Source organism: Sedimentitalea nanhaiensis DSM 24252 (genome assembly GCF_000473225.1).
GTDB classification, from domain to species: Bacteria; Pseudomonadota; Alphaproteobacteria; order Rhodobacterales; family Rhodobacteraceae; genus Sedimentitalea; species Sedimentitalea nanhaiensis.
Map to the genome: position 1 here is coordinate 65138 of NZ_KI421510.1, position 56682 is coordinate 121819.

General features: G+C 61.6%; 53 protein-coding genes (2 of these 53 only partly in view). 32 read left to right on the forward strand and 21 right to left on the reverse strand.

Annotated elements, in window-relative coordinates; translation table 11 throughout:
* From NANH_RS0124040 to NANH_RS0124050, 3 genes are all read left to right on the forward strand, one after another.
* A protein-coding gene (locus tag NANH_RS0124040; RefSeq protein ID WP_027264310.1) for an electron transfer flavoprotein subunit beta/FixA family protein crosses the window boundary here: on the forward strand, positions 1–359 show its end. It extends 400 nt beyond the left edge of the window; the window shows 359 of its 759 coding nt (coding positions 401–759); its start codon lies off the left edge, out of view; its stop codon occupies positions 357–359.
* Positions 359–1285 carry an FAD-binding protein gene (locus NANH_RS0124045; protein ID WP_027264311.1) on the forward strand — a complete coding sequence of 309 codons (927 nt, stop codon included), beginning with the start codon at positions 359–361 and terminating at the stop codon, positions 1283–1285. The genes NANH_RS0124040 and NANH_RS0124045 overlap by 1 nt, the downstream gene beginning before the upstream one ends.
* A 207-nt stretch (positions 1286–1492) precedes the next feature.
* Positions 1493–2650 (forward strand): acyl-CoA dehydrogenase family protein, encoded by a 1158-nt coding sequence (locus NANH_RS0124050; protein WP_027264312.1) that lies wholly within the window; start codon positions 1493–1495, stop codon positions 2648–2650.
* Between the two features lie 23 nt (positions 2651–2673).
* Here the strand turns inward: NANH_RS0124050 and NANH_RS0124055 are convergent, their stop codons facing one another.
* On the reverse strand, positions 2674–3840 hold the full coding sequence (locus NANH_RS0124055; RefSeq protein WP_027264313.1) for a CaiB/BaiF CoA transferase family protein: 1167 nt from the start codon (positions 3838–3840) through the stop codon (positions 2674–2676).
* 16 nt (positions 3841–3856) lie between these two features.
* Positions 3857–5002 carry a CaiB/BaiF CoA transferase family protein gene (locus NANH_RS0124060; protein ID WP_027264314.1) on the reverse strand — a complete coding sequence of 382 codons (1146 nt, stop codon included), beginning with the start codon at positions 5000–5002 and terminating at the stop codon, positions 3857–3859.
* 104 nt (positions 5003–5106) lie between these two features.
* On the opposite strand from NANH_RS0124060, the gene NANH_RS0124065 reads away from it, so the two are divergent.
* The 10 genes from NANH_RS0124065 (at position 5107) to NANH_RS0124110 (ending at position 14215) form a co-directional block, all read left to right on the forward strand.
* A complete protein-coding gene (locus NANH_RS0124065; protein ID WP_027264315.1) occupies positions 5107–5484 on the forward strand; it encodes a Zn-ribbon domain-containing OB-fold protein in 378 nt (125 codons plus the stop codon).
* 3 nt (positions 5485–5487) lie between these two features.
* Complete coding sequence (locus NANH_RS0124070) at positions 5488–6639, forward strand: thiolase (RefSeq protein WP_027264316.1); 1152 nt, start codon at positions 5488–5490, stop codon at positions 6637–6639.
* Positions 6640–6662: 23 nt separating this feature from the next.
* Positions 6663–7520 carry a MaoC/PaaZ C-terminal domain-containing protein gene (locus NANH_RS0124075; protein WP_027264317.1) on the forward strand — a complete coding sequence of 286 codons (858 nt, stop codon included), beginning with the start codon at positions 6663–6665 and terminating at the stop codon, positions 7518–7520.
* Positions 7521–7530: 10 nt separating this feature from the next.
* Entirely contained in the window at positions 7531–8667 is a 1137-nt protein-coding gene (locus NANH_RS0124080) for a CaiB/BaiF CoA transferase family protein (protein WP_027264318.1), read from the forward strand.
* A gap of 62 nt (positions 8668–8729) precedes the next feature.
* Complete coding sequence (locus NANH_RS0124085; RefSeq protein WP_027264319.1) at positions 8730–9449, forward strand: transglutaminase-like domain-containing protein; 720 nt, start codon at positions 8730–8732, stop codon at positions 9447–9449.
* Positions 9446–9895, forward strand: coding sequence for a MaoC family dehydratase (locus NANH_RS0124090; protein ID WP_027264320.1), 450 nt, complete (start codon positions 9446–9448; stop codon positions 9893–9895). Before NANH_RS0124085 ends, NANH_RS0124090 begins: the two co-directional genes overlap by 4 nt.
* Complete coding sequence (locus tag NANH_RS0124095; protein WP_027264321.1) at positions 9882–11006, forward strand: acyl-CoA dehydrogenase family protein; 1125 nt, start codon at positions 9882–9884, stop codon at positions 11004–11006. Before NANH_RS0124090 ends, NANH_RS0124095 begins: the two co-directional genes overlap by 14 nt.
* A complete protein-coding gene (locus tag NANH_RS0124100) occupies positions 11003–12154 on the forward strand; it encodes an acyl-CoA dehydrogenase family protein (protein WP_027264322.1) in 1152 nt (383 codons plus the stop codon). The genes NANH_RS0124095 and NANH_RS0124100 overlap by 4 nt, the downstream gene beginning before the upstream one ends.
* A gap of 27 nt (positions 12155–12181) precedes the next feature.
* Complete coding sequence (locus NANH_RS0124105; RefSeq protein ID WP_027264323.1) at positions 12182–12991, forward strand: enoyl-CoA hydratase/isomerase family protein; 810 nt, start codon at positions 12182–12184, stop codon at positions 12989–12991.
* 27 nt (positions 12992–13018) lie between these two features.
* Positions 13019–14215 (forward strand): phenylacetate--CoA ligase family protein, encoded by a 1197-nt coding sequence (locus NANH_RS0124110; protein WP_223228105.1) that lies wholly within the window; start codon positions 13019–13021, stop codon positions 14213–14215.
* Positions 14216–14286: 71 nt separating this feature from the next.
* Here NANH_RS0124110 and NANH_RS0124115 read toward each other — a convergent pair whose 3' ends face one another.
* The gene (locus NANH_RS0124115) at positions 14287–15252 is read right to left on the reverse strand and encodes an NAD(P)H-dependent flavin oxidoreductase (protein ID WP_027264325.1); all 966 of its coding nucleotides are present in this window, start codon (positions 15250–15252) and stop codon (positions 14287–14289) included.
* 223 nt (positions 15253–15475) lie between these two features.
* Between NANH_RS0124115 and NANH_RS0124120 the strand changes: the two genes are divergently transcribed.
* The 8 genes from NANH_RS0124120 (at position 15476) to NANH_RS0124155 (ending at position 23656) form a co-directional block, all read left to right on the forward strand.
* Complete coding sequence (locus tag NANH_RS0124120; RefSeq protein WP_223228104.1) at positions 15476–16246, forward strand: enoyl-CoA hydratase/isomerase family protein; 771 nt, start codon at positions 15476–15478, stop codon at positions 16244–16246.
* Positions 16243–17433: a CaiB/BaiF CoA transferase family protein gene (locus NANH_RS0124125; RefSeq protein ID WP_027264327.1), complete on the forward strand. Its 1191-nt coding sequence runs from the start codon at positions 16243–16245 to the stop codon at positions 17431–17433. The genes NANH_RS0124120 and NANH_RS0124125 overlap by 4 nt, the downstream gene beginning before the upstream one ends.
* A 1-nt stretch (position 17434) precedes the next feature.
* Positions 17435–18610: an acyl-CoA dehydrogenase family protein gene (locus tag NANH_RS0124130; protein WP_027264328.1), complete on the forward strand. Its 1176-nt coding sequence runs from the start codon at positions 17435–17437 to the stop codon at positions 18608–18610.
* 17 nt (positions 18611–18627) lie between these two features.
* Positions 18628–19770, forward strand: coding sequence for an acyl-CoA dehydrogenase family protein (locus NANH_RS0124135; protein ID WP_027264329.1), 1143 nt, complete (start codon positions 18628–18630; stop codon positions 19768–19770).
* 28 nt (positions 19771–19798) lie between these two features.
* Entirely contained in the window at positions 19799–20575 is a 777-nt protein-coding gene (locus tag NANH_RS0124140; RefSeq protein ID WP_027264330.1) for an enoyl-CoA hydratase/isomerase family protein, read from the forward strand.
* A 41-nt stretch (positions 20576–20616) separates the two neighbouring features.
* Positions 20617–21138, forward strand: coding sequence for a TRAP transporter small permease subunit (locus NANH_RS0124145; RefSeq protein WP_027264331.1), 522 nt, complete (start codon positions 20617–20619; stop codon positions 21136–21138).
* Between the two features lie 10 nt (positions 21139–21148).
* A complete protein-coding gene (locus NANH_RS0124150; protein ID WP_027264332.1) occupies positions 21149–22456 on the forward strand; it encodes a TRAP transporter large permease in 1308 nt (435 codons plus the stop codon).
* Positions 22457–22522: 66 nt separating this feature from the next.
* The gene (locus NANH_RS0124155) at positions 22523–23656 is read left to right on the forward strand and encodes a C4-dicarboxylate TRAP transporter substrate-binding protein (RefSeq protein ID WP_027264333.1); all 1134 of its coding nucleotides are present in this window, start codon (positions 22523–22525) and stop codon (positions 23654–23656) included.
* A 68-nt stretch (positions 23657–23724) separates the two neighbouring features.
* Here the strand turns inward: NANH_RS0124155 and NANH_RS0124160 are convergent, their stop codons facing one another.
* The 8 genes from NANH_RS0124160 to NANH_RS0124195 all read right to left on the reverse strand — a co-directional run bounded on the left by NANH_RS0124160 (position 23725) and on the right by NANH_RS0124195 (position 32102).
* The gene (locus NANH_RS0124160) at positions 23725–24870 is read right to left on the reverse strand and encodes a thiolase (protein WP_027264334.1); all 1146 of its coding nucleotides are present in this window, start codon (positions 24868–24870) and stop codon (positions 23725–23727) included.
* Positions 24867–25262: a Zn-ribbon domain-containing OB-fold protein gene (locus NANH_RS0124165; protein ID WP_027264335.1), complete on the reverse strand. Its 396-nt coding sequence runs from the start codon at positions 25260–25262 to the stop codon at positions 24867–24869. Before NANH_RS0124165 ends, NANH_RS0124160 begins: the two co-directional genes overlap by 4 nt.
* A 1-nt stretch (position 25263) precedes the next feature.
* The gene (locus tag NANH_RS0124170; protein ID WP_027264336.1) at positions 25264–26040 is read right to left on the reverse strand and encodes an SDR family NAD(P)-dependent oxidoreductase; all 777 of its coding nucleotides are present in this window, start codon (positions 26038–26040) and stop codon (positions 25264–25266) included.
* Positions 26041–26100: 60 nt separating this feature from the next.
* Positions 26101–26514 carry a PaaI family thioesterase gene (locus NANH_RS0124175; RefSeq protein ID WP_036051569.1) on the reverse strand — a complete coding sequence of 138 codons (414 nt, stop codon included), beginning with the start codon at positions 26512–26514 and terminating at the stop codon, positions 26101–26103.
* Position 26515: 1 nt separating this feature from the next.
* A complete protein-coding gene (locus NANH_RS0124180; protein WP_027264338.1) occupies positions 26516–28483 on the reverse strand; it encodes a TRAP transporter permease in 1968 nt (655 codons plus the stop codon).
* A gap of 68 nt (positions 28484–28551) precedes the next feature.
* On the reverse strand, positions 28552–29697 hold the full coding sequence (locus NANH_RS0124185; protein ID WP_027264339.1) for a TAXI family TRAP transporter solute-binding subunit: 1146 nt from the start codon (positions 29695–29697) through the stop codon (positions 28552–28554).
* A 49-nt stretch (positions 29698–29746) separates the two neighbouring features.
* Positions 29747–30973: an acyl-CoA dehydrogenase family protein gene (locus NANH_RS0124190; RefSeq protein ID WP_027264340.1), complete on the reverse strand. Its 1227-nt coding sequence runs from the start codon at positions 30971–30973 to the stop codon at positions 29747–29749.
* 16 nt (positions 30974–30989) lie between these two features.
* The gene (locus NANH_RS0124195; protein ID WP_027264341.1) at positions 30990–32102 is read right to left on the reverse strand and encodes an acyl-CoA dehydrogenase family protein; all 1113 of its coding nucleotides are present in this window, start codon (positions 32100–32102) and stop codon (positions 30990–30992) included.
* 320 nt (positions 32103–32422) lie between these two features.
* On the opposite strand from NANH_RS0124195, the gene NANH_RS0124200 reads away from it, so the two are divergent.
* Together NANH_RS0124200 and NANH_RS0124205 are read left to right on the forward strand one after the other, a co-directional pair.
* On the forward strand, positions 32423–32905 hold the full coding sequence (locus tag NANH_RS0124200; RefSeq protein WP_036051571.1) for a MaoC family dehydratase: 483 nt from the start codon (positions 32423–32425) through the stop codon (positions 32903–32905).
* A gap of 34 nt (positions 32906–32939) precedes the next feature.
* Positions 32940–33758: an IclR family transcriptional regulator gene (locus NANH_RS0124205; protein WP_071974435.1), complete on the forward strand. Its 819-nt coding sequence runs from the start codon at positions 32940–32942 to the stop codon at positions 33756–33758.
* A 40-nt stretch (positions 33759–33798) separates the two neighbouring features.
* Here the strand turns inward: NANH_RS0124205 and NANH_RS0124210 are convergent, their stop codons facing one another.
* Genes NANH_RS0124210 through NANH_RS0124220 form a run of 3 tightly spaced genes read right to left on the reverse strand, consistent with a single transcriptional unit; the run spans position 33799 to position 37432 of the window.
* Positions 33799–34947: an acyl-CoA dehydrogenase family protein gene (locus tag NANH_RS0124210; protein WP_027264344.1), complete on the reverse strand. Its 1149-nt coding sequence runs from the start codon at positions 34945–34947 to the stop codon at positions 33799–33801.
* Positions 34944–36002, reverse strand: coding sequence for an acyl-CoA dehydrogenase family protein (locus tag NANH_RS0124215; protein WP_027264345.1), 1059 nt, complete (start codon positions 36000–36002; stop codon positions 34944–34946). Before NANH_RS0124215 ends, NANH_RS0124210 begins: the two co-directional genes overlap by 4 nt.
* Complete coding sequence (locus tag NANH_RS0124220) at positions 36002–37432, reverse strand: MmgE/PrpD family protein (RefSeq protein WP_027264346.1); 1431 nt, start codon at positions 37430–37432, stop codon at positions 36002–36004. The genes NANH_RS0124215 and NANH_RS0124220 overlap by 1 nt, the downstream gene beginning before the upstream one ends.
* 509 nt (positions 37433–37941) lie before the next feature.
* Between NANH_RS0124220 and NANH_RS0124225 the strand changes: the two genes are divergently transcribed.
* The 5 genes from NANH_RS0124225 (at position 37942) to NANH_RS0124245 (ending at position 44268) form a co-directional block, all read left to right on the forward strand.
* Positions 37942–39369 (forward strand): hypothetical protein, encoded by a 1428-nt coding sequence (locus NANH_RS0124225; protein WP_027264347.1) that lies wholly within the window; start codon positions 37942–37944, stop codon positions 39367–39369.
* Positions 39370–39515: 146 nt separating this feature from the next.
* The gene (locus NANH_RS0124230) at positions 39516–40454 is read left to right on the forward strand and encodes a CoA transferase subunit A (protein ID WP_027264348.1); all 939 of its coding nucleotides are present in this window, start codon (positions 39516–39518) and stop codon (positions 40452–40454) included.
* Complete coding sequence (locus NANH_RS0124235) at positions 40451–41218, forward strand: CoA-transferase (protein WP_027264349.1); 768 nt, start codon at positions 40451–40453, stop codon at positions 41216–41218. The genes NANH_RS0124230 and NANH_RS0124235 overlap by 4 nt, the downstream gene beginning before the upstream one ends.
* Before the next feature lie 45 nt (positions 41219–41263).
* Entirely contained in the window at positions 41264–42235 is a 972-nt protein-coding gene (locus NANH_RS0124240; protein WP_027264350.1) for a TAXI family TRAP transporter solute-binding subunit, read from the forward strand.
* Between the two features lie 89 nt (positions 42236–42324).
* Entirely contained in the window at positions 42325–44268 is a 1944-nt protein-coding gene (locus NANH_RS0124245) for a TRAP transporter permease (protein ID WP_223228103.1), read from the forward strand.
* An 83-nt stretch (positions 44269–44351) separates the two neighbouring features.
* Here NANH_RS0124245 and NANH_RS0124250 read toward each other — a convergent pair whose 3' ends face one another.
* From NANH_RS0124250 to NANH_RS0124275, 6 genes are read right to left on the reverse strand one after another with little or no spacing between them, the layout of a single operon-like run.
* The gene (locus tag NANH_RS0124250) at positions 44352–44756 is read right to left on the reverse strand and encodes a Zn-ribbon domain-containing OB-fold protein (protein ID WP_027264352.1); all 405 of its coding nucleotides are present in this window, start codon (positions 44754–44756) and stop codon (positions 44352–44354) included.
* Between the two features lie 4 nt (positions 44757–44760).
* Positions 44761–45933, reverse strand: coding sequence for an acetyl-CoA acetyltransferase (locus NANH_RS0124255; RefSeq protein ID WP_027264353.1), 1173 nt, complete (start codon positions 45931–45933; stop codon positions 44761–44763).
* Between the two features lie 47 nt (positions 45934–45980).
* A complete protein-coding gene (locus NANH_RS0124260) occupies positions 45981–47123 on the reverse strand; it encodes an acyl-CoA dehydrogenase family protein (RefSeq protein WP_027264354.1) in 1143 nt (380 codons plus the stop codon).
* On the reverse strand, positions 47120–47557 hold the full coding sequence (locus NANH_RS0124265) for a MaoC/PaaZ C-terminal domain-containing protein (RefSeq protein WP_051372686.1): 438 nt from the start codon (positions 47555–47557) through the stop codon (positions 47120–47122). Before NANH_RS0124265 ends, NANH_RS0124260 begins: the two co-directional genes overlap by 4 nt.
* Positions 47558–47616: 59 nt before the next feature.
* Positions 47617–48288, reverse strand: coding sequence for an acetate--CoA ligase family protein (locus tag NANH_RS0124270; RefSeq protein ID WP_027264356.1), 672 nt, complete (start codon positions 48286–48288; stop codon positions 47617–47619).
* Positions 48285–49700: an acetate--CoA ligase family protein gene (locus tag NANH_RS0124275; RefSeq protein ID WP_223228102.1), complete on the reverse strand. Its 1416-nt coding sequence runs from the start codon at positions 49698–49700 to the stop codon at positions 48285–48287. Before NANH_RS0124275 ends, NANH_RS0124270 begins: the two co-directional genes overlap by 4 nt.
* 162 nt (positions 49701–49862) lie before the next feature.
* On the opposite strand from NANH_RS0124275, the gene NANH_RS0124280 reads away from it, so the two are divergent.
* The 4 genes from NANH_RS0124280 to NANH_RS0124295 all read left to right on the forward strand — a co-directional run bounded on the left by NANH_RS0124280 (position 49863) and on the right by NANH_RS0124295 (position 55354).
* The gene (locus NANH_RS0124280) at positions 49863–51071 is read left to right on the forward strand and encodes a CaiB/BaiF CoA transferase family protein (protein WP_027264358.1); all 1209 of its coding nucleotides are present in this window, start codon (positions 49863–49865) and stop codon (positions 51069–51071) included.
* Between the two features lie 30 nt (positions 51072–51101).
* Complete coding sequence (locus NANH_RS0124285; protein ID WP_027264359.1) at positions 51102–52268, forward strand: acyl-CoA dehydrogenase family protein; 1167 nt, start codon at positions 51102–51104, stop codon at positions 52266–52268.
* Between the two features lie 23 nt (positions 52269–52291).
* Positions 52292–54406 (forward strand): acetate--CoA ligase family protein, encoded by a 2115-nt coding sequence (locus NANH_RS0124290; protein ID WP_027264360.1) that lies wholly within the window; start codon positions 52292–52294, stop codon positions 54404–54406.
* Positions 54407–54550: 144 nt separating this feature from the next.
* Positions 54551–55354 carry an IclR family transcriptional regulator gene (locus NANH_RS0124295; RefSeq protein ID WP_027264361.1) on the forward strand — a complete coding sequence of 268 codons (804 nt, stop codon included), beginning with the start codon at positions 54551–54553 and terminating at the stop codon, positions 55352–55354.
* A 331-nt stretch (positions 55355–55685) separates the two neighbouring features.
* On the opposite strand, the gene tnpC is transcribed toward NANH_RS0124295, so the two are convergent.
* Positions 55686–56682, reverse strand: partial view of an IS66 family transposase gene (gene tnpC / locus NANH_RS0124300; RefSeq protein WP_027264362.1) — the 3' portion only. It continues 560 nt past the right edge of the window; only the last 997 of its 1557 coding nucleotides appear in the window; its start codon lies off the right edge, out of view; the stop codon is at positions 55686–55688.

Sequence of the window (56682 nt, forward strand, 5' to 3'; positions counted from 1 at the left end):
TGCTGTCGGCGCTGATGGGCTGGAGCCAGGCGACCTTTGCCAGCGAGCTGAACATCGAAGGCGACGACGCCGTGGTGACCCGCGAGGTCGATGGCGGCCTGCAGACCATCAAGGTAAAGATGCCCACGGTCGTCACCGTCGACCTGCGCCTGAACGAGCCGCGCTATGCCTCGCTGCCCAACATCATGAAGGCCAAGAAAAAGCCGCTGGATGAAAAGACCGCCGCCGATTACGGCGTCGACGTCACCCCGCGCCTGACCGTGGTCAAGACGTCCGAGCCGGCCGAACGCGCCGCCGGTGAAATGGTGGGTTCGGTCGACGAGCTCGTGTCGAAACTCAAGGAAAAGGGGGCGGTGTGATGGCTGTTCTTCTTCTTGCCGAAGTCAACAATGGCGAACTGTCGATGGACGCGACGGCCAAGGCCGTGGCCGCTGCCAAGGACCTGGGTGACGTGACCGTGCTGTGTGCCGGCGCCTCGGCCGCCGATGCCGCGAAAGAGGCCGCCACCATCGACGGCGTGGCCAAGGTGCTGGTCGCCGAAGACCCCGCGCTGGGTCATCGCCTGGCGGAATCGACCGCCGACCTGATCGTGGGCCTGGCCGGTGACTACGACCACATCGTCGCGCCCGCCACCACCGACGCCAAGAACGTGCTGCCGCGCGTGGCCGCGCTGCTGGACGTGATGATGCTGACCGATGTTTCGGCCGTCGTCGACGCCGACACGTTCGAGCGCCCGATCTATGCAGGCAACGCGATCCAGACCGTGAAATCGTCGGATGCGAAAAAGGTGATCTCGTTCCGCACCGCCAATTTCGACGCGGCGGGCACCGGCAACTCGGCCTCGGTCGAAACGGTGGACGGCGCGCAGGCGTCGGGCCTGTCGCAATGGGTCGAGGACAAGGTTGCCGAAAGCGACCGGCCCGAACTGACCTCGGCCGGCGTGGTCGTGTCGGGTGGCCGTGGCGTCGGCTCGGAAGACGATTTCGCGCTGATCGAGAAACTGGCCGACAAGCTGGGCGCCGCCGTTGGCGCATCCCGCGCCGCCGTCGACTCGGGCTTTGCCCCGAACGACTGGCAGGTGGGCCAGACCGGCAAGGTGGTCGCCCCCGACCTTTACATCGCCGTCGGCATTTCGGGCGCGATCCAGCACCTTGCGGGCATGAAGGACAGCAAGATCATCGTCGCCATCAACAAGGACGAAGAGGCACCGATCTTCCAGGTCGCCGATTACGGCCTGGTCGCCGACCTGTTCGAAGCCGTGCCCGAACTGACCGAAAAGTTGTAAGTCATTGCAAAAATTATAAAAAGGCCCGCCTGATTTGTCGGGCCTTTTTGTACGAGCCGAATGGGCGGCGAGCGGATCGGACGGACTAGGATGCGCGCGGTCCTAAGCCTTGTGACGCCTCGTCAGAACGGCTCCGGTTCATTGTCAAGAAGCAAAACACTTGTTAGATTTTGGCTCAACACAAGCTTGAATCGATAGGAAAAATTCATGTCTCTGATCAAGAACTCCCCTAGCTGGGCAGTGGATGAACACAAGATGTTCGCCGATAGTACACGCAGGCTTTTCGATGCAGAGATGGCTCCGAAGATTGAAAAATGGGCGGAGCAGGGAATTGTTGACCGCGACTTCTGGAAAACAGTCGGTCAGCAGGGTGTCATGGGTGGCTCGATTGCCGAAGAATATGGTGGGTTCGGTGGCGGCATCGGGTTCGACGCGATTACCGTCTACGAGCAGGGGCGCACCGGTGATACGGGTTGGGGCTATGGGATTCAGTCCATCGTAATCCATTATCTCAACGCATATGGCAGTGAGGAACAGAAGAAAAAGTGGTTGCCGAAACTGGTCAGCGGCGACAGCGTTGCGGCGATTGCCATGACCGAGCCTGGAACGGGCTCTGACCTCCAGAACGTACAAACCTATGCGGAAAAGGATGGCAACCACTACAAGATCAACGGTTCGAAGATCTTTATCACAAACGGGCACACGGCGGATCTCGTTGTTATCGTGGCAAAGACCGATCGCAACGCCGGCGCTAAGGGCGTTTCATTGATCGTTCTGGAAACCGAGGGCACCGAGGGCTTTCGCCGGGGACGGAACCTGAAGAAACTGGGTATGAAAGGTTCGGATACTGCTGAGCTGTTCTTCGAGGATGTGCGCGTGCCCACGGCGAACCTGCTTGGTCCGGAAGAGGGGCAGGGGTTCTACCAGCTGATGAAGCAGCTGCCTTGGGAGCGGCTGATGATCGGCATTACCGCCCTCGGTTTTATTGATTTTGCGATCGATGAAACGGTGAAATATGTTCAGGACCGCAAGGCATTTGGAAGCCGGATCATGGACTTCCAGAATACACGCTTCAAACTGGCGGAATGCAAAACCAAGGCCGAATTGCTACGTTCTTTCGTAAATGACGGGATCGCGCGTCTTGAAGCGGGCGAACTTGATGCGGCCACGGCTTCGATGGCGAAATGGTGGGGCAGCCAGACGCAGAACGAGGTCATGCATGAATGCCTGCAACTTCACGGCGGTTACGGTTTCATGATGGAATACCCCATCGCGCGACTTTATGCCGACAGCAGGGTCCAGATGATCTATGGCGGCACCAACGAGATCATGAAGGAACTGATCGCACGTTCGCTGGATGTTTGATCCGTCGGGTGCCGGGTCGGAGACTAGTCGCCCCCCGGACCGATGATCTCGTCGTTGTGTTCGCCCAGTCCGGGGGCGGGGCGCAGGTCATGCCGCGCCGGTGTCGCCGAGAATCGAATGGGCGGGCGTGTCATCCAGATCGTACCTTCGGTGGGGTGTTCGACCTTCTGAAAGAAACCGGTTACGGAAAGGTGCGGATCGTTCGGCAGATCCGACAGGGTGTTCACCGGCATGGCGGGAATGTCGGCCTGCTCCATCAGGGCCAGCCAGTCGGCGGTTGTCCGCGTCAGCGCAATCCGAGCAACCATGTCGTAAAGGGCGCCGATGTTACGGCTGCGGGTGTCCATGTCGGTGACCCAGACGTGGTTGATCATGTCGTCGCGCCCGACCGTCTTGAAAAACCGCGCCCATTGGGCGTTGGTATAGGGCAGGATCGTGATGAACCCGTCCGCCGTCTGGAGCGGGCGGCGGTGCGGCACCAACATGCGGGCATATCCGAAATTCCTCGGCACCTCGTCGAATGTCGCGCCGTCCATGTGTTCGGCCAGCAGAAACGCCGTCAGCGTTTCGAACATCGGCACCTCGACATGCTGTGCCTGGCCCGTGCGTTCCCGATGAAACAGGGCTGCCATGACGGCATAAGCCGTGGTAACACCGCCAAGCTTGTCGGCAAGAATGGTCGGGGAATAATCGGGTTTTGCCTCTGGATCGCGAAGGGTGGGCAGGCTGGCCAAACCCGAAACCGCCTGGACGATGTCATCAAAGGCCGGTTTCGAAGCGTAAGGCCCGTCCTGCCCGTATCCGGTTGCAGAAACCGTGATCAGGCTCGGGTTCTCGTTCCGTAAGGTTTCCGGATCCAAAGACAATCTGGCAAGCGCCGCGGGCCGGATGCTTGAAATCATCACATCGGCATCGACCAGCAACTTGCGCAGACGGTCGCGATCGGCTTGCGTTTTCAGGTCGAGTACGACGCTGCGCTTGTTGCGGTTGGCCCCTAGAAACGCAGCGCCCATCAACCTGTGCCGCGATGGCTGAACCTGGCGCAGAAGATCGCCCTCGGGCGCTTCCACCTTGATCACATCCGCTCCCAGATCTCCCAGCATCTGCGTGGCCAGAGGACCGAAGATGATCGACGTCAGGTCGATGATCCTGACGCTTTGCAGGATTGCGGTGTTCTTTGCATTGGTCATGGGTTGATTTCCTGTTCTAGGAACGAGAACCGAATTCCGCGCGAATGGCCGCTCCATCGGCGTCCAATGCGGGGGACGGTCCGATCGCGGCTTCGGTGCTGCCGCGTCGTATCGGGGGCATTGCGATGCTGACAGGTCCCGAGGGCGTGCCGATGGTCGCCCGATCAAGTTGCGGGTGATCCGACAGCGCGGCAACGTCGTTCACCGCCGCCGATGCAATGCCCGCGCCATCGAGCAGCTTCAACAATTCGGCACGTTCGTGCGCGCCGAACACGGTCTTGATAAGCTCTTCGAGTTCCGATTTGTGCGCGATCCTGGCTGAATTATCATGGAATCGCGGATCATCGGCCAAGGCCGGGTCGCCGAGAATCTGTACGCAGAACCGGTTCCATTCGCGGCTGTTCTGGACCGAGATGACGACCTGTTCACCGCCTCGGCAGTGGAATGCGCCGTAGGGGCATATGACAGAGTGACCAAGCCCGGTTCTGGGCGTGGGCTGATTGGCATAGTCGTGAAAAAGAAGCGGAACCGCCATCCAGTCCGCCATGACGTCGAACATGGCCACCGAGAGGCCGCTGCCCTTGCCGGTTCGATCACGCCCGACCAGCGCTTCGCAGATCCCGGCATGGGCTGTCATGCCGGTGGCGATATCGCAGACCGACACGCCGACCCGCCCCGGTCCATCCGGCGTGCCGGTCACCGATGCCAGGCCGCTTTCGCATTGCACCAGAAGATCATAGGCCTTGGCGTTGCGCATCGGGCCGTCCTCTCCGTAGCCGGTGATGTCGCAGGTCACCAGACGCGGAAACCTCTCTCGCAGACTTGCGGAATCGAGCCCGAGCTTGGCCAGCGCGCCGGGCAGCAGGTTCTGAATAAACACATCCGCGTTTTCCAGCATCCTGAGCAGGATTTCACGGTCTTCGTCGGCTTTAATGTCCAAGGCGACCGATTCTTTGCCTCGGTTCAGCCATGTGAAATAGGCGCTTTCACCGTTGGCGGCGGTATCGTAGGCGCGGGCGAAATCGCCGGCTCCCTTGCGTTCGATCTTGATCACACGCGCGCCGGCATCGGCCAGCCGCGAGGAGCAAAAAGGCGCGGCGACTGCCTGTTCCAGCGCAACGACGAGTTTGCCGGAAAGGGGGGCTAAATCTGAACCTGGCATGAGTTTCTCTCAATTGATCCTGAAAGGTTGACTAAATCTAACAATTGTTAGAAACATAATCAATACGATTAGACAAAGACTGGATCGCTTGAAGGAGAACGCCGGTGCAGGACGCCAAACGACCAGACCAGTTTTTCCAACGCGCGCTGGCAGAGGGAGAGATCCTGCTGCCCAAGTGCGACGACTGCGGGGGATATCACTTTTTCCCGAGAGTCCTGTGTCCCCATTGTCATGGCAGCGCGATTTCTTGGAAGAAGGCTAGCGGCAAGGGACGGGTCCACACCACAACAGTTGTGCGCCGAAAGCCCGAACGGGGCGGCGATTACAACGTATGCGTCGTCGAGCTGGATGAGGGTGTCCGGATGATGAGCCGGGTCGAGGGCATTGCTCCGGGTGAGGTCGCCATCGACATGCCGGTAACCGCCTTCGTGGGCGAGGCCGAGGGTGTTCCGGCCGTGCTTTTCAAGCCGTCGGAGGGATAAGCCATGACCACTGAACTTCGGGGGAAATCCGCCATCGTAGGTACCGGTCATGCCGGTTTCGGAGAAGCCCATGGCCTGACGGCCTATGATGTCATGGCGCAATCTGCGCTTGCGGCGCTTGGCGATGCCGGGCTGAAACTGTCCGACGTCGACGGGCTGTTTTGCACCATGATGGAAGACAGCATGCCGGCGCTTATGGCGGCGGAGTATCTGGGCATCCAGCCCCGTTTCATTGATGGCACGATGTCGGGCGGTTCGTCTTTCGTAAACTACCTGACGTCCGCGACCATGGCGCTGGACGCCGGTCTGTGTGATGTCGCGCTGATTGTTTATGGCTCCAACCAGCGCACCGCGTCGGGCAGACTCGTGACCGCTTCACGTCCGCCGGCCTACGAGGCGCCGTATAATCCGCGCTATCCGATCTCGGCCTATGCGATGGCGGCGGCGCGGCACATGCATGAATATGGCACCACCCGCGAACAGCTGGCCGACGTGGCCGTTGCTGCGCGGGCCTGGGCGCAGCACAACCCCGAAGCGTTCGAGCGCGGCCCGCTGACCCGCGAGGACGTGTTGGGTGCGCGCATGGTGGGCGATCCATTGACCGTGCGCGACTGTTGTCTTGTCACCGACGGCGGCGGCGCGATCGTAATGGTCCGCGCGGACCGCGCCCGGGATTTCCCGAAGGCGCCTGTCTATGTGCTGGGCAGTGCTGCGGCAAGCTCGCACCGGCAGATTTCGCAGATGAAGGATTTCACCGTGACCGCAGCCCGCGACTCGGGCGCGCGCGCCTTTGCGACGGCCGGCGTGACCCCTGCGGATATCCAGGCGGTCGAGCTCTATGATGCCTTCACCATCAATACCATCCTGTTTCTTGAAGATCTGGGGTTCTGCGCCAAGGGCGATGGCGGGGCCTTTGTCCAGGGCGGGCGCATCGCGCCTGGCGGGGCCTTGCCGGTGAACACGAATGGCGGAGGCCTGTCCTGTGTGCACCCCGGGATGTACGGTATCTTCACAGTGATCGAGGCTGCTCGTCAGATCCGTGGCGACGCGCCGGGCATTCAGTTGAAGGATATTGATCTGGCGCTGGCGCATGGCAACGGCGGTGTGCTGTCCAGTCAGGTCACGGCCATACTTGGATCGCAAAACACGCTCTGACGGCAACTAAGGGAGGAAAGATCATGCCACTGGATTTCGAAGCACTTTCGAATTGGGATTTCGAAGAGATCAAGCAGACTCTGACCGAGCGGGATACCATCCTTTACGCACTCGGGCTGGGGTTCGGCGAAGATCCGACAGACAAGAAAGAACTGGCCTTTGTCTATGAGGACGGTCTGAAGGCGGTTCCCTCGATGGCGGTCATTTTGGGGTATCCCGGCTTCTGGCTGCGCGATCCCAAGACCGGCGTAAACTGGCAAAAAGTGCTGCACGGAGAACAGTGGCTCGACATCTACAAGCCGCTGCCGACACATGGCCGGATTGTCGGCCGCAGCCAGATCGACTTCATCTCGGACAAGGGCGAGGGCAAGGGCGCTGTGATCTATCAAAGCCGCGAGATCATCGACGCGGACAGCGGCGACAAGCTGGCACGCGTCGCGATGTCGGCCTTCGCCCGGGGCGACGGCGGATTCGGCGGCGAGAACAGGCCCGGCCCGACGCCGGCGGTGCTGCCGGACCGGGTGCCCGATCACATATGTGATATCGAGACGCTTCCGCGCCAGGCGCTGATCTACCGGCTCAGCGGCGACATGAACCCGCTGCATGCCGACCCCGATGTCGCGCGGTCGGTCGGGTTCGACCGCCCGATCCTGCACGGTTTGGCGACCTATGGTCTGGCCGCCCGGGCGATTCTCAAGACGTTGCTGGACTATGATTCTGCCCGGCTTGTCGGTCTGGATGTTCGGTTCTCGGCTCCGGTCTATCCCGGCGAAACCGTGCGGTTCGAAATCTGGGAAGAGGACGGCGAGGCCCGGTTTCGAGCGTCTATTCCTGCACGCGACGTGGTTGTTCTGAACAACGGCGCGGCGCGCTTTGCCTGAGGCAGTGAAGATGGCTCAACCGCTCAAGGATATCCTGGTGCTGGATTTCAGCACACTTCTTCCCGGTCCGATGGCGACGCTCATGCTGTCCGAGGCTGGCGCCGAAGTGATCAAGTTCGAACGGCCCGGAGCCGGCGAGGACGCGCGCCACACGGAGCCAAAGATCGACGGAGAGAGCATCGGATTTGCTGTGTTGAACCACGGCAAGCGATCGGTGGCCATCGACCTCAAGTCAAGGGGCGCAGTGGAACGTCTGCGCCCCTTGATCGAGAAGGCCGATGTTCTGGTAGAGCAGTTTCGTCCCGGCGTGATGGACCGGCTGGGGCTTGGTTATGAAGCGGTGCGAAAGATCAATCCCGGTCTCATCTATTGTTCGATCACCGGCTATGGCCAGACCGGACCAAAGGCCAGCGCCGCCGGCCACGATCTCAACTACGTCGGTGATGCGGGTATCCTGTCGCTCAGTCGCGGACCGGATGACCAGCCAACAGCCCCGTTCGGGCTGGTCGCCGATATCGGAGGCGGAACCTATCCTGCGGTGATGAATATCCTGCTGGCCCTGATTGCGCGGCAGGCAAGCGGGCAGGGGACGCATCTGGATATCGCAATGGCCGAGGGGGCGTTCGCCTTTGCCTATTGGGCCCATGCCGAAGGTGTGATTGCCGGGCAGAACATCGAAAGCGGTGGCAGCCGTCTGACGGGTGGCCTGGCCCGGTATCGGCTTTATACGGCTGCGGACGGGCGTCAGATCGCCGTCGGCGCGTTGGAAGAAAAGTTCTGGCAGTCGTTCTGCGATGTCATTGGTTTGCCTGTGGCCCTTCGCGATGACTGGTCCGATCCAAATGCCTGTGCCGCAGAGGTTGCACGTCGTCTGAGGGAACACCCCTCGACCCATTGGGAGCCTTTGCTGGCTGCGGCAGATTGCTGCTGTTCGGTCGTGAAGACGCCCGCCGAGGCGGCGCGTGACCCGCATTTCAAAGCGCGTGACGTGTTCGGGCGGACCGTAAAAATCTCCGGCCGGGACGCGCCCGCTTTGCCGCTGCCAATTGCCCCGGAGTTCCGTTCTTCCGGAAATTCGGTCGGAGTTGCAGCCACTCTGGGCGAAGACAATCCGCGTTATGGCGTGGACCAACCGAAAACAGAGTAAATCCCGTTGACGGGCAGGATTTGAATCGGTAATCTAACATTTGTTAGAAAAAGGGGGGGCCAATGGACAAGTCTGACGATGACCTGCCGACTGAAGCTGAGCGTTATGTCATGCCATCGCGCTTTGTGGAAAGCGATAGCGTGGAAGTGCAGGGTTTCGTGACATCGGCTTTGCGTGATCTTCCTGTGGACGCAACCAATCGAGACAAGGCGATCCGCCTGTTCGAAGCGGTGCGCGACGATATTCGCTATGATCCCTATTGTTTTGCGCTGGATGAGGACTCTTACCGTGCCAGCCGTATCGCTGGCGCGGAAGCGGCGTTTTGCGTTCCCAAGGCAATTCTTCTGGCGGCTTGTTTGCGTGCTGTGGGTATCCCCGCCGCTCTGGGGTTCGCGGATGTGCGCAACCACCTGAATACACCCAAGTTGCAGGAGTTGATGGGGACCGATCTCTTTATCTACCACGGCTATGTTCAGCTGTGGTTGGGGAATGAGGCCTACAAGGTGACACCTGCATTCAACATGGAACTGTGTGAAAGATTCGGGGTCAAACCCCTGGTCTTCGACGGCTATCACGACGCGCTCTTTCATGAGTTCGACGAACAGAATCACCGGCACATGGAATATGTGAACGACCGTGGTCTCTATTTCGACGCGCCGATGGGTGAGTTCCTGATGGCGTTCAAGGAAACCTATCCGAAGCTGGAAGAATTCAACCGCATCCGGATATCCAAGGATGCGAGCGGATACGATGACGGTTTCGCAAAGGAGGGTGCCTCTTGAGGTATCTGGAAGACTTCTCGCCGGGCCAAGTCTATCGCTTTCGCAGCGCTCCGATGAGCGCGGATTCGATAAAGGCCTTTGCCAAGGAATGGGATCCGCAGCGGCTGCACACCGATGAAGACTATGCAACCGCCATACATGGCAGCCTGATCGCCTCGGGCTTTCAGACCATGCTTGAGGTGTTCAAGCCGGTCATGACCGAGATGATGGTCGATGTTGCCAATATCGGCGGCATGGGCTTTGACAATTTGCGCTGGCTGCGGCCTGTGCACCCGAACGAACCCCTTGATGTCGAACTGACGGTCAACTCGGTCACACCGTCAAAAAGCAAGCCCGACAGAGGTGTTTTGCACTATACGCTCAGCGCCAAAAACCCCGAGGGCGAGGTCGTTTTTTCGACCGACACCCCTGTGATGATCCAGCGAAAACAAAATGACACAAACTGAGTTCCTTTCCAGCGAACAAGAAGACCTTCGCCTGTTGCGCGAGAGCGTGCGCACGTTGTTTGAACGGGCGGGCGGAAGTGACAGAGCCCGACAACTCCGTGATGCCGGGGGCGGTTTCGATCCGGAGATGGTCCGGGAACTGGCCGAGGCCGGTGTTTTCGGCGTGGCGGTGCCCGAAGATCAGGGCGGGCTTGGCATGGGCCTAGCCGCCGGGGGTGTCATCGCCGAGGAAGTCGGCCGTGTGTTTGCCCCGGAACCGGTCGTGTCGACGATAGGTCTGAGCCTCGGCCTTCTGCGCCGCCTTTGTCCGGATCATCCGAAGATGGCACAGCTCATCGGCGGCGAAATTTCATTGGCGGTTGCCTGGCAGGAACGCGGCCCCGACGGGGCGCCTGCCGATGCGACCTGCCGATACGCGGACGGAAAGCTGACCGGTGGCAAGGCCTGGGTCGTCGGTGCGATCGGTTCGCACGGGTTCCTTGTCGTGGCCGAACAGGATGATGGTCCGGTTCTGGTTCTGGCTGAGGCAGACGCGCAGGGGCTTGTCATCGACAAGCGGACGCAGGCGGATGGCAGCTCTCTGGGCGAGCTTTCGTTTTCGGGAACTCCGGCCGCGGAATTGGCCAGCAGCGGTGCGGTTCTCACTGCACTGGCCGAGGCTGTCGCCGATGCAACGGCGCTTGCCGCGGCCGAGCTTGTCGGCGTGAGCGAGCGCGCCTTCGAGATCACGCTCGACTACATCAAGACGCGGGAGCAGTTCGACAAGCCGATCGGATCATTCCAGGTCATCCAGCACCGTGCCGTCGACCTCAACGTGATGTGCGAGGTCGCGCAGGCCGGAGTGCGGGAGGCGCTTGCGCAGATGGACAGCGAAACCGATCCAAAAGTCCGGGCGCGGCTTGCCAGCCGGGCCAAGGCTCGCGCGGTCACCGCCGCCAAGAAGATCACGCGCGACGCCATCCAGCTGCACGGGGCCGTCGGTTATACCGACGAGTTCGACATCGGGCTTTATCTGAACCGAGCGCTGGTTCTGTCCGCTTGGCTGGGCGATGACGCCTACCACAGACGGCTTTGGTTCGAGGCGCGAGAACAGGAAGGAGCCGCACAATGACCGACTGGAACGCAATGAGCGATGCGGATTTCCGCAAGGAAGTGCGCGCGTTCTTCGAGGCGGAATATCCCGAAGAGCTGCGCCACCTGCCGCACCGACCGAAGTTCGCCGAGATCGAACATTGGCACCGCAAGCTTCACGCCAAGGGCTGGGTTGCGCCAGCCTGGCCCGCTGAATTCGGCGGTATGGGCCTAAACGCTGCTAAGCTGCTGATCTTTTATGAAGAGCAGCAGCGCTGGGGCGTCAATCGCGGTCGCGACATGGGCGTGCAGATGGTCGGGCCCCTGATCATCAAATTCGGCACCCAGGACCAGAAAGACTATTGGCTGCCACGTATTCTGAGCTGCGAGGACATCTGGTGCCAGGGCTATTCCGAGCCCGGTGCCGGGTCCGATCTTGCCAATCTGCGCACACGCGCGGAAATTGACGGCGACGATTTCGTCATTAACGGCCAGAAGATCTGGACGACGATGGCGCATGATGCCACGCACATCTTCATGCTGGTGCGCACCGATCCCGATGCGCCGAAGAAACAGCAGGGCATCAGTTTCCTTCTTGCTCCGATGGATCAGCCGGGGATCGAGGTGCGCACGATCACCACCCTTTCGGGTGAGACCGAATTTTGCGAGGTGTTCTTCGACAATGCCCGCACTCCCCGGGAAAACCTGGTCGGCGAACTGAACAAGGGCTGGACGATGGCCAAGGCGCTTTTGAGCTTCGAGCGCATCTTCATCGGCTCGCCAAGTCTGGCCCAGAACGCTCTGGGACAGCTTGAAAGCTTTGCCCGTGGCCGTGGCGCGTTTGACGATCCGGTGTTCCGTGACCGCTTTGCCCAAGCGGCACTGGATGTGGAAGATCATGCCGCGCTTTATGCCCGTTTTGCAGATCAGCTCAAACGTGGCGAGACGCTCGGTGCGGATGTGTCCATGCTGAAGATCTGGGTGACTGAATGCTTCCAGCGCATCACCGAGCTGATGATCGAAGCAGCCGGTCCCGATGGCGGCTCCATCGGGCCGCTTCAGGTTGGCAATGTTAGCGTCGACGTTTTGTCGAGCTTCTACAAGGCCAGACCTACCACGATCTACGGTGGATCGAACGAAATCCAAAGAAACATCCTGTCCAAGGCCGTCCTGGGACTGCCTGGCTGAACCCATACCCTGAGGAGGAAAAGACCTATGTCGGAGCGTTACGCAAAGTACGACAAACTGAAATTTGACTACCCGGCGGATCGCGTCCTGCGCATCACGTTCGACCGGCCCGAGACATTCAACTCGGTCGATGCCGAAACCCACACCCAGATGACGGACATGTGGATCGACATCGACCGCGACCCCGACATCAACGCGGTCATCGTGACCGGCGCGGGCAAGGCGTTTTCGGCGGGCGGCGATTTCAGCCTGATTGAGAAGATGATCGGCGACTCGCACGAGATCATGAAGACGTGGAAAGAAGCCAAGGATCTCGTCTACAACATCATCAACTGCAACAAGCCGATCATTTCCGCGATCAATGGCCCTGCGGCAGGCGCGGGCCTTGTGGTTGCCATCCTGGCCGACATCTCGATCGCCGGGAAACGGGCAAAGATTGTCGATGGTCATCCGCGTCTGGGCGTTGCCGCTGGCGATGTCGCGGCGATTATCTGGCCGCTGCTGACCTCGATGGCCAAGGCGAAATACTATCTGATGACCTGCAAGCCGGTGTCGGGCGAAGAGGCCGAGCGCATCGGTCTGGTGTCAATGTGCGTCGAGGATGACGAGCTTCAGCAGATCGCTTTGGACACGGCTGTCGAACTGGCCAACGGCTCGCAAAGCGCGATCCGCTGGACCAAGTATTCGCTGAACAACTGGCTGCGCCAGGCCGGGCCGATCTTTGATGCGTCGACCGCGCTGGAGATGCTTGGTTTTATGAGCGAGGACGTCAAGGAAGGTGTGTTGTCGCACCGCGAGAAGCGCGCGCCAAACTTCCGCAAGGACTGCCCGCTTTAACGCCCGATTGGACGAGGAGGCATGGAAATGTCTGATGATATCTACAAAGATATAGCGCAAGCCTATGCCGCTGCGGCCGAAAAAGCTCCTGGCCTGAAATCGCGATTTACGGCTGCCGGATTCGATCCGGCAGCCGTCACATCGGTGGCGGACCTCTCGCGACTTCCAGTGATGAAAAAAGAAGAGCTTCTGAAGATCCAGCGCGAGAACCCGCCTTTCGGCGGATTCCTTGCCTCGGATCTGAAGGATATTGGACGGATCTACGTGTCCCCTGGCCCAATTTTCGAGCCGGCCCTTTCGGGCGAGGGAGGTCATGGCCTGGACCTGCTTTTCAAGGCGGCAGGCGTGGGGCCGGGGGATATCATCCTGAACACCTGGATGTATCATCTTGTGCCCGCAGGCTTGCTGTTCGACGAAGCGGCACAGGCCGCAGGTGCCACGGTGATTCCCGGCGGCGTGGGCAATACCGAGCTTCAGGCGCAGATCATCGTCGAAACCGGCGTGACTTCGATCTGCGCCTCGACCGCGTTTTTCCTGACGCTGGCGGACAAGGTGATCGAAACCTATGGCCGCGACGCATGGAAGGTGAAGACAGCCTTCCTCGGCGGTGAGATGGGCGACTGGATGGCCAAGCGCCGCCGGATCGAGGCCGAATACGGCGTGTCCACCTGGGCCGCCTATGCCACCGCCGATCTAGGCCTTGTCGCCTATGAGGATGGCGGCGAAGGCTATCTGGTTCATCCCGACCGCGTGGTGCAGATCTGCGATCCGGTCAGCGGCGAACAGGTCGCCCATGGCGAACCGGGCGAGGTTGTCGTGACCGCGCGCGATGCCACCTGGCCGATGATCCGGTTCGGCACCGGCGACAGCGCCTTTGCCCTGGAAAGCAACGCGGATGGCACCGTCAGCCGGATTTCAGCATTGCAGGGACGGGTCGGGGCAGCGGTCAAAGTGCGCGAGATTTTCGTTTATCCGCGCGTGGTTGAAGAAGTTGTCATCGGCACGCCGGGCGCAAAGGCCGCGCAGGCCGTGGTAACGCGCGAGAACGATCGCGACATGATCCGCCTCTCGCTTGTGCTGGAAGACGGTGCCGACGCTTCTGCTGCGGAAGCAGCCGCCGCCAAAAACTTCAAACTGCATACACGAATTCGTGTCGACGAAGTGAACATTGTTTCGGAACTACCCGAAAATGCAGAACTGATCGTCAACCAAAAGGACCGCTAAGATCGGGTCTCGATCATTCGCGACAACCGCAGAAACAGATGGGCGGCCGGGCAACCGGCCGCCCTCTTTCGTCAGGAACAGAGCGCATCTTTGGCGACCTGGTATTCCCGGTCGAGACGGTCGACGTAGTCCGCCGTGGTCATCACCTCTTTCACCGCTCCGATCCCCTGACCGCTGCCCCAGATGTCACGCCAGGCCTTGGGGCGAATGTCGCCGGTGGCCAGATCGAGTTTGTTGCCGATCCCGGCCAGGTTGTCCGGATCGAGACCGACCGCCCGCACCGACGGTTTCAGATAGTTGGCATGCACGCCGCTGAAATAGTCGGTATAGACAATATCATCGGCCCCGCCTTCGACGATCATTTGCTTGTACTCCTCCGACGCGACCGCCTCGGTCATGGCAATGAAGGGGGATCCGATATACCCAAAATCCGCACCCATGGCCTGCGCCGCCAGAATTGAGCGCCCGGTCGCGATGGACCCGGACAGGGCAAGCGGACCATCGAACCATTCCCGGATTTCCTGAACCAGCGCAAAGGGTGACAAGGCCCCGGCGTGGCCGCCAGCGCCGGCGCAGACCGCGATCAGGCCGTCGGCGCCCTTGTCGATCGCTTTCCTGGCGTATTTGTTGTTGATTACATCGTGCAGTACAGTGCCGCCGCACTCATGTGCCGCCTGGTTGACGTCTTCCCGTGCGCCCATTGATGTGATCCAGACAGGCACTTTCCAGCGCGCACATATTTCGACGTCCCGCTCAATCCGATCATTCGATCGATGGACGATCTGGTTGACCGCGAATGGCGCGGCGGGCCGATCGGGATTGGCCTGATTGTGCGCGTCAAGCTCTTCAGTGATGCGCTTGAGCCAGGCTTCAAGCAGCGGCGGTTCACCTTCGGACTCGCGTGCGTTCAGCGCCGGAAAGCTGCCGATGACGCCGGCTTTGCACTGGGCGACGACAAGATCCGGCCCGGACACCAGGAACATGGGCGAGCAGATCACAGGCAGGCGCAAGCGGCCGAGAGGGGTGTCGGAGTACATTGTCTATTTCTTCTTTGCTGTTTCAACAGGGGGTGCCGAGGCCCGTAGCCGTGACGGGCGCGCATGGGAAGGGAAGCCGAAAAAACGTGCCAGCAGACCGCAAGGAAATACACAGAACGGGTGAATTTTACACATGTCTGATTTTCCGCACCGGACTATTGCCCGTCGCTCAATGCCACTCCTATCGTGTTCCATGCTAGCCCATTCCTGGGAGGAGGAAGCGGTGCCATTGCTCTACAGCCGCTCGGAAAGCGTTGGTCGGATGACTTTCGATTTTCCCGAGAAGAAGAATGCCCTTGATCAAGACGCACGCAAAGAGATGGAACGCATCGTCACCCAGGTGCGCGACGATGACCGCGTGCGCGCGCTGTTGATCACGGGTGCCGGGGGCGCGTTTTGCGCCGGAGGCGATATCAGCACCTTCGCCGGTTCTTCGCCTGTGGCCATGCGGGACCGCATGAAACAACAGCACCGCGTAACCCGGATGCTATATGATCTTGAAAAGCCGGTCGTCGCGGCGGTTGCCGGGCCGGCCTTTGGCGTGGGGTTCAACATTGCGCTTCTGGCTGACGTGATCCTGGCCGCGCCCTCGGCCCGCTTTTGCCAGGCCTATGCGCGCGTGGCGATCGTGCCCGACGGTGGCGGGCTTTACTTGCTGGCGCGGACGGTCGGGACGCAGCGGGCGAAGGCGATGTTCCTGACGGCCCAGGTGATCGATGCCCAAGAGGCGCACGACCTTGGGATCGTCCACGCAATCCACGAAGAAGACGCGCTCGACGCAGAGGCCGATGCGCTGGCCGTGCGTCTGGCCGAAGGGCCGACCCGAGCCTTTGGGCTGGGCAAGTCGATGCTGAACCGTGGCATGGATTGCGATTTCGCGACCTATCTCGAGATCGAGGCAACCGCCGAAGCCCATATCATGCAGACCGCAGATCACCGCGAGGCGGTCGCCTCTTTCAAGGAAAAGCGCCCGCCGGGCTTTGTCGGATCATGAACGCGGCGCCCGATTGTGGCCCGCTGGCCGGTCTTCGGGTGATCGACCTCGGGCAGGTCTACCTTGGGCCCTATTGCGGTCTGATGTTCGCGCTCATGGGGGCCGAGGTCATCAAGGTCGAGCCGCCCGGCGGCGACAGTATCCGCGGCATCGCGGGCGGGCGCGAGAACCCCGCAGCGATGATGCTCAATTCCAGCAAACAGAGCGTGACGCTTGATCTGGGGTCCGAGGGCGGGCGCAGCGCCCTGCTGGCGCTGGCAGATTCGGCCGATGTTCTAATCGAGAATTTCCGTCCCGGTACGATGGAGAAACTGGGGCTGGGGTGGGAAACACTCTGTGCCCGCAATCCGCGCCTGGTCATGGGGTCAGGAAAGGGTTACGCGGCCGATTCCGTCTATCGCGATGCGCCGGCGATGGATTTTCCTATTCAGGCCCTGACCGGGCTGATGTCGGTGACCGGGTTTCCCGATGGTCCGCCGGTGAAATGCGGCGCAGCGATCACCGATTTTCTGGGCGGTATCCACCTTTTTGGTGGCATTATGGCGGCGTTGCATGCGCGCGGCGCGACAGGGCGCGGGGACTTTGTCCAGATCGCGATGCAGGACGTCACGCACCACGCGCTGGCGTCGAATATCGCAAGCTATCTGCTGGCGCCTGACGGGTTCGCCGACCGGGCCGGCAACAGTCAGGCCGTGCTCAAGGTCGCACCCTACGACCTGTTTCCGGCGCGCGACGGGCAGGTGGCCATCATGTGCCTGAATGATCGCCACTGGCAGCAGCTGACCCGGGCCATGGGTCGCCCTGATCTGGCCGAAGATCCCGAACTGGCCGCGGGACCCGCGCGCTGCGCGCGGCGTGCCCAAGTCGATGGCTGGGTGACGGCGTGGACCTCAAGTCAGACCCGCGCCGAGATTTTCGCGGCCCTGAGCAGCGCACATGTGCCGGGCGCCCCGGTGCGCACGCTCGCTGAGGTGGTGTCGGACGATGACATGCGCGCCCGCGGCATGATCCATGACCTTCCGCATCCAGACCTGGGCACGGTCCCTGTTCCAGGGCTGCCGATGCGTTTCGCGGCTCACCCACAGGTCGCCCCTATCCCCGCACCAACCGTAGGCGCCGATACGGCGCGCATCCTGGCCGCGCTGGAACAGGACCTGCCCTCTGCTCAATCAAAGGACACCTACTGACATGTTCAAGCTCGATCCGGAATTGGAGGATTTTCGCAACGAGGCACGCAAGCTGGCTGAGCGCGAGTTTGCTCCCAGGGCCGCCCATTGGGACGAAGCCGAAGAGTTTCCAGCCGCGAACCGCGACAAGCTGGCCGAACTTGGCTATCTGGGAATGTTCATCCCTGAAGAATACGGCGGCTCCGGCGCGCCAGTGATCCAGGGCACGGTGTTTCTGGAAGAAATGGCGCGGGTCTGTTTCAACACGGCGCTGGTCTCGCAACTCTACCTGAACGGCCCATCCCGGGCAATCAGCGTTCTGGGCAGCGACGAGCAGAAAAAGCGGTTCCTGCCAGACATGGCGGCCGGCAAGAAATTCATCGCAATCGCCATCAGCGAGCCAGAGGCGGGGTCGGCGGTGACAGACCTGCGCACCACGGCCACAAGGGACGGCGACGGATGGGTGCTGAATGGCAACAAATGCTGGTCCACGGGCGCCCATGTGGCCGATTATGCGCTGGTCTTCTGCCGTTTCGGCAAGGCCAGCGGGGCGAAGGGGATTGGTGCCTTTGTCGTCGATCTGAAGAAGCCGGGCGCGCGGATCGGCCACATATCGCTGAAGATGGGTGGCCGGGGGCTGACCGAGGCCGAGATTATCCTTGAAAACTACAAGGCCGGTCCCGAGGATGTGCTGGTCGAAGGGGACCCGGAAAGCTCGCGCTCCTTCGCGCTGTTGATGAGCAGTTTCGGACCCGAGCGGGTGGGCAACGCAGCGATGTGCGTGGGGCTGGCGCAGGGCGCTTTCGATGCTGCAAAGTCGTATTCCGAGATTCGCCATCAGTTCGGGCGCCCGATCAAGGAATTCCAGGGCCTGCAATGGAAAATCGCCGACATGGCCACACAGATCCATGCTGCGCGTCTGATGGTCTATCGGGCCGCGACCAACCCCGCGCCGAACGGCTTTCCCGATCCGATGGATGCGACCATGGCCAAGCTTTACGCCAACGAAATGGCGCAGAGGGTCACGAACGAAGCGCTGCAGATCCACGGTCACAATGGTTACACGCGCGAATACCCGCTGGAACGTATGGTGCGTGACGCGCGCGGCTTCGCGCTTGGCGGTGGCACCGTCGAAATCCTGCGCAATACGATCGCCGCCATGGTCTACGGCCACAGCTTCGACCAGCGGCGGGGGTAGGGCGGATGCATCCCTCGTTGCTAACGACAGAACAGGTCGCTCTCAAGGATGCCGCGCGCAAACTGGCGCTCGGGGAATTCCGGGACCGCGCCGCACGCTGGGACCGCGACGGCATCTACCCCGAGGAAAACCACCATCGCCTGGGCGCGCTTGGCTATCTGGGCATGACCATTCCCGAAGAATACGGCGGTGGCGGTACGCCGCTGGTGGATTGCTATCTCGTGATCGAAGAACTGGCCAAGGTGGATTTCAATACCGCGCTGATCGTTCACGATCAGAACGTCTCGCCCCGGATCATCGCCACCTGCGGCAGCGAGGCGTTGAAGCAGGCTTTCCTGCCCCGCTTCGCCGCGGGCGAGATCGAATGCGCGATCTCCTGGTCCGAGCCCGAGGCCGGGTCGGACGCCACCGCGGTGACGACATCGCTGCGCCCGGACGGGGACGGGTTTGTGCTGAACGGCGGCAAGATCTTTACCACTTTCGGCGACAGGGCCGATTACCTTCTGGTCTATGCTCGGTTCTGCGAAAGCAAAGGCGCGCGAGGCATCGGAACCGTTTTGGTGCACCGCAAAAGCCCCGGCGTTTCGGTCCATATTCTTGAACAGAAGATGGGCGCGCGCGGCTGCAACGAATGCGAGATCCATTTCGACGATGTGCGGGTGCCGTCCGAAAACGTCGTGACCGAAGGGCTGGCCGGCAACTCCAGCGGCTTTGTCCGCCCGCTGGGTGTCTATAACGCCACGCGCGTCGGCATGGGGATACTGGCGCTTGGTGTCGCCGAGGGGGCGTTCGACCTTGCACGCGACTACATGAAGACCCGCCGGCAATTCGGCAAGGCGCTGTCCGAGATGCAGGGGCTGCAATGGATGATGTCGGACATGAAGGTGCAGATCGAGGCCGCGCGGTCGTTGTGTTATACGGCGCTGTCGCTGATCGACCGCGGCCAGCCCGATCCAACATTGTCTTCGATCGCCAAGGTTCAGGCCACCGAAATGGCACAGCGCGTCACCCATGACGCCATGCAGATGTTCGGTGGCTACGGCTATTTCGGTTCGCTTCCGTTGGAGCGGATGGTGAGGGATGTGCGGATGCTGACGATCACCGGGGGAACGACCCAGATACATAAGAACGGGATTGCTCGGGCGCTGTTCACTGACTGACGAATCTTCGCCAAAGGGAGGGGTGGTCATGACAAGCGATATCACTGTGGAACACTCAGAAGGTCTGGCCGTCGTGTCGTTGAACCGGCCCGACAAGCTGAATGCGCTGACCCTCGACATGCGCGTCGAACTCCTGGACGCGTTTCGCGATATCCAAACTGACCCGCGGATTCGCGCCGTATTACTGCGGGCCGAGGGCCGCGCTTTTTGTGCGGGTGCGGATATTTCGACCATGGGCAAGGACGATGTCTGGGGTGATCGGGCGCGCTTGTACAGGGCGCACCAGATGATCCTTTCCATATTCAATTGCGAGAAGCCTGTGGTTGCCGCGGTGCGCGGTCCGGCGGTCGGGATCGGTCTGAGCATGGCGCTCGCCTGCGACGTTATCCTGCTCTCCGAGACGGCAAGATTCGGTCAGGTTTTTCGCAAGATCGGGCTGGCCCCCGATGGCGGCGCGGCGTTTTTCCTTCAGAATCTGATCGGTCGGCAACGTGCGACGGACCTTGCCTTCTCAGCGCGGATGGTGCCGGCGGATGAAGCCCTGAGCCTGGGATTGGCAAGCCAGGTTCATCCCGATGATGCCCTCGACCGGGCGGCCCTGGACTATGCGACAGACCTGGCCGCGGGGCCAACCTTTGCCCTGGCCGGTACCAAGCGGCTGATGCGCGCCGCGATGCAACCGTCTCTGGAGAGCTTTCTTGAAACAGAAGCCATCATTCAGGGGCAAATCATCAAGAGCGCGGATCACGCCGAAGGCATCGACGCCTTTCTGAGCAAGAGAAAACCGGTTTTCCGTGGCGTATGACCAAGCGGATTGGCCCTTTTTACGACAGGGAAGAGATAGTGATGGAAACAGTCATTGCACGACTTGGCAGGGTGTCGCGGATTATCACCTATATTGCGACTGCCCTGGCGGCCCTGATGATGGTCCACGTCACGCTCGATGTCATCCTGAGCCAGTTCATCGCCGAGCCCCTGCCGGGCACGGTGGATTACGTGTCGTATTATTACATGGTCGGGCTGGTCTTTCTGCCGCTTCCCTTCGTCGAATACACCAACGAGCACATCAAGGTCGACCTGATCCACGATCTGCTCCCGACGGGGGCGAGGACCGCTCTCGACATGCTGGCTCTGGCGCTGTCTGCGGTGTTCTACGGGCTGCTCACCTGGCAGACCTGGATCGATGCCGTCGAAAAATACCTCATCGGCGAGCAATCCATGGGCATGGCGGCGGTGACCGTCTGGCCCGGTCGCTTCTGTCTGCCTCTTGGTGCGGGGCTGATGGTTCTGCTCTTGCTGGCCAAGCTGATCCAGAGGCCTTTCACCGACGCTGGCATGGCCGGCCCCAATCACGACATGTACGAATAGGAGTGGAACGGTGAGCTTTTTCCAGATCGGCCTTTGCGGCATCGTTTCTGTCATCCTGCTGGTCTTGCTGCGCGTTCCGATCGCGGTCGCGCTGGGTATCGTGTCCTTCTTCGGGTTCTGGGCGATGCTGGGAAGCGGCGCGGCTTTCGGCCTGCTGACGGCGGTGCCCTATGATTTTGCCGCGCACTGGACCCTCAGTTCGATCCCGATGTTCCTGTTGATGGGATACGTCTGTTACCAGACCGACATCACGCGCGGGATCTTCAAGGCCGCCCGGGTCTGGCTGTCATTCCTGCCGGGCGGGCTGGCGGTCGCCAGCGTGGGCGGCGCGGCGCTGTTTTCGGCGGCGGCCGGCTCCAGCCTGGCCTGCGCCGCGGCAATGGGCCGGATCGCGGTGCCGGAAATGCTGAAGCGCGACTACGATCCCGGGCTGAGTACCGCCGTGGTTGCCGCAGCCGGCACCATGGGGTCGCTCATCCCGCCGAGCATCCTTCTGATCATCTACGGTATTTTTGCCGAGGTCGCGATCAGCAAGCTGTTTCTGGCCGCGATCGTGCCGGGCGTACTGACGATGCTGGGGTACTGGGCCGTGATCATCGTTCGTGTGTGGATCAATCCCGCGCTCGCGCCGTCGCTCGACGAAAGCGCGACATGGTCCGAACGGCTGGAGGCCCTGAGCGAGACATGGCCCGTGATCTTGCTGGTGGTGGGCGTTTTCGGCGGTCTGTTCACCGGGATATTCACACCCACGCAGGCCGGGGCTGTCGGGGCGGCGTTGTCCTTCGTGATTGCGGCGGCGCGCGGCACCCTGAACTGGAAAGTTTCCAGGATCGCGCTGATGGACACTGCAAAAATGACTGCGGCGATCTTCATCATCGCGGTCGGTGCCAACCTGTTTTCGAGGTTTCTGGCGATCAGCGGTATCCCCGAAGCGATGACCGACCTGGTGATTGATATGGGGGCCAGCTATGTGATGCTGGTTTTCGGCACGGCCGTGATCTTTTGTCTGCTGGGCATGATCCTCGATCCGCTGGGCATCCTGCTGCTGACGCTGCCGATCCTTCTGCCGATCTACGAGGCGAACCATATCAGCCTGATCTGGCTGGGCGTGCTTGCAACCAAGCTGGTCGAGATGGCTCTGATCACCCCACCGGTGGGGCTGAACGTGTTCGTGATCAAGGGCATCGTCGGTGATGCGGTCCCGATTTCACTGATTTTCAAGGGTGTTTTGTGGTTTTTGGCTGCGGATGTGGTGGTCCTGATCATCATGGTCGCCTTTCCCGAACTGATCATGTTCCTGCCAGAGCTCGGCAACTGATTTGGCCATCCCGGCCGTGACGAACCCCGCGCAATAGCGGGGTCTTGAAAAAGAGGAGGAGACCACATGAAACTGACCAATGCGTTTGCCGCGCTGGCGGCGACGACCGTTCTAGCGGCGACACCGGCCCTGGCCGAAAAGCGGGTGACTATATCCAACTGGACGTCACCCAATCACGCGACATCGCGTGGCCATGCCGCCTTTGCCGAAATGACCGAATCTGAATTTCCGGATGCCTTCGACTTCAAGCTGTTTGCCGGCGGCGCCTTGCTTGGCCCCAAGCCAACACTGTCCGGCCTGCGCGACGGCGTCGCCGATGTAGGTCTGCTGGCGTTGACCTATTTCAGGTCGGAAATGCCCTATGCGCAGCTCGTCGCCGATCTCGCTCTTTTGGGCGAGGACCACTATGCCATGGCCGGCGCGACCAGCGAATTCGTGATGCTGCACTGCCAGCCGTGCAAGGACGAGTTCGCAAAGAACGGCATGGTGGCGCTGAGCGGGATCAGCACTGCGCCTTATGTATTGCTGACCACCAAGCCGATCGTCGAAATCAGCGATATGCAAGGGGTCAAGCTGCGCACGGGCGGGTCGGTCTGGGACCGCTGGGCGACACGCCTTGGGGCAGAGCCGGTAAACGTGCCGTCGAGCGAGATGTACGACACGATGAGCCACGGTGTCGTCACCGCTGCGGTGCAGCCGGTCGGTGCGCTCAAGGGGCACAGTCTGATCGAGGTTGCCAAGCACCTGACGGAGTTGCCGTTGGGCACCTATCATTCCGGTTCGATCTTTGCCGCCGGCCCGAAATTCTGGATCTCACTTTCGCCGGAGCAACGCGAGCAATTCGTCAAGAACATACCCGAGGCCGTGGCGCAGACCGAGGTGTACTACGAAACCGACGATCTCGACGTGCTGAAAGAGGCGGGTGGGCTTGGCCTGCAGGTACACCAGCCGTCGCCTGAGTTTCTTCAGGATCTCATTGATTTCCGCACCGCCGATCTTGAAGAGATCGCCCGCATCTCGCGCGAGGAACGCGGCATCGAAGATCCGGAACCGCTGATCGCAACCTATCGCGAGCTGATCGAGAAATGGCACGGTCTGGTTGAGCCGCTGCAACCGATCCGGGACAATCATCAGCCTTATGCAGACCTTCTGCGTCAGGAGATTTATTCCAAGATCGACTTCGCAACCTACCCGAACTGAGCCGTTTCAGGCCTGAATACACAGCGGCCCTTCGCAAGAAGGGCCGCTTCATTGCTTCCTTCGTCTGTTCAGAGGGTGGCTTCGGTGCCCAGGATATTCGTCACCTGGCTGGACAGGACACCGCCGTTGCCGTGGGCCAGGGCCAGTTCGGCACTGCCGATCTGGCGATCGCCAGCATCGCCGCGCAGTTGCCGCACCGCCTCGACCAGCGTGAAGATGCCGTACATCCCGGGATGCACGCATGACAGGCCGCCACCATTGGTATTGACCGGCAGGTGGCCGCCAGGCGCGATGCCGCCGTTCGCCACAAACGCACCGCCTTCGCCTTTCTTGCAAAAGCCCAGATCTTCTAGAAAAAGGATCACATTGATGGTGAACGCGTCGTAGAGCTGGACCACGTCGATGTCCGCGGGTTTGACACCCGCCATGTCCATGGCCGTTCGCCCTGATTGCGCAGCGCCGGTCACGGTCAGGTCCGCCATTTCGGAGATGTCGCGGTGCGTCGTGCCCTCGCCGCCGCCCAGCAAATACACCGGAGGTCTGGGGTGATCCTTGGCCGTCTCGGCCCGGCGCATCACAATCGCGCCACCGCCATCGGTCACAAGGCAGCAGTCGCGCACCCGCAGAGGGTCGGAAACCGGCCGCGAGGCGATGACATCCTCGCGCGTCAGAGGATCGCGCATGAAAGCGTCGGGGTTCTTTTGGGCCCAGGCCCGGGCCGCCACCGCCACGTCGGCCAGCTGTTCGCGCGTTGTGCCGAATTGCGTCATGTGACGGTCTGTGGCCAGCGCATAGGACGACAGCGGGAACAACGGTCGGTAGGGGGCCTCGTAGGTCGGCAGGCCAAGCGCAGTCATCAGCTTGCCCGAGGCGGTGCGCTGGTTCGATCCGTAGCAGATCAACACGGTATCAGCGAGCCGCAATTCGAGCAGCATCGCGGCCCAGAGCGTGTGCGACAGGAACGACGAGCCGCCCATGCGGTTGTTCATCGTGAACCTGGGGTTCAAGCCCAATTCCTGCGCCAGTGTAAGACCCGACAGCATATCCAGCGGCTGGCAGGTGGCAACGGCATCGACCTCGCCAAGTGCGATCCCCGCATCGGCAAGCGCGCCGTGCACCCCCTCGATTGTGATCTCCATCGAGCTTTTGCCATGGGCCTCGCCGCAGCCTGCCAGCGCTGCACCGACGATGGCGGCTTTTCCCCGTAAACTCAATTTGCTTCTCCTTCTGGCCGGAAAACCACGGCGGGGTCACCTTCGGCGCCTTCGCCGATCGACGCGGTTACTTTCAGCCCGGCGACAATCTGGTCATGCGCGATACCGTCGATGCGCGACATCATTCGTACCCCTTCCTCCAGGTCCACCAGAACCACGTTGTAATCGCCGCCTCGTTCCGGTTTTCGGCGCACGACCGTTCGCGCATAGACGGTGCCCCTCCCGGTTGGCGCGAACCATCCCAGATCCGCGCTGCCGCAGGCCGGACAGATCACGCGCGGATGGAATACATGGGTGCCGCAGCCGCCACATTTCTGAATCTCGAAGACGCCCTCGGCCAGCTTCGCGGCGAAGACGGCGTCCGGCCCTGGGCCTTGTCCAATGCCGGCCATCTCAGAACCCGATGTGGAAGCCACCGTTCACGCTCAGGTGCTGGCCGGTGATATAGGATGCCGCGTTGGACAACAGGAAACAGACGGGCTGCGCGACTTCTTCAGGGGTGCTCATCCGTCCCATCGGAATCTGCGCCATATACCTGTCGGCGAATTTTTCAGAGCGGATGGTCTCAGTCATTGGTGTCTCGACCATTCCGAAACAGACTGAATTGACGTTGATGCGGTAACGGCCCCATTCACGCGCGGCGCTCATTGTCAGGCCCAGAACCCCGGATTTTGCCGCGCCATAATTGATCTGACCGATGGTGCCGCGACGCCCGGCATCGGATGAGATATTCACGATGGCACGGCGCGCGGCGCTTTCGGGGTCTTTTTCGACCCGGTCCTTGTAATAGGTCCCCACGGCCTGAAGGCAGGCGAAGACACCGGTGAGGTTCACGTCGATGACCTGTTGCCAGGTGGCCCGGTCCATCTTGTGGATCATCGCGGCGCGCACGATCCCGGCGTTGTTCACAAGCCCGTTGATGTCGCCGAATTCGTCGAAGGCGAATTTCACGAGCTTCCCGGGAAAGTCCGGGTCGGCCACATTCCCCACGATGGCGCGGGCATTGCCACCGATCTGTTCGGCGGTTTCCTTGACGCCGTCCTCGTTCAGATCGTTCACCACGACCTTGGCGCCCAGCTCTGCCGACAGCGCCGCCACACCGCGGCCGATACCCTGTCCGGCGCCTGTGACGATAACCACTTGATTGTCCAATGCCATCGGGTTGATCATTTCTGTCTCCTTTTGTCCTTCGTTTGTTTGGTCTCGCTCACCATCGGTTCACTCAGGTGGTCACGACGGTGGTGCGAGCCGCTTGATCACGGCATCGCCATGGGCCAGATGGTGCCCGTCCTGATTGAAGATCTCGCCCTGTACAAAAACCAGTTTGCGTCCGCCCCCGACAATGCGCGCGCGGGCCGTCAGCGTGTCTCCTTCGGTCGCCGGGGCGACGAAACTGGTGGTAAGCGAAAGCGTAAGGCAGCGATGACCTGGGCGGCCATCCCCCGCGTAGGCCGCGCAAAAGGTGACCGCGTTGTCCAGCATGGTCGCGTAGACACCGCCATGCACCGAAAAAGCGCCGTTCAGGTGATCGCGTCCGATGGCCAACCGCAGCTCGGCTTTGCCATCGGACCACGAGACGAAGCGCACGCCGAGCAATGCGTTGAACGGGGCGGGGATGTCCGGTCTGCCGTCTTGTGCGCTCATATTACGCTGTCTCCTGCTTGGCCGAGACCATCACCAAAGCGACAGCCACTGCCGCCATAGCGGCACCTGCGCCCACCGCGCCGAGGATCGGAACCGCCAGACCCGCGTTCGAGGGAAAGGCGAAGGCCAGACCGGCAATACCAAGAAGGACGCGGGCGATTGTTCCTGGCAGTCCGGTTTCGATCCGCCCGACGCCAAACAGATACCCCTGAATACCGGCGCAGATCAGCAGAATGCCGAGACCGGCGCGCAGAACCGTAAGCAGGCTTTCGAGTGGACCGGCTTGCAGGATGAACGCCGGATCAAGGACGAAGAAGAAGGGAATTATATAGACGATGCTTCCAAGCTTCATCGCTTCGAAGGCCGTCGCAAAGGGTTTGGCCTGGGCGATGGCCGCCGCGGCGAAAGCCGCGAGCGCGACGGGGGGGGTGATATAGCTCAGCATGCTCCAGTAAAGGATAAATAAATGGACGCCGATCGGATCGAGCCCGCCGGCGACCAGGGCGGGTGCCAGCGACACCGCCAGAATCACATAGGCGGCGGTCACGGTCATGCCCATTCCAAGAATGAAACTGGTCAAAGCCCCCAGCAGCAGAAGCAGAAAGATGTTGCCGCCCGCGATGAACAGCAGATCGTTCGAGATCGTCCCGGACATCCCGGTCACCGCCAGTCCGCCGACGATCAGCCCGACCGCCGCAAGAATGGCAACAAGTTCGACGAACAACTGTCCCGTGGCGATCAGAAAATTCATCAGCTCCTTTCGCCCCCAGCGTGATTTTGAGAGCAGCTGGTTCAGGACAAGAAGCAGCGCGGTCGCATAGAATGGAGCGATCGCCTCGCGCTTGAGGTAGAGCAACATCCAGATCAGCAGCCCGAAGACGGCGAGAAAGTACCAGCCTTCGCGCAGCACCTTGCCGATCCTGGGAAGGTCGGCGCGCGGAACGCCTTTCAGTCCGTTGCGCGCCGAGTATGCGTCGATTTGTGCGAACAGGCCGAAAAAGTAGAACAGCGAAGGAAGCACCGCCGCCACAACGATGTTGGTGTAGTCGGTCGCCAGGAATGTCGCCATGACAAAGGCCGTGGCGCCCATGATAGGGGGCATCAGCACCGCCCCCGTCGACGCCGCCGCTTCGATCCCCGCCGCATAAGTGGGCCTGAACCCCACCTTTTTCATCGCTGGAATGGTAATTGATCCGGTCGTCAGCACATTGGTGATCACGCTGCCGCTCATCGAACCGGTCAGCCCGCTGGTCAGAACTCCTACCTTGGCCGGCCCGCCCCGGACATTTCCGAGCGCGGCAAAGGCGATGTCGATAAAAAACGGACCTGCGCCGGTATGTTGCATCGCAACGCCGAAGATCATGAACCCCACGACAAGATTGACAAAGCTGCGCATCGGTATGCCCAGCACACTTTCGCCGCTCATCGCGTGGAAGATCGCCGTTTCGACGGGCGAGCGCTGGAAGCCCTGGATCGGGCCGGGCGCATAGTTGGCGATCATGGGGTAGATGGAAAATACCAGGATTACCGCGAACAGCGTCCAGCCGCCGGTGCGGCGCGCGGCCACGAGCAGCAGGAACCAGAAGGCGAAGCTGGCGATCACGGCATTAAGAGGAGCGGCGAAATCCCACCCTTTGTTCACCACGCTGCGCCCGTAGTAGGCAAAGAAGGCGCAGGTGATCAGGGCCAGCAGGGCCAGAAAGTAATCCCACCATCGCGTCGATCCGTAAGGATCTGACTTTGAACAGGGAAAGACAAGGAACACCAGTGGCAGCGTCAGCAGAAGCATCACGTAGAGGTAGTGAATTTCAAGCAACCGGACGTTCATGAAGAAGCCCAGATTGAACAGATGGTTGACCGACGCCGCGGTCAAAAGCAGCGCCGAGACGACGAGCGACCAGCGAACAAACGCGGGCAGGGTGCCCATACCGGTCGGTTGCGCCGGCGCTTCCTGTGTTTCCTGTGCCATGCCCGTATTCCAGTTTTGTGCTGCGTTGCTTTGTGCAAGGCGCCTGTGGGGCGCCGCGCTGTGTCGCATCAGCGGAAAAAGACTTCGTGGCCGGCCGCTTCCAGTGCGTCGGCACGGGCTTTCATCCATGCAGCGGCAAATTCTTCTTCACCCTCTGGAGCGTCCCCGACAAATGTGCCCCAGGCCCGCAAGAGCACCTCTTGCCGTTCCACCAATTTGTCCTGGTTTGCCTGGGCTTCCGGTGTCCACAGACCCTTTTCCTTGAAGTAGGCAACGCTGCCATCGCTCCATGGCATCACCCAAGACAGGATCTGGCGATCAATCGCATACGCATTGGCACCGGGGGCGGCATCCTTGTAATCGTCGAACCCTGCGTCAAGCGCGGCTACGATGTTGCGCACCTCGGTGGAATCCTGATCGGAGTTAGTGACCAGGATCGGATAGGGGTACTGCGCCATGGGCAGTGGGGAGGCAGGGTCGATGCCCGGCCCCACAGACACCATATGCGGTGTCACGAAGGGCGTTACGCTGGTGTAGCGTTCCCATGCTTCTGTCTGGTCCGCGGGTGTTTCAAGCCATTTCAGGCCGCGCGGGCTTGACTCGATCTGGTAGTTTACGGTGGTCGTCGTCAGTGCAAAGGCGGCATCCACACGGTCTTCGAGAATGCCCTGGAGCGTGTTCACATAGCCCGAGAATTCCACTGCCTCCACGTCGTCCCATGTCAGGTCCGCAAAGGCCAGCAGCCCCTCCATGTTGACATCGATCGCCGGCGAACTGACGGCGCGACCGACCCGTTTGCCCTTGAGGTCCGTAATCGTCTCGATGCCGGCATCGGCCGCGACGGCGACACCCAGACCGTAGTCGCCGACAGCCTGAAGCACCGCGCGGATCGGCTGCGGGCCCCATTCAGGCGCAGCAAAAAGGAAAACCCCTTCGGCAGCGAAATAGGAGGCGATGCCGCACAGGCAATAATCGACCGTCCCGTTTTTGAGCGGCGTCATCCGCGAGACGTCGTTTCGCCCCGGAAGCACGCGGACCGTCGATCCGTATTTGCTGCGCATCATGTTGCCGATGGCTATGGAATGCGCATGACCGGCCGATCCCGTGTCATAGGCCGACCAAGCGATCACGTCAGGCAGATCGATGTCTTGCGCGCCAGCCGAGGTGGCCATTGCCAGGCATGCGGCAGCGATCCCGGTTATCTTGAACTTCATGATATTCTCCTCCTTGTTGGTCGTTGGTCCCGGGTGGCGCCCATTCAGATCAAAGCTCTGAAAACGCGACATCCTTGTCGACGCGTATTTCAGGCGGCAGCCCGAGAATGCGTTCGCCAATGATCGTGCGCTGGATCTCGTCCGATCCCCCCGCGATCCGGTTGCCCGGCGCGGTCAGGTATTCGTTTCGCCAGCGCGCCACGTCATCCCCGACCTTGGCTGATATGCCCGCCGAAGTTCCCGCCAGATCCATCCCGAAAGCGCCCATTTCCTGCCGCAGCTTGCCCAGCAACAGCTTGCCGATCGAGCCCTCTTCACCCGGTGCCTGGCCGCGCGAAAGCGACGTCATGACCCGGTAAGAGGTGAATTCCAGTCCGCGTTGACGCGCGATGAAATCGGCAATGCGCGCGCGCACCTCGTCGTCCTCGATGGCCGGGCGACCGTTCCGTTCGACACGGGTAGCCAGATCAATCAATTCCTCGGCCCGCGCACCGCCACTGGCCCGGCCGACGGAAATACTGAACCGTTCGTTCATGAGTGTGGTCAGCGCCACTTTCCACCCTTCGGATACACCGCCCAAGCGGGCGCTGTCTGGCACGCGCAGGTTGTCGATGAACACTTCGTTGAAACTGGAGCTGCCCGAAATCTGGCGAATAGGACGGGTTTCGATGGCCGGGTCGGACATGTCCACAAGGAACATGGTCATTCCCTTGTGCTTGGGCACCTGTGGATCGGTGCGCGCCAGCAGGATGCCGTGAGTGGAATAATGCGCCCCCGAGGTCCAAACCTTCTGACCGGAGATCACCCATTCGTCGTCTTCGCGGCGTGCACGGGTGCGGATACCGGCCAAATCGGACCCGGCGGCGGGTTCGGAAAAAAGTTGGCACCAGATGTCTTCGCCCGTGAGAGCCCGGGGCAGGAATCTTGTTTTCTGGTCTTCGGTGCCGTGGATCATGACCGTAGGCCCGACCAGCCCGATCCCGATCAGAAAGACGTTGGGCGGGACGGCGTAGCGCCCTTCCTCTTGATTCCAGATCACTTGCTCGATCGGAGTGGCGTCACGCCCACCGAAAGCACGGGGCCATGTCAGCCCCGCCCAGCCTGCGTCGGCCTTTCGTGCCTGCCAGTCGCGCGCACGGGCAACTTCGTCGGCGTCGCGGGCCATGAAATGGTCCTGGGCCTTTTCGCTTCCATTGCGGCGGGTCGCGGTGGCATCAAGCCAGTCGCGCGCCTTGGCGCGGAACGCGGCTTCTTCCGGGCTGTCGCTGAAATCCATCTGCACTTTGTCCTTGTCAGTTCGCGGCCCTTTGGCCGTCCGCCAGATTGCAAAGCAGCCGCTCGCGCCACAAATCGGCCAGGCCGAGTTCGGCCTTCAACTGCCATCCTCGCCGCAGAAACAAATGCGGGTCGGCCGCCCAGGTGAACCCGATCCCACCGTGAAGCTGCACCGATTCCTCAGTGGTGAATTGCACTGCATCGAGAGCCGCGAGGCGTGCTACCGCCGCCGCTTCGGACAGCCGTTCATCCCCGCTCGCCAGCGCCCAGGCGCCGAAAAAAGCATTGGACCGTGCCAGCTCGATCTTGGCGAACATGTCCGCGAGCCGGTGCTTGACCGCCTGAAAACTGCCGATCTGGCGTCCGAACGCCTGCCGCTCGCAGGCATAGTCTCTGGTCAGGAAAAGCGCCCGCTCGGCCAGGCCGATCTGTTCGAAGGCGGCCAACACTGCGGCGCCGTCCAGAAGAGTCCGGATCGCTGCGGGATCGGACCCGGGAAGCAGTTCAACCGGCGTGTCGTGAAAGACGATCTCGGACGTCGGACGGGTGCGGTCGATCGCATCCAGCGCGCTGATCGACACCGAGGGGTCCGAAAGATCCGCCAGATAAAGGCGCGCGGTGCCGCCTTCGTCCAGGGCGGCGACGATCGCGAATGACGCATCGGATGCGAACGAAACTGGCGATTTCCGTCCCGAAAGGCGATCCTGCAGCACTTTTGCCGAGACCCGTTCCGGTGCAGACCCTCCATCCTCGGCAAGCGCGACGGTAACGATCATGCGGCCTTCGGCGATCCGGGGAAGCAGATTTTCCCTTTGGCTTTGCGTGCCCAAGTCCTGAATCGCGGGGATCGCCAGGCCAAGAACCGGGCCAAAAGGTATGGCGGCCAGGCTACGGCCGATCTCTTCGGCGACAATGGCCAGTTCGATCGCCCCCATCGCCGCCCCCCCGTAGTCTTCGGCAATTGCAAGGCCCAGCCATCCGCCGTCCGCCAAGGCGGTCCAGGTTGCGGAATCGAACCCGTCGGCAGCCTCAAGACAGTCATGCGCCACCGCGAGAGTGGCGTGATCGCTCAGCATTCGTGCCAGCGTGTCGCGTATGGCATCGTGTTCGTCGGAAAAGCCGAAATTCATGCTGGTCCTCTTCGGGTCATGGCATTTGGCGCCTGTTCACAAAAAGGTAAGGTACGCGTTCGGTATGTCCCAAACGCTATCCGGCACCAGCCGCGTAAAACCACATATGTGCTGTGGCGTGGAAAAAGGGGCCACTGGAGCGAAGAATGCGATTCATCAAGAATGTGCTCAATCGACGTGAAAGCCGCAAAAACGAGGCAGTCGATTGATTGCTGCGGAGCTTGCCGCCTAACGTGAAGGAACCGGGGCGTGTTCCGGGCGCAGGACAGATGTGGCCGAACCCTCTCAGAAAATGGAACTGATCAAGGGAATTGTGCGAAATGGAAACTGTAGGACTCGGGTTTTGTTATGAAGATTTGCCAGTGGGGCGCAGGTTTCGGACCATTGGCCGCACCGTCACCGAAACCGATATCACGAATTTTGTAAGTGTTACCGGCATGCTTGAGGTCTTGTTCATCAATCGTGACTTCCGAGAGAAGGAATCCAATATCCCCGGTTTCGCCGCGCCCGGTGCGCTGGTCTATACCTTTATGGAAGGGCTCTTGACCCAATCCACAATGCAACATACCGGCTTTGCCTTTCTGGACATGGAACTGAAGGTCATGGGGCCCACATTTGCCGGGGACACCATCCATTGTGAGGTCGAGGTAACAGAATCGCGCCGGTCGAAGAGCCGTCCGAACCGCGGATTGGTGCGGACGCGAAACAAGGTGTTCAAGCAAACCGGAGAACAGGTATTGGAGTATACGCCGTTGCGGATGATCAAGGCCCGCATGACGGATAAAGAGCCAGGAAAGGCATAGGCCTGTTCCGGATAGCGGCACTGGAGACATGACTATGAAAACCGCGCAATCTGGCCCAGCCGAAGCCGCCGGGCGCACATCGGAAGGGCCCCGGTCCTTGACGCGTATCCTTGCGTTGTTCGATCTTTTGGCGCGCTGCAAACGTCACATGTCTCTTTCGGAACTCAGCATCGCGATTGATTGCCCCAAGAGCAGTTTGCTGGTGCTGCTTCGGCCCCTCACCGAGAAGGGGTATCTGATGCGCGAGGAAGACAATTACTTTCTGGGTCCGAGGATTTTTCAGTTCGCCCAGTCAATTCTGACCAACCACCCGTTCGAATCGGTCCTGCGCGGGGTGATGAATGATGTGGTTAACCAGACCGGTGAAACCATCCTGTTTGCTGTCCGGGACGGCGAGAAAGTCATTTATTCGTCGGTCATCGAAAGCCCCCAGCCCGTTCGGTATGTCGCCCAACAGGGGATCAACCGGCCATTGTTCTGTTCGGCATCGGGGCTGGTCATGCTGGCCTTTGACACGCAGCAGGAACTGGACGATTATTTTCGGCGCACTGAATTAAAGCCGCTGACGCCTAATTCGATCACCGATGAAAATGAACTGCGCGGGTTAATTTCGGAGATTCGCAAAACCGGGTATTCCAGTACAGCTGGAACCGCGCATGTAGATGCAGCGGGGTTCGGGGTTCCGGTCTTTCGCGCCGACGGACACTTGGCAGGAGCATTGGTGATTGGTGCTCCTCTGGAGCGCGCCAAGCGTAACAAGAAGCGATATGTTGCCGCTGCCAAAACGGCCGCTGAACAGCTCTCCCGAGCACTCGGCTATCGTTCGGAGGTTGGGGAAACCGGCCGGCACTAGACGTGTGCCGCCCGCCGTTGTTGTCATTCCGCAGGCGGGATCATCTCAGTCCGAGTCCCCGCGCAATGATACCGCGAAGAATTTCGCGTGTGCCGCCGCGCAACGAAAACGACGGAACGGCGAGTTCGGTATACGCCAGAACAGCCGCATAGCTATCGCTCCCGCCAGGCACCGCCGGGCGCGACACAAGACTTCGGGCCAGGCGCGGAATGTCCTGTTCGAAAAGCGCTCCCAGATCCTTGACAATGGCAGCCTGAAGTGACGGGTTCTCTCCTTCGTTCAACATTCCGGCCACCGATCGTGACATCTGCCGCAGCACCATCAGATGCGCGGACAAACGGCCAATCTCGGCCTGCTGCGCTTCGGTTGCGTCGTCGCGCAGCAATCGGATCAGTTCCTCGATCAGGGCAAACGACGACAGGAACCGCTCGGGGCCGCTGCGCTCGAACGCCAGTTCGCTCATGACCTGCGACCAGCCCTCGCCCTTTTCGCCCAGCAGCGCATCGGAGGGCAAAAAGGTATCGTCGAATACCACCTGGTTGAAATGATGCTCACCGCCCAAGTCGATGATCGGGGTGATCTGAATGTTGTCGGTGGCCTTGAGATCGACCAGAAATTGGCTCATCCCGCCGTGGCGGTCGTCGCTCTTGCCGGTGCGGCAGAACAGGATCATGTAATCGGCGACATGCGCATAGGTCGTCCAGACCTTCGTGCCGTTGATCCGGAACCCCCCGTCGACCTCGGTGGCCATCGTGCGCGTCGCCGCCAGGTCCGAGCCGGAATCCGGCTCGCTCATCCCGATGCAGAAACATAGTTCGCCCGCGGCGATGCGCGGCACGATCCGGCGTTTCTGATCGTCGGTGCCCTTGGCAAGTATGAGCGGACCGCTCTGCCGATCTGCGATCCAGTGCGAAATCACCGGGGCACCGGCGGCCAGTAGCTCTTCGGACACGACATACCGCTCAAGCGCGCTGCGCGCGTGGCCGCCGTATTCCTTTGGGAAGGTCATGCCGACCCAGCCGCGCTGCGCCAGCTTTCGTGAAAAATCACGGCTGAACCCATTCCACGACTGCGCGCGTTTTATGGGCGGGAAATCGGCCAGTTCGTCGGCCAGGAACGCGCGGACCTCTTGCCGGAGGTCGTCATAGTCGGCGCCGGGCGGGGGGGGAGAAAAAGCGGTGAGGGTCATGCCTGGGTCCCTTTTGCAGCGCTGTCTGTGATGAAATGCCAGAAGGTGTCGTGGGGGCTCGACAGGGCGGCCCGCCCAAGTTCCCTGGTCCAGTCAAGCTCGGTGCCGAACTCGTCACGCCAGCCCCAAATCCGTTTGGTGAAATGGTGAAGCGCGTGTTCCTGGGTATAACCGATGGCCCCGTGAATCTGGTGGGCCAGGGCCCCGACCTTCTCGGCCGCTTCTCCGGCGCGGGCCTTGGCGGCGGCAACGGCCAGCGCAAAGGCCGGTGTGTCATAGCTGCCGGCCGCCATCTCGGCGGCCGTGCGCGAGGCTGCGGTTTCTCCGGCCATTGTCGCAAGATTGTGCTGGATCGCCTGGAACCTGCCGATTGGCCGTCCGAACTGCACCCGGTCGTTGGCGTATTGAACGCTCATCTTCAGGATGGTCTCCATCGCCCCGGTGGTGGCAAGACTGCGGATAAGTGCACCAAGCCCGCGCATCCCTCCCACGGGTCGTGGCAAGGGGGTGACATCGGTCTCTGTCAGGGTATAATCGAGTTCGATGTCGTCGCGTGGCATCCCGGCAAAATCCTGCGCCGGGTCAACGATCAGATCCTTCACCGGCAGGGACAGGACGTGATCGACACCGTCCAGGACGCCAATGGTCACGATCCGGTTCGCCCAGCGGGCAAAGGGCACCAGTGTCAGATGCCCGCTCGCATGGATCTTCTTGCCGCGCCGTTCCAACCGCAGCGCTTCGCCTTCGGCGATGGTCAGCCTGCCACCGGGAAGGGCCATATTCGCGGCCGCCAGAACGGCGTTTGCGATCAGGGTTTCAGCCAGAGGCAAGGGCAGGCCATGCGCCCCGACAATACGCACAAGACCGAGCGCCTCGGCCGGTGGCACGCCGAAACCGCCTGCGTCCTCTGGCACCAGCGCCATGGTTAACCCTGCCTCCTCGATCTGCGTCCAGAGCGCCTCGGGGCATTGTCCCGAGGCGGCGTCTTCGCGCATGCGGTGGGTGACATGGTCGCGGAACAGTCGCTCTGCCATGTCATGAATCATCGATTCCATCAGACGGTCCTTTCAGACGGTGTTTGATCGGCGCTGGACATTTCCTTCACGGGCTTGTCCTGCCGCGCATGGTTTTTTTGCCCGTCGGGGGCCGACGCCTCTCGCAGTGGCGGCAGATGCAGCCGCGTGCGCAGATCCCGGCGGAACGCACTGGCAGAGGGCGCCGCGCCCCCGTCCCTGCGATATTTTCCGAGGCAATCGGCGATTTTGTCGCCGATCGCGGCAGGGGTTGCCGGATCCGAGGGAGAGCCGGGGTGCGCCGCGACCGAGGTTTCGGCCAGGGTTACGTTCCCTTTGCGCAGGCGGACATGGACCGTCCCATGGTCCACGCCAGCGTGATCCCGCCCCGCTTCCGGCATGGTTTGGATATGCACCATGTCCATAAGCCGGCGCACCGCGGGGCGATGGGGGCTGTCCCCTTCGAAATCCACCAGCCCGACCTGGCCCTGCTGCAGGGCCACGGCGAGCGTATAGGCGGCACAGAACTTGGCCTGCATTCCATCTTTGGGGTCGGTGACATGCAACGGGACCATGACGCTTTCGGGCACTGTCATTTCAATCACCGATCCTTCGGGCACCGCCTCGCCGCCGCGTTCGGCGTGAAGGTGCCGCCCGGCGGCGATCATCCTGTGGGTGAGGTAGCAGCAGGGATACAGCTTGCGGGACACCGTGCCCAGATCGATCCGCGGTTCCACCGCTGCGGGGTCGGCCGCAATCCCGTCCGGGCCGGCATAAAGGTCGAAGAAGCCGCGCGCCGCGAAGATGTCCGGGGCGCCCGTGATGCCGGCCTCGGCCATCCGGGTGGCCCGCAATCCGACAAGGGCGGCGTTTCCGGCCTGGATCGGTTTCGCCATGGCGCCGAAATTGATCTGCATTCCCCCGGCCAGCGACGCGGCCAGGGACAGGGCGTTGCGGACTGCGTCGTCGTCGAGCCCAAGCTGATGCGCGACCGCTGCCGCCGATGCCAGAACCCCGATGGTCGACGTTGCGTGCCAGCCCTTGTTGTAGTGGCCAAAACCCAGGATCTGACCGAGCGCGACATTGACGGCTGTTCCGACCGCAAGCGCGGGGGCAATGCGGCCGGCCGTGTCCGGCCGGACATCCACGGTGGCCAGCAGCGCCGACACGATTACAACACTGGGATGGGTGACGCTGACCGTATGGACATCGTCGAAATCGAGCGCATGACCGGCAACCGCGTTCAGGAACGCGGCCTGTTCGGGACTGCCACCTTCAGCAGCTCCTGCCGGGACTGCCGGTCCGCCCGCGTCAAGCGCCGCCAGCCGGCGAACCACCGGTTCATGCCACCCGCCATAGATGGCGGCTATGGTATCCTCAACGCAAAGCGCGGCCTGCTCGGCGTCTGCAACGCTCAGCCGGTGCGGCGCGGCGACGAACCGCGACAAACGGATGGTGAAATCGCTGATCATCCACTTCTTTCTCTGACACTGCATATTGCCTCATCAAGGCGGGCGCTATCAACTCTCGGCCCCACTCTTTCGCACATATGTGTTGGAGCGGGATGCTTGCGTTGTGATCCTTGCTGCCGTTGGATATTCTGGGTGCTCATCCTTCCTCTGTTTCCGTGCAGGATCGGGCGTTGGACGTGACCGTAGAACTTCGGAAAGAAGAACAGACGTGGTTGAGGGTATCGGCGTGAAAAGTCGGGCAGACAAGCACGCATGTGCGGAGAGACATTTCGAGGCATCGTTGTGTCATTGACCGCCAGACGATGTATCCTCGGAGGCCCGGAACCAAGGCGGTCAGTGCCACCACAAATCCGGGCTAGTCCGCCCTGCGCCGACAAGATGAGCACCTTGTGTGTCCTTGCCTGTGAATGGGAAATTGTCGGCATCGCATTTCCGCCGTCGTGCCATGAAAGACCGCATCTGCCGTTGCGTCACAGACACAACGAGCGCCTTCGGAAAAGGGGGGGCAGATGTCGCCTGTCGAGCGCCTGAAACGTTCCGGCAAGCGCAACAGGTTTACGGCCATTTGTCTGCTGATTTGTCTTGGCGCTGCCATCATTCAGGGTGTCTTGCCCTCCGCCGTCGCGTCCATCGCTGCCGCGCCGTTTTTCTGCATCTATCTTGCCATTTCGTCCCGCTACATCGCCCGTGTCGGATGGGTGCTGCTTTTCTTCTCGCTCGCGATCGCCCTTCTGGCGCTGGCCAATGGAATCGACCCCGGCATCTTCGTCCAGGCGGCGGGGCGCGTCGTGTTCCTGTCCGCTCTGCTGACGGCTGTCGCCTTCCTGCGCATCGCGGCCACCCAAGACCCGATTGTCGAGGTTGCCGGTGAATTCCTGACACTGCAGCCGCCGACCCGTCGCTACGCCTCTCTGGGTGCGGGCGGGCATCTGTTCGGGGTGCTTCTAAATCTCGGCGGGCTTGGGGTGATGCTGGAGATCATAATGAAAGGGCTGGCGGCGCATCGGCACGAGATGGACGAATTCGTGTTCCAGGCTCGCAAGCGCAGGATGGTGAGCGCCTGTATGCGGGGGTTTTCCTCGATCGCGTTCTGGACGCCGTTCGGAATCGCTCTCAATCTGATGATTCTCACAATACCGGGGCTCGAATGGACGACCCTGGCGCCTTACGGGATTGCTCTGGCCGGGATTCTGTTTCTTCTGGGATGGCTGTTCGACACGGTGGAATGGTGGCGCCCGCCCTCGGCGCGCGGCCGGGCACCGGCCCTGAGCGGTGACTTGCCGGACTGGAGCCCCTGGGCCGTCCTGATCGTGTCCGGGCATGTGCTTTTTTTGGGCGCCGCCGTGGTCACGCTGGACCGGTTGACCCAGTACAGTTTCCAGACCGTCCTGATCACCATCGTGCCGATCTATGCGCTGCTCTGGTCGGTTATGCGCAGCGGCAGTGGCAGCCTTGCCGGTATATCGCGCCGGTTTGTGACCCAGGCACCGGGTTTCGCGACCGAAATGAGCGTCATCGCGTCGGCGGGGTTCATCGGCCTCGTCGCGCTGGAGGTCGTTCCGGTCGAATGGATTGCCGACCATCTTGGCTGGATCGCAACGCGGCCTGTGCTGACCGTCGTGCTGTTGATCATGACGGTGTTTCTGACGGGGCTGCTGGGCGTGCATCCGATGATCTCGGTGGTCCTGCTGGCAGAGGTGGTCAACCGCGTCGGCGTGGAAGGTTTGTCGCCGCTTGCTCTGGGCCTTGCACTGGCTGGTGGCTGGAGCAGCATCATCTGCATGGGACCGGCCATCACGGCGGTGGTCTACGCCTCCTCCATCGTGGGCGAGCGGCCGCTGACCATCGGCTTGCGGTGGAACGGGATCTTCGGTGTTGCGAGCATCCTCCTCATCACGCTCATCGTTGGCGGCGGTGTCGCGGCAGGGTGGTTCTGACCGGTCTCAATTGCCTGTCAGGAACCGGGCGCAAGCATTTCCACATATGTGTTCGATCAGGCTTTGCGCTAGTCGGAAGGTGATGGACCCCATAGCGTCAACTAGGATGGGTCAGCGCAATCACTATCGGAGTGGCACGCCCAACGATGGAAGGCCAAGCGAAACCCACACGTCGCAGCAAGGTCACAGGCCTGCAAGACGCAGCCCGGCTGGCACGAGGCGCTTTGGAAGAACGCCCCGAGCTTTGTCTCGGTGGTCTGTTCAAGCAAAGCCGCCCTGTCGCACTGGTGCGCGCGTTGCTGGCCGCGGGCGCAGATGGTCTGCATGTGTATTCCTCGCCGGGCGCGGGGTATGATGTCGACCTGATGATTGCGGCAGGCGCGGTCGCACAGGTCTTTATTCCCGGCGTTACGCTGGAAAACCGGCTTTGCCCCAATTTCCGCCGCGCGGTCGAGGCAGGGCAGGTGACCGCGCACGCGCTGGATGCGCTGACCGTGGTGGGCGGGCTGATGGCGTCGGCTCATGGCGTGCCGTTCCAGCCAATCGACGCGCTGCGCGGATCGGACGTTCTGAAGCACAACCCGCTTTTGCACGAAATCGACTGCCCGTTCTCCGGCCGCCGTATTCACGCCGTCGGGCCGATCCGCCCCAGAGTGACGTTCTTGCACGCGCAGGAAGCCGACCGTTGGGGAAACCTGCGCCATCTCAGCACGATGGTCTACGCCGATCAGCTGATGGCACGCGCGTCTGACATGGTCATTGCCAGCGTGGACCGGATCGTGCCGGACGAGGTCGTTCTGGACGATCCCTCGCGGGTTACCGTGCCGTCTTATTATGTCGATGCCGTGGTCGAGGTGCCCTATGGCGCGCACCCAACCGCGAGCTTTCCCAACTATGCGATGGACGAGGACCATATCGACGCCTACGCCGATCTGGGGGATGCCGCCCGGACCGGCGACAGCACGGGGCTGGACACCTATATCGCCCGCCATGTGACCGGACCGAAAAACCAGAGCGACTACATCGAAGCGGTCGGGGGAGCCGGGTATTTCGCCGTGCTCGAAGCCGAGGCACGGAACGAATGAGTGCAGCGGTTTCCCCAATTGAACAGATGGTCGTCGTGTTGGCCCGCGATCTGGCCGACGGAGAACTGGGTGCGGCGGGTGCAGCCGCGTTGGTGCCGATGGCGGCGATTGCGCTAGCCCGCGAGCTGCATGCACCGAACCTGACGGTCGGCGGCGAGATGTTCTTCAACCCCGAGCCGGGGCGTTTGTATCCGTCGATGCTGGACGATCGTGCGCTCGGCCGCTGCGAGGCCGCCGAGACCTTTATCGAGTTGTTCGGCCACAGCCATCACGGGCTGGATTTTTTCTTTCACAGTGGCTTGCAGCACGATGTGTACGGCAACATCAACCTGCACCACGTCGGCGGCACGCTGCACGCACCAAAGATGCGCGGGCCGGGGGCAGCAAACCTGTCATACTGCCACACCTCGTCGCGGTATTACATTTGCCCCACCGTGCATACGGCGCGAAACTTTGTGGAAACGGTCGATTTCATCACAATACCCGGACATCTGTCCGGGCCTGCCGCGAAACGCGACGCCGGGCTGGTCAATGAAGGACCGCGCCTGGTGGTGACACCGCGAGCGGTTATGGATTTCGACAAGACGACGCTGCGAATGCGACTGAAATCGGTGCATGCGGGAAATACGCCCGAAGAGGTCCAGCGTCATACGGGGTTCGATCTGGCGATCAGAGGCGAGGTGCCGCAAACGCGGCCACCAACGGAGGAAGAATTGCGCGTTCTGAGAGAGCGGATCGATACATCGGGGGCCCTGCGTGCTTAAGCGACCGGGCTGACGTTACTTTAAAGGCAAAAACGGGAGGATAAAATGATCCAACGCAAGTTGACCGGATACCGGGCGGCGGTGGGTGCTATCGCGGCCATGGGCGCGATAGCCCTTGGCGGCGCGGCATCTGCCAAGGATCTCACGATGGGCACGACCAGCCCGACGTCGAGCCATTTCACCATTTCGGTTGCGATGAGCAAGGCGATCGAGACCGGCATGGAAGGCACCAATGTCAGCGTGATCGAAACCGGGGCCAGCGTGGACAATGTGCTGCGGCTGGCGCGCGACGAGATCGACCTTGGGCTTGCCACCACCGACATTCTGATCTCCGCCAGAAACGGGACCGGCAAGTTCGAAGGTAACGCAATCCCAGATACGGTTGCGCTTTATCCTTACAGCGCCTCGATCCTGCTGATCGCGGTCACCGAAGAGTCTGGTGTGACGACGCTGGACGAACTGGACGGAAAGAAGTTCAATCCCGGCATCCGCGGATCGGCGGCCGAGACGTTGACGACCGGTGTCCTGTCCATGTTCGATATCAACGCGGACCTGGTGCATGGCGCCGTTGGCGACGCGGTGGAAGGCATCAAGAACCGCCAGATCATCGGTTATAGCAAATACGGGGCCGCAAACTCTGTCGATGCAACCCTGCAAGAGTTGATGACAAGCACCAAGATGCGGTTGATCGGCTTCACCGAAGAGCAGGAGAAAGCGGCGACAGAAGCCATGGAGGGCGTCGGTTTCACGACTCTTCCCGCAGGGCTTATTCCGGGATCCGAGGAAATGCGGGTACCCAAGCTCAACGTCTTCTTCCTGACCCGCACCGGCGTCATGGATGACCAGAGCGCCTATGACATCGCTCGCAGCATCCACCAGAACATGGACCTGCTGGTCGAAGCCTGGCCGCAGCTTGCGGATTACGACATCGCCGCCGATGCCGTCGCCACAATCGAGACCGGTATACCCTATCATCCAGGTGCGGAACGTTACTGGAGAGAGGCGGCCGGAAGCTGACCGGAATCGCGGGCCGTCACGACGGCGGCCATAGGCTGATCCAGACGGGGTGCTGCGGGCACCCCGCCGTTACCGCTCTCGGAGAGAACATGACGCAGACATCGACCGCAATACCCAATTGGGAACGGCGCGGAGGGCAGGCGCTTGGAGTATTGTTGGCGGCATTCGTCGCTCTGCATTTCTACAATGCCTTATTCGGGCAGTTCGAACCGCTGGTTCAGCGGCCGATCTTTATCGGTTTCGGTATCGGCGGCGCGTTCTTTCTTTATGCGGCACGCGCCTCGCGGACCGGTGCGCGAAGCGGGATTGAACGGGCTGTGGACATCATGCTGGGACTACTGGCGTTCGCGGTTTGCCTCTACGTGATCCTGAACCGGGATCGCTTTTCGGATATCATGGTGCGCTATGGGCCGATCGACAAGGCGGCAGGTCTGATAGCTGTTCTGCTGACCCTCGAGGCCGCGCGCCGGGTGATCGGATGGTTCCTGCCGCTGCTGGCCCTTTGCACCGTGATCTATTTCTATTTCGGCTATGACCTGATCGACGGCGCCTGGCGCCCGCCGCGCGTTTCGGCACGTACCGCTGTCGAGACATTTTACAGCTCGACCACCGGCCTGTTCGGCTACCTTGCGGATATCGGGGCACGGGTCATCGTGATCTATGTGCTTCTGGGGGCGCTCCTGCTGTCGACCGGGGCAACGGATGCTTTCATGAAAATGGCAACGTGGATCGCCGGTCGAACGTATGGCGGCCCGGCAAAGGTCTGTGCCCTGTCTTCGGCGATGTTCGGGACGGTGACCGGTTCGGCAGTGGCCAACGTCATGGCGACCGGCTCGATCACCATTCCCACGATGAAGCGGCTGCGCTATCCACCGGCCTTTGCCGGGGCGGTCGAGGCCGTTGCCTCCTCCGCCGGCCAGCTTACGCCGCCGGTGATGGGGGCAGCGGCCTTCATCATGGCTGAGTTCCTGAACATTCCCTATACCGACATTGTCGTTGCGGCGATCGGTCCGGCATTTCTCTACTACCTGGCGGTATGGCTCGGGGTGGATCTCTATGCGCGTCGCACAGGGTTGCAACCGACACCGAGGAGCGAAATGCCCGAACCGGCGGAATTCCTCGCACCGGACAAGTCAATTCCCTTGTTTCTTCCCATCGCGGCGATGGTCTACTTCCTGTTCAACGGCTACACGCCGAGCTTTGCAGGTGCCGGTGCTGTTATCATACTGGTTTTGGCCTGTGTGGTGGTGCGCCCGTTCGCGCGTGACGGAAGAGAGCAGGGCGTGCTGGCCTCTTGGGCCAAGCTGGCGCGCGACCTCTATGAGGGGATGATCGAAGCAGGGCGGGCGTTGGTGATGATCGCCGCGCTGCTAGCCTGCGCCGCCATCGTCGTCAAGGTTCTGACGGCGACGGGTGCCGGGGTCAAAGTCTCGAACCTGTTGTTCTCTGTGTCCGGTCAGGGGTTGATCGTGGCCCTGTTGCTGGCGGCGGTGCTGGCGATCTTGCTGGGTATGGACGTGCCGACGACGGCCTCCTATGTGCTGGCGGCGGCAATCGCCGCGCCCAGTCTCGTGCGGCTTGGCCTACCCGAACTGACGGCTCATCTTTTTGTCTTCTACTATGCGATCCTGTCGGCCATCACGCCACCGGTCTGCGCCAGTGTCTATGCCGCCGCCGCCCTGGCAGGGGCCAATTTCTGGCGGGTGGCGGGTCGCGCGCTGATGTTGGCCGGAGCGATCTATGTGGTGCCGTTTCTCTTTGTGTTCCGGCCGGGCATACTGGCCCAGGGCGGCACGGTGCAAATCCTACTGGATATGGGCGTGGCCTGCGCCGCGGTTTTTGCCGTCAGCGTCGGCACAAGCGGCTGGTTTCGTGGAAAGGTGCCGGTCATCGGCCGGTTGCTGTTCCTGTCGGCTGCCGGCTTGCTGTTTTACGCCGCGCCTGCGGCCGACATCGTTGGTGGGCTGGCGCTGGCCGGGCTCTTGGCGTGGCGGTTTTTGCGCGGAGCACCGCAGCCCGGCCGCGCCGGGTGACCTCCGAAAAGCGAAGAGCCACCGCAGACAACCTCTGCGACGGCTCTTCCACATTCGGCCCCGAAGTGGCGGTGCCTCTGGCCTCAGGTCATTTTGAAGTAGGGAAAAGTCACTTCGTCGGTTGCCTTGACGAACGTCACTTCCACCTTGGCCCCGATATGAACCTTCTCGGGGTCGCCGGTCTGGATCCGGCTCATCATCCGGGGGCCTTCCTCCAGCTCGATCAATGCCACGACATATGGCACGTCATCCGCGAAAGTCGGCCCTGCCGGACGGCGCGCGATGGTGAAGGTATGCACCTTGCCGCGTCCGCTCACGGTGTTGAAGCGCAGATTGTCGGAATGGCAATACGGGCAAATAGAGCGGGGATAGAAATGATGTTTGCCGCAATCGCCGCAAAGCGGGATGTCGAGGCGGCCCTCGCGCGTGGCCTCCCAATAGGGGGCACTGTCATGGTCGATCACCGGAAGCGGTTTTTCAATGCTCATCGTCTTAGCCCTTCTGCAAAATCACGGTCGCACCTGAGGAAAGCGTACCCCCGGTACCATGCACCAGAGCGGTCTCGGCGCCCTTGACCTGGCGCTCGCCGCCTTCGCCGCGAAGCTGCCGGACGGCCTCGATCAGCAGGAACATTCCGAACATGCCCGGATGCAGCGCCGAGAGGCCGCCGCCGCTGGTGTTCATTGGGAACGCCCCGCCTGGTGCCGTGCGCTGGCCCGACACGAAATCCCCGCCTTCGCCGATCTTGCAGAAGCCGAGAGCCTCGAGCGAGAGCAGCACGGTGATGGTAAAGCTGTCATAGATCTCGACCAGGTCGATATCCGAATGGCTCACCCCGGCCATTTTTATTGCGCGTTCCCCGGCCTTTTGCGCGGGAAGCAGGCGGGCGAGGTCCGGCATTTCGCCGATGGCCCAGTGGGTATGCGCCTCGCCATAGCCCTTGACCGCGACGGGACGGGTGTTGAGGTCCTTGGCCCGCTCGGCGGTGGTCATGACGAGGGCGCCGGCCCCGTCGGTGACGAGACAGCAATCGAGCAGATGCAGCGGCTCCGAGATCATCGTGCTGGACAGCACGTCGTCAATGGACAGCGGATCGCGACGCGTCGCCTCGGGGTTCAACTGTGCCCATTTCCGCGTCGCGACGGCGATTTCGGCCAGATTCTCGGACGTGGTGCCAAATTCATGCATATGGCGCTGTGCGGCCATCGCATAGCCGCCCACAGGCGTGGGCATTCCGTAAGGCGTTTCATGCTGCATGGACAGGACTGAAGGCCGACCCCCTAGATTGCGGCTGCGCAGGGATTTCTGGTCCGAGCTGTAGACAATCAGCGCAACCTCGCAATAGCCTTCGCGAAGAGCCATGGCGGCATGTGCGATATGGGCCTCGAATGCCGAACCGCCAATATTCGTGCCATCGACGAATGTCGGCATGATGCCCAGATATTCGCCCAGCGTCACCGTGGCCAGTTGGCCGGGGCCGGGGACCCCCCACATGCCGGCCGTCAGAAGACCGTCGACATCGCTCAACTTCAGTCCTGCTTCTTCGACGGCGGCTTTTGCCACAAATGCGGCATGACCAAGGACCGAAGCCTTGGTGACGAACTTGCCGTCCTTCAGCGGCGCGTCGGCGATGCCGACGACCACCGGTTCTCGTCCGTTCTTCATATGCTCTTTCTCCTTCTTGTCGGGCTGTCCCGGTGCGCCCCGAACTGTTAGCCCGGGCGCATGGTCTTGGCGATGAGCGTACGCTGAATCTGCGAGGTTCCGCCGCCGATGGTGCTTTGCATCCCTTCGCGGAAATACCGCTCCATATCTGCTTCGGGCAGCATCGAGTGGCCACCCAGGATCTGCATTCCGTTGCGCGTCACCGTCTGCAGCGTCTCGGAGGCATAGAGCTTTGCCATCGAGACCTCTCGCGTGCAGGGCGTCTTGGCTGCGGCCAGGCTGGCGGCGCGATAAACCAACAGCCGGGCGGCATCGACCTGGGTCTGCATGTCGGCCAGCATGTGGCGGATCACCTGAAAGTCGAAGATCGGCTTGTCGAACTGAATCCGTTCGTGGGCGTAGCGCAGAGCATCGTCTACGGCTGTCTGGGCATTGCCCACATAGGCGGCGGCCACGGCCACGCGTTCCAGTTCCAGATGGTCGGTGATGATCTTCCAGCCATCGTTTTCCGTGCCCAGCAGCGCATCGGCCGGCAGTTTCACGTCGTCCACGAAAATCTCGGTGGTGCCGGTTGCGCGGCGCGCCATGGTCGGCAGCTTGCGGATGTCCAGACCTTCGGTGTCATTGGGGATCAGGAAAACCGACAGCCCCTTGTGTTTGGGCGCGTCGGGGTCGGTCCGGGTCAGCATTGCAAGGATTGCGTTATCGGCCGCAGCGCCCGAGCACCACAGTTTCTGCCCGTTGACGACCCAGCCGTTGCCGTCGCGCCGCGCGCGGGTCTTTGTCGATGCCGCATCCGACCCCGCGCCCGGTTCGGAAATCGAGATCGAAAAGCGGATGTCGCCATTGAGGAAGGGCTGGATGTACCGCTCTTTTTGCTCGGGCGTGCCGAATTTCTCGACATTCATCGCGGTGAACGTCGCCACCATCAACCCGGTCGAGAAGTCAAAGCCGTATTTGGCCAACCCTTCGCACATCAGGGCATAATCCATGATGTCACCGCCAAGACCGCCGCTCTCTTCTGAAAACAGGATGCCGAGCCAGCCCTGCTTGGCCACTTTTTCATAGGCTTCGTAGGGGTATTTGCGCTCGCGGTCGCAATTGCGGATATAATCGCGGCCGATCTCTTCGTCGACGAAACGCTCGACGGTGGCGCGCCACATCTCTTGCTCGGGTGTCAGAAAGTTCATGCGCTCTGTCCTTGTGTCTTGTCGTGCGCCGCACGGATTTTGGCCGGTTCTCCGGGGCGATCCAGACGCGACTTGCGGATCAGCAGGCTGAACTCGCAGCGCAGGACCGTTTCGTCCCGCTGGTTGATGCCTTCCAGTTTGCTGGTCACGACGCCGTGCCTTTCGTCATGGTCCTTCAGGTCGATGATTTCGGTGCGGGCCCAAAGGGTGTCGTTGATAAAAGTGGGCCGCAAAAAGCGTAGCTTGTCACAGCCATAGAAAGCGGCCAGCACGGAACTGTCGAAGGGGATCATCGCATTGACGATCGAGAACACGAGGCTGCCCTGCACGAGGCGCTGGCCATACAGAGACGATTTGGCGTGCTCGACGTTGGAGTGAAGTTCCAGCCAGTTCCCGGTCAACATGCAGAAATTGACGACATCGGTTTCGGTCATCGTCCGACCGCTCGAAATGCCGGTCTGGCCAAGTGACAACTCTCCAAAAGGGTGACGTATCACGTTGATTTCTCCTGTCCGTCCGCCTTTGATGACAAAACGATCAAGGCATCGGCGGCGACCAATCCCTTCCCGTCGGCCCGAACCATCACAGGGTTGATTTCAATTTCCGAGATCAGATCGGCGTTCTCGGCAAAGAAAACAGATATGCGTGAAATCAGGTCTGCCAGGGCATCTTTGTCGGCCGGTTCTGCGCCGCGTAGTCCAGTCAGCAACCGCGCCCCCGGACCCGATCGCAGCATGGCCGCGGCAGTTTGCGGGGTGGCGGGCGCAAGCCTGATTTCGGCGGCATCAATCAGTTCTACAAGGATGCCGCCAGGACCGGCCAGAACGATCGGACCAAAGGTGTCGTCGCGTTTGCAGCCGATAATCCATTCGGCCACGGACCCTTCTTCCATTTCCTCGATCAGCGCCGTGCCGCCCGCAAAACGTTCCGCCATTTCCGCGGCGGCCTGTTTCGCCTCGTCGGGGGAAAGACCCAAACGGACGAGCCCGTGATCGGACTTATGCGGATAGTCATCGTGACACAGCTTGGCGACACAGCGCCCGTGGTCGGGGTCACGTCGGGGCACCGGGATTCCAATCCGTTGCAGCAGATCCTTCGCATCGGCCTCGTGGATAACCGTGCGCCCGGCACGCTGCCAGTTTTCCAGCGTTTCTCTTTGGGTCATGCCACTTCTCCTGTCGCGACCGCGAGTGCGGCGAGGCCCGATGCCGCCCGAGCGGGCGAATCATAGACAGGAACGGCTCGTTCGCGCAGCGCCTCGCCCGAGGCATTGCTGCGTGCCGAACCGGTCCAGACGATCAGAATCGGCTTGTCTGTGCTGTCGAACGCCTCGGCCAAGGCCTCGATGAACTGCTGATCTGGCACAAATGTGATAATTGCGATGGCAATATCCACGCCCGGATCGGCGGCAACGGCCTCCAGACAGCGTCCGACATATGTGGGATTCGCCAAAACCACACCGGTCAGATCGACCGGGTTTGTCACCGACCCATAAAAGGGCACATAGCGCGACAGCGCCGTCTGCGTCGTTTCATCCAGCACCGGAACCTCGAAGCCGGCGCTTTCGGCCAAGTCGGTCATTTCGACGCCAAGCCCGCCGGTGACAGAAATGATCCCGACCCTGTTTCCGGCAGGTCGTCGACCCGCGGCGAGCGCCGTCACGGCATCGACGGCGGCGACGGATTCACGGGCGCGGATGACACCGGTTTCGCGAAAGACCGCGCTGATCACCCGGTCGTCCCCGGCCATGGCGCCGGTATGCGACTGGACCGCGCGTGACCCGGCGCGGCTGCGCCCACCCTTGACCGCGACAATATGCTTCCCCGCCTGTGTCAGCCGCTGGGCCGCTTCGGAAAAACGGCGTCCGTCGCGCAGTTCCTCGACGTAGCAAAGAACCACCCGCGTCTGGGGGTCGTTGCCCAGATAATCCAGCAGGTCCGCTGCGGTCAGGTCGGTTTCGTTGCCGCTGGAAACGATGGCGTTGATGCCCACGCCGCGTTCGCCCAGGCGCAACGCCATAAGGCCCGCAAGCGCGCCGGACTGGGAAATCATGGCCACGGGACCAGGCCGAAGATCGTTGAACATCGGGCTGAAGGTCAGTTGCAGGTCCGCCGCGGGGCGCACCACGCCTTCGCAGTTCGGTCCGACCAGTCTGAAGGGCGCGTCTTGCATGATCCGGCGCAAGCGCTCTTCGTTGTCATGCCCTTCTTCCCCGGCTTCGGAAAAGCCCGAGGTGACCCCGACCACGACCTTTACATCGAGCCTGGTGCAGGTCTCCAGAGCGTCCAGCGCGACCCCGACCGGCGTTGCCAGCACAACCACGTCGATCGGGCTGTCAATCTCGTCCAGACTGCGCACAGCCGGAAGGCCTTCGATCTCGCCGCCCGAAGGGTTCACGGGGATAATCGTGCCGCTGTAACCGTTGCTCTTCAGCAGGGCCATGACGGCCTGCCCCAACTTGCCCTTGGTGCGGGACGCGCCGACCACCGCAATGGTGCGAGGGTCGAACAACCCGTCCAGTGCGTCGGCTACCGTGGGCCGGCATGCCGTCATTCGATTCGTGTTTGGCTCTGCCATTCTTTCCTCCGTCAAGTGAAAAAACATCGGCTCGTTTCGGCGATCTAACGGTTGTTCGATTGTTCTCGCAATGGATTCTAGTTCCGAGCAGAATGAGGCTTTCAGAGCCGCAAACTAGGGCTTGACGTCGGAAAATTCGCAGAACGAGGCAGACACGTGAAAATGGAAAATGGGCCACTGAGCGATGTCAGGGTGATTGAACTGGGGCATGTGATCGCAGCACCGATGTGCGGCGCATTGCTGTCCGATTTTGGCGCCGACGTGGTCAAGATCGAGCGTCCGGGGCAGGGTGACATGCTGCGGGTACTGAGCGCGCGGGCCAGTGATGGCGTTGGCGCCTGGTGGAAGACCCTGGCACGAAACAAGCGTCTGATGGCGCTGGATTGGAAGAGTGAAGACGGCCGCGCCATTCTGCGCCGGCTGGTCGAAAACGCCCATGTGCTTATCGAGAACTTTCGACCCGGTGTTCTGGAACGGGCAGGGTTGGCCCCAGAGGTCCTGCATGAGTGGAACCCCGATCTGGTGATCGTGCGGATCTCGGGCTATGGCCAGACGGGGCCGCGCGCCTCGTGGCCGGGTTTCGGTCGGGCCGGCGAGGCCATGAGCGGACTGGCGCACATCACCGGCTTTGCCGACAACGCGCCGATGCACCCCGGCTTTCCCGCTGCGGATTCGACCACAGGCCTGATGGCGGCCTACGGCGCGATGATGGCGCTGCATGCGGTGCAGAACGGCCGCGCCCGGGGGCAAGTGGTGGACCTGGCTATTTTCGAGCCGCTGTTGCGCCTGATCGACTATCACGTTCCGACGCGAACCGGCGCGGGGCTGCCGGTTGACCGAAACGGGCTCCAGGCGCCCAATTCCTACGCCCCGGCGGGGGTGTTTCGCGCCCGCGACGGGAAATGGGTCACAATCAGCGCAGGCAGTGCCGCGACCGGGCGGCGGCTTCTGGAAGCCGCGGGCGGAAAGGAATGGGCGGAACAGCCGCAATTCCAAAGCCTCGATGGCTTCGCGGAGCACATGGACGAGATTGTGGACCGTCTCGGCGCATTTGTGGCACAGCATGACGCGCAGAAGGCGATTGACATCTTCCAGGCCCACGATGCCGTGGCTGCGATGGTCTATGACGTCGATGACATCCTGGCCGATCCGCAGATCGCCGCGCGAAGGGACATTGTTGGGGTGGAGGGCGACGACACCAAGGTCGTCGGACCCGTGCCAAAGCTGGACAAGACGCCGGGACGGCTGCGCTGGCTTGGGCGCCGCGAACTGGGTGCTGACACCCGGGCGATTTTACAAGAGCTCGCGTACGACACCGGGCAAATCGACACCCTAATCGAACAAGGCACTGTGGCCGAACCGGGCCGCTGAGCCGGGTCTGCAAGACGTGAGGAGAAAATCATGACCTATCAGATGACATCCGAACAGCAGGGAATCCGCGATGCGATCCTGCGGATCTGCGAAGAATTCGACGACGAATTCTGGCTGACACGCGATCGCGTAGGCGGTTTCCCGCGAGAGCTGCATCAAAAGCTGGCCCGCGATGGCTGGCTGGGGATTGCAATCCCCGAAGAGTACGGAGGTGCCGGTCTTGGCATCGTCGATGCCGCGATCATGATGCAGGCCATTGCGGAATCCGGCGGCGGCAACAGCGCCGCATCGGCGATTCACATGAATATCTTCGGTCTGAACCCAGTCGTGAAATTCGGCACCGATGACCAGAAAAAGAAATACCTTCCGCCTTTGGTGGCAGGCGATGAACGTGCGTGTTTCGGGGTGACCGAGCCGACAACCGGTCTGGACACCACCAAACTGAAAACACGCGCCGTGCGACAGGGTGACCGATATGTGGTGCACGGCCAGAAGGTCTGGATTTCAACCGCCCAGGAGGCCGACAAGATCCTGTTGCTGGCGCGCACGACCCCGCTTGAGGACGTCAAGAAACCGACAGAAGGATTAAGCCTTTTTTACACCGATCTGGACCGATCTTTCGTCACCGTGCGCGAGATCGAAAAGATGGGCCGCAAATGTGTCGACTCGAACGAACTGTTCATCGACGGGCTTCCGATCCCCGCCGGGGATCTGATCGGCGAAGAAGGCCAGGGCTTTCGTCAGATCCTGCACGGGCTGAACCCCGAACGGGTTCTAATTGCCGCTGAAGCAGTCGGAATCGGGCGGAATGCGCTTCGGCGCGCCGCGGATTACGCCAATGAGCGCGTCGTTTTTGGCAGACCAATCGGTCAGAATCAGGGTGTACAGCACCCCCTGGCCGCCAGCTGGGCGGAACTGGAGGCGGCCAACCTGATGGCGATGCACGCCGGCGCGCTCTACGACGCGGGCAAGCCCTGCGGAAATGAAGCCAACGCAGGAAAATATCTGGCCGCCGAAGCGGCGGTGAAGGCGACACAGACCGCGCAGCTGACCTTCGGGGGGTTCGGATACGCCAAGGAATACCATGTCGAGCGTCTTGTTCGCGAGGCCATCCTGTTCCGCATCGCGCCGGTCACCCCGCAGCTGGTGCTTTCGTTTATCGCGGAACATGCCCTCGGCCTGCCAAAATCCTACTAGTTACGAACATCAAAGGAAGTCCCATGCGAATTCATGGAATGGATGCCATTTTCAACCCTCGCTCGGTAGCGGTGATTGGCGCCTCAAGCGATCCCAAGCGCATCGGCGGAAGGCCGGTGGATTTTCTCAAGCGGCACGGTTTCGACGGCCCGATCCTGCCTATCAACCCGAAATCGCCAGAGGTGCAGGGCCTGACGGCGTATCCGTCGATCTCGGAGGCACCCACGACACCGGACCTGGCCGTGATCGCGCTGCCCGCGCCGCTGGCCGTTCAGGCGGTCGAACAGTGCGCGGCCCAAGGTGTGCGGGGGGCGGTGATCTTCAGTTCGGGGTTCTCGGAGGTCGATGCCGACGGGGCCGCCCTTCAGGCGCGCATGGTCGACATCGCGCGCGAGGGCGGCATGCGGCTTGTGGGGCCGAACTGCCTTGGCATCGCGAATGTGCGCCACAACCTCTATGCGACATTCACGCCCGGGGTCGAAAAACACCTGCCAAAACCCGGCGGCGTGTCGATCGTCAGTCAAAGCGGCGCGTTCGGCTCGTATTGCATGACGCTCGTTCGAATGCGCGGACTTGGGGTCAATATCTGGGCGACGACGGGCAATTCCTGCGATGTCGATTTTGCCGATGCCGTGGCCTATTGCGCGCAGGATGACGATACCCGCGTCATCATGGGATATCTCGAAGGGGCAACCGATCGCGACAGGCTGGTCGAGGCACTTGAGCTGGCGCGGGCCCGGGGAAAGCCGGTGGTCATGATGAAGGTCGGGCGCAGCGCGGTCGGAGCAGAGGCCGCGCAGTCGCATACCGCCTCATTGGCTGGGGCAGACGCGGTTTATGACGCGGCGTTCCGGCAGTACGGCGTTTACCGGGCGCAATCGGTCGATGAAATGTTCGATGTGACTTATGCCTGTGCCGAATCCGCGTCGATGATGCAGGGCGACCGGCTGGGCCTTGTGACAGTCTCGGGCGGGGTCGGGGTGCTGATGGCCGACGAAGCCGAAAAGCTGAAACTGGACGTGCCTGCGCTTCCCGATCATGCACAGAAAAAGCTGAAAGAGGTGCTGCCATTTGCCGGTGTCCGAAACCCGGTCGATGTGACGGCGCAGCTGGTCAACCAGATCGATCTTCTGGAAACCAACATGGATGTGTTGTTTGGTGACGGCGAGATCGATGGGGCCATCATCTTCATGTCGACGGTCGGACTTGTCGCCGACCTGAACGAAGCCATTCGGCGCGGACTGGAGCGCATTCGCGAGAAATATCCCGATCGGCCAATGCTGTTCTGTTCGCTGACAGAGCCAGAGGGGCGCGCCGCGTACGAAAAGTCGGGGTTCATCGTGTTCGAGGAACCGACCCGTGCAGTCCGGGCGATGGCCGCATTGCGCTATTTTGCCCGTTCCTTCGCGCGGGCAGGCGAAAAGGACCCGATACCCGAACTCTCCAACCTGTCGCCGTTGCCGGACGGAATTGTGAACGAGATCGAGGCCAAGGCCCTGCTTGCAGAGGCCGGAATCGGGATCGTGCGCGAAACCCTGGCCACCACCCCCGAAGCGGCAGCTCAGGCAGCGCAAGAAATGGGATTCCCGGTCGTGCTGAAGATTGCCTCGCCCGACATCTTGCACAAATCCGACATCGGGGGCGTCGCGCTTGATCTGCGTTCGGCCGAAGATGTCCGCTCTGCCGGGGCACGAATCTTGGAATTGGCGTCCGAGAAGATGCCCGGTGCGCGGATCGACGGGCTGGTCGTGGCGGAACAGGCAGCACCTGGACTGGAGGCTATACTCGGCGTGACCCAGGACCCGGCTTTCGGCCCGGTGGTCATGTTCGGTCTGGGCGGGGTGTTTGTCGAGGCCCTCGAAGACGTGTCTTTCCGCGTCGCACCATTCGGACCTGTCGAAGCGCGCCGTATGATTGACGAAATCCGCAGCCGCAAACTGCTGGACGCATTCCGGGGCGCGCCCGAACGCGACATCGACGCCCTCGCCGGCGCCCTTGCCCGACTGTCTGCTTTTGCCGCCCATCACGGGGCCGCGCTTGAGACCATTGATGTCAATCCATTGATCGTCGGAGCAAGCGGGCAGGGAGCCGTCGCCGCTGACGGTGTGATCATACCCGCCAATCGAGGAGGCCACTGACAACCGAACCCGAAATCTTTCCTGATCCCCAAGCCGCTTGCGGCGTGCCCCCGGCAGTTTTCTAACAGTTGACAGAATTTACAAGCGCGGCCATCCTTCCGTATGGAACGCTGTGCATATAACTGCACACGAAGGGAGGAGATCATGGAAACCGCGCATCAGACTTCAGCAAGAACAGGCGGCGATCAAATTGTGAAATCGGTGGCGCGCACCTGTCAGACTTTGGTGTATTTCGATGAAGTTCAGCGACCGCTTTCGGTCGTGGAAGTGTCCAAGGAACTGGGGTACCCGCAGTCAAGTACCTCGGCGCTGCTCAAAAGCTTGGTGAAGCTTGGATTTCTGACCCACGATGCCCGAAAGAAGAGTTATTTTCCCACCGAGCGCGTTCCGCTTTTAGGGTCGTGGATGAATCCAGATCTGTTCGGCGAAGGCACCATCCACCGGCTGCTCAAGGCAATTTCGGAACGCACACGGCATGTGGTGGTTCTGGCAACCAAGAATGGGGACGAAGCCGAGTACGTGCAAGTTGTCCGCCCGAAAGATTCGCCGATCCACCACATATCGCTCGGGACACGTCGTCCGCTGGGTAACTCAGGTGTCGGGCGCGTTCTGATGAGTCGTTTCAGTGACGACGAAGTGCGCAGTCTGTTCCGCAGGATCAACGCCTATCGCGCGCCCGACAAACCGGCAGTGGATGTGAAAGCTTTCGTGGCCTCGTTGGCAGAAACCCGTGCCAAGGGCTATTACCTCTCAACCGATCAGGTGGTTCAAGGGAGCGGCTTGATTTCCATGCCGTTTCCTAACCATCTGAACTCGCGGCTTTTCGCTGTCGGGGTTGGCGCTCCAACTGATGTTATCTTGAGATCCGAAAAAGAGATCGTAGGGATCATGCACGAAGAAATCGTTCGAAATCTGAAGAAGATGGGTCAACAGTCCCTGACCGCCTGACCGCCTGGATCAGCCAGCGCCGTAAAAAATGGCCCGGCTTGACGAAGACGGGACTTGGGGGGCGCGGACGAAACGCGCCACTTGCCAATGTCAGGGTCCGTTTTCAGGCGGCGGAAATAGCCTCTTCGCGTCAGGCTCAAGGTTGAGCCTGACCGGCGGGGCGTCGTTAGCACCGGCATCCCCGAAGGCCGGGCGGTGTAGGATGCGCTGCCCAGAGCAGTGCGACCACGGTTTCGGCCCGCCCCAAGAATACCGGCTTGAAGAGAGGCGCCGCGAAAGAGGCCGACCATCATCGTGTTGATCGTAAGCGGCGTCTACGCCCCACCGGAGTTCAGCTCGACGGCTTGAAGTTCCAGGGTAGCAACTCGTCGATCCGGTTCGCGGGATGCCCTGCCGCGATCGCCTCGAGCGTCGCCTTGAGATAGACAAAGGGTACGATTTCGTTGATCTTTGCTGTGGCGATGAGCGAGGCGATGCGGCCCCAGGTCCGACCACCTTCGTCGTGGCCGGCGAAGAGTGCGTTCTTCCGCGTCAGGGCGATCGGCCTGATGAGATTCTCCACGGCATTGGAGTCGATCTCGACGCGTCCGTCCTGCAGGAAGGTCTGTAGCCCGTCCCACTGCCGGTGGATATAGGCGAGTTTCTCTCCGAGGCGGGACTTGGCGGAGATCCGGCGGCGCTGGCTCTGCAACCATTCGCCGAACTGGGCCACCAGCGGCGCGGTGCGTGTCTGTCTCGCCGACAGGCGCTGTCCCGGTCCCATGCCGCGGATCTCGGTTTCGATCCGGTAGAACTCGGCGATCCGGCGCAGCCCCTCGGCGGCGATCTCCGATCCATCACGGTCGAAGACTTCCTTCAGCTTCCGGCGGGCATGTGCCCAGCAGTGCGCAACCGTGATCGGCGCGCCGCCCTTGCGCGAGGGGCGCGTCAGCCGATCGTAGCCGGGATAGCCGTCCAGCTGCAGGATGCCGTCGAAGCCCTGCAGGATCTGCTCCGCGTTCACGCCGGCGCGGCTCGGGCGGTAAGTGAAGACCACGCCGGGCGGGTCATCGCCGCCCCAGCCCCGATCATCTCGGGCCAGCGCCCAGAGGAAGCCAGTCTTCGTCCTGCCTCGCCCGGGCTCCAGAACCGGCGCCGTCGTTTCGTCCATGAAGAGTTTGCCCGAGCCCTTCAGGTGCTCGGCGAGCCGGTCGACCACCGGGGCAAGGTGGAAGGCCGCGGTGCCGACCCAATCGGCGGGCGTGCTGCGCCGAAGGTCGATCCCGGAACGCGCGAGGATCTGGCTCTGGCGATAGAGAGGCAAATGGTCGGCGAACTTGGCGACGAGC

Bases quoted from the DNA above. Each gene is read 5' to 3' on its own strand.
- NANH_RS0124070 (WP_027264316.1), top strand. From the start codon at position 5,488: ATGACCACTGAACTTCGGGGGAAATCCGCCATCGTAGGTACCGGTCAT.
- NANH_RS0124225 (WP_027264347.1), top strand. From the start codon at position 37,942: ATGTCGCCTGTCGAGCGCCTGAAACGTTCCGGCAAGCGCAACAGGTTT.
- NANH_RS0124190 (WP_027264340.1), bottom strand. From the start codon at position 30,973: ATGGATTTCAGCGACAGCCCGGAAGAAGCCGCGTTCCGCGCCAAGGCG.
- NANH_RS0124110 (WP_223228105.1), top strand. From the start codon at position 13,019: ATGTCTGATGATATCTACAAAGATATAGCGCAAGCCTATGCCGCTGCG.
- NANH_RS0124250 (WP_027264352.1), bottom strand. From the start codon at position 44,756: ATGAGCATTGAAAAACCGCTTCCGGTGATCGACCATGACAGTGCCCCC.
- NANH_RS0124230 (WP_027264348.1), top strand. From the start codon at position 39,516: ATGGAAGGCCAAGCGAAACCCACACGTCGCAGCAAGGTCACAGGCCTG.
- NANH_RS0124235 (WP_027264349.1), top strand. From the start codon at position 40,451: ATGAGTGCAGCGGTTTCCCCAATTGAACAGATGGTCGTCGTGTTGGCC.
- NANH_RS0124145 (WP_027264331.1), top strand. From the start codon at position 20,617: ATGGAAACAGTCATTGCACGACTTGGCAGGGTGTCGCGGATTATCACC.
- NANH_RS0124260 (WP_027264354.1), bottom strand. From the start codon at position 47,123: ATGAACTTTCTGACACCCGAGCAAGAGATGTGGCGCGCCACCGTCGAG.
- NANH_RS0124270 (WP_027264356.1), bottom strand. From the start codon at position 48,288: ATGACCCAAAGAGAAACGCTGGAAAACTGGCAGCGTGCCGGGCGCACG.
- NANH_RS0124170 (WP_027264336.1), bottom strand. From the start codon at position 26,040: ATGATCAACCCGATGGCATTGGACAATCAAGTGGTTATCGTCACAGGC.
- NANH_RS0124280 (WP_027264358.1), top strand. From the start codon at position 49,863: ATGGAAAATGGGCCACTGAGCGATGTCAGGGTGATTGAACTGGGGCAT.
- NANH_RS0124175 (WP_036051569.1), bottom strand. From the start codon at position 26,514: ATGAGCGCACAAGACGGCAGACCGGACATCCCCGCCCCGTTCAACGCA.
- NANH_RS0124200 (WP_036051571.1), top strand. From the start codon at position 32,423: ATGGAAACTGTAGGACTCGGGTTTTGTTATGAAGATTTGCCAGTGGGG.
- NANH_RS0124255 (WP_027264353.1), bottom strand. From the start codon at position 45,933: ATGAAGAACGGACGAGAACCGGTGGTCGTCGGCATCGCCGACGCGCCG.
- NANH_RS0124215 (WP_027264345.1), bottom strand. From the start codon at position 36,002: ATGGAATCGATGATTCATGACATGGCAGAGCGACTGTTCCGCGACCAT.
- NANH_RS0124080 (WP_027264318.1), top strand. From the start codon at position 7,531: ATGGCTCAACCGCTCAAGGATATCCTGGTGCTGGATTTCAGCACACTT.
- NANH_RS0124055 (WP_027264313.1), bottom strand. From the start codon at position 3,840: ATGACCAATGCAAAGAACACCGCAATCCTGCAAAGCGTCAGGATCATC.
- NANH_RS0124285 (WP_027264359.1), top strand. From the start codon at position 51,102: ATGACCTATCAGATGACATCCGAACAGCAGGGAATCCGCGATGCGATC.
- NANH_RS0124205 (WP_071974435.1), top strand. From the start codon at position 32,940: ATGAAAACCGCGCAATCTGGCCCAGCCGAAGCCGCCGGGCGCACATCG.
- NANH_RS0124130 (WP_027264328.1), top strand. From the start codon at position 17,435: ATGTTCAAGCTCGATCCGGAATTGGAGGATTTTCGCAACGAGGCACGC.
- NANH_RS0124290 (WP_027264360.1), top strand. From the start codon at position 52,292: ATGCGAATTCATGGAATGGATGCCATTTTCAACCCTCGCTCGGTAGCG.
- NANH_RS0124245 (WP_223228103.1), top strand. From the start codon at position 42,325: ATGACGCAGACATCGACCGCAATACCCAATTGGGAACGGCGCGGAGGG.
- NANH_RS0124275 (WP_223228102.1), bottom strand. From the start codon at position 49,700: ATGGCAGAGCCAAACACGAATCGAATGACGGCATGCCGGCCCACGGTA.
- NANH_RS0124050 (WP_027264312.1), top strand. From the start codon at position 1,493: ATGTCTCTGATCAAGAACTCCCCTAGCTGGGCAGTGGATGAACACAAG.
- NANH_RS0124155 (WP_027264333.1), top strand. From the start codon at position 22,523: ATGAAACTGACCAATGCGTTTGCCGCGCTGGCGGCGACGACCGTTCTA.
- NANH_RS0124060 (WP_027264314.1), bottom strand. From the start codon at position 5,002: ATGCCAGGTTCAGATTTAGCCCCCCTTTCCGGCAAACTCGTCGTTGCG.
- NANH_RS0124165 (WP_027264335.1), bottom strand. From the start codon at position 25,262: ATGGCCGGCATTGGACAAGGCCCAGGGCCGGACGCCGTCTTCGCCGCG.
- NANH_RS0124095 (WP_027264321.1), top strand. From the start codon at position 9,882: ATGACACAAACTGAGTTCCTTTCCAGCGAACAAGAAGACCTTCGCCTG.
- NANH_RS0124295 (WP_027264361.1), top strand. From the start codon at position 54,551: ATGGAAACCGCGCATCAGACTTCAGCAAGAACAGGCGGCGATCAAATT.
- NANH_RS0124240 (WP_027264350.1), top strand. From the start codon at position 41,264: ATGATCCAACGCAAGTTGACCGGATACCGGGCGGCGGTGGGTGCTATC.
- NANH_RS0124210 (WP_027264344.1), bottom strand. From the start codon at position 34,947: ATGACCCTCACCGCTTTTTCTCCCCCCCCGCCCGGCGCCGACTATGAC.
- NANH_RS0124105 (WP_027264323.1), top strand. From the start codon at position 12,182: ATGTCGGAGCGTTACGCAAAGTACGACAAACTGAAATTTGACTACCCG.
- NANH_RS0124045 (WP_027264311.1), top strand. From the start codon at position 359: ATGGCTGTTCTTCTTCTTGCCGAAGTCAACAATGGCGAACTGTCGATG.
- NANH_RS0124185 (WP_027264339.1), bottom strand. From the start codon at position 29,697: ATGAAGTTCAAGATAACCGGGATCGCTGCCGCATGCCTGGCAATGGCC.
- NANH_RS0124115 (WP_027264325.1), bottom strand. From the start codon at position 15,252: ATGTACTCCGACACCCCTCTCGGCCGCTTGCGCCTGCCTGTGATCTGC.
- NANH_RS0124125 (WP_027264327.1), top strand. From the start codon at position 16,243: ATGAACGCGGCGCCCGATTGTGGCCCGCTGGCCGGTCTTCGGGTGATC.
- NANH_RS0124100 (WP_027264322.1), top strand. From the start codon at position 11,003: ATGACCGACTGGAACGCAATGAGCGATGCGGATTTCCGCAAGGAAGTG.
- NANH_RS0124220 (WP_027264346.1), bottom strand. From the start codon at position 37,432: ATGATCAGCGATTTCACCATCCGTTTGTCGCGGTTCGTCGCCGCGCCG.
- NANH_RS0124195 (WP_027264341.1), bottom strand. From the start codon at position 32,102: ATGAATTTCGGCTTTTCCGACGAACACGATGCCATACGCGACACGCTG.
- NANH_RS0124085 (WP_027264319.1), top strand. From the start codon at position 8,730: ATGGACAAGTCTGACGATGACCTGCCGACTGAAGCTGAGCGTTATGTC.
- NANH_RS0124265 (WP_051372686.1), bottom strand. From the start codon at position 47,557: ATGACCGAAACCGATGTCGTCAATTTCTGCATGTTGACCGGGAACTGG.
- NANH_RS0124075 (WP_027264317.1), top strand. From the start codon at position 6,663: ATGCCACTGGATTTCGAAGCACTTTCGAATTGGGATTTCGAAGAGATC.
- NANH_RS0124140 (WP_027264330.1), top strand. From the start codon at position 19,799: ATGACAAGCGATATCACTGTGGAACACTCAGAAGGTCTGGCCGTCGTG.
- NANH_RS0124180 (WP_027264338.1), bottom strand. From the start codon at position 28,483: ATGGCACAGGAAACACAGGAAGCGCCGGCGCAACCGACCGGTATGGGC.